The sequence below is a fragment of the Streptomyces sp. LE64 genome, assembly GCF_052606915.1.
Map to the genome: position 1 here is coordinate 1 of NZ_CP199709.1, position 49,192 is coordinate 49,192.

Annotated in this window: 59 protein-coding genes; 38 read left to right on the forward strand and 21 right to left on the reverse strand. The window is 72.1% G+C overall.

All coding sequences use genetic code 11. From position 1 onward, the window contains the following. Positions 1-598: 598 nt before the first annotated feature. Genes ACSMX9_RS29930 through ACSMX9_RS29940 form a run of 3 tightly spaced genes read left to right on the forward strand, consistent with a single transcriptional unit; the run spans position 599 to position 1,887 of the window. On the forward strand, positions 599-1,081 hold the full coding sequence (locus ACSMX9_RS29930) for a hypothetical protein (RefSeq protein WP_362483724.1): 483 nt from the start codon (positions 599-601) through the stop codon (positions 1,079-1,081). 28 nt (positions 1,082-1,109) lie between these two features. Continuing rightward, on the forward strand, positions 1,110-1,457 hold the full coding sequence (locus tag ACSMX9_RS29935; protein WP_362483722.1) for a hypothetical protein: 348 nt from the start codon (positions 1,110-1,112) through the stop codon (positions 1,455-1,457). A 43-nt stretch (positions 1,458-1,500) separates the two neighbouring features. Continuing rightward, positions 1,501-1,887: a hypothetical protein gene (locus ACSMX9_RS29940; protein ID WP_445403145.1), complete on the forward strand. Its 387-nt coding sequence runs from the start codon at positions 1,501-1,503 to the stop codon at positions 1,885-1,887. A 221-nt stretch (positions 1,888-2,108) separates the two neighbouring features. Here the strand turns inward: ACSMX9_RS29940 and ACSMX9_RS29945 are convergent, their stop codons facing one another. The 5 genes from ACSMX9_RS29945 to tpg (ACSMX9_RS29965) form a co-directional block, all read right to left on the reverse strand. After that, positions 2,109-2,366 (reverse strand): hypothetical protein, encoded by a 258-nt coding sequence (locus tag ACSMX9_RS29945; protein WP_362483719.1) that lies wholly within the window; start codon positions 2,364-2,366, stop codon positions 2,109-2,111. Then, positions 2,356-2,586 (reverse strand): hypothetical protein, encoded by a 231-nt coding sequence (locus ACSMX9_RS29950; RefSeq protein WP_362483718.1) that lies wholly within the window; start codon positions 2,584-2,586, stop codon positions 2,356-2,358. Before ACSMX9_RS29950 ends, ACSMX9_RS29945 begins: the two co-directional genes overlap by 11 nt. Positions 2,587-2,943: 357 nt before the next feature. Next, a complete protein-coding gene (locus tag ACSMX9_RS29955) occupies positions 2,944-3,213 on the reverse strand; it encodes a hypothetical protein (RefSeq protein ID WP_362483716.1) in 270 nt (89 codons plus the stop codon). Beyond that, positions 3,210-3,983, reverse strand: coding sequence for a hypothetical protein (locus tag ACSMX9_RS29960; protein ID WP_445403146.1), 774 nt, complete (start codon positions 3,981-3,983; stop codon positions 3,210-3,212). Before ACSMX9_RS29960 ends, ACSMX9_RS29955 begins: the two co-directional genes overlap by 4 nt. 102 nt (positions 3,984-4,085) lie before the next feature. Continuing rightward, a complete protein-coding gene (gene tpg, locus ACSMX9_RS29965) occupies positions 4,086-4,676 on the reverse strand; it encodes a telomere-protecting terminal protein Tpg (protein ID WP_445403147.1) in 591 nt (196 codons plus the stop codon). A gap of 158 nt (positions 4,677-4,834) precedes the next feature. On the opposite strand from tpg (ACSMX9_RS29965), the gene ACSMX9_RS29970 reads away from it, so the two are divergent. Both ACSMX9_RS29970 and ACSMX9_RS29975 read left to right on the forward strand, forming a co-directional pair. Continuing rightward, positions 4,835-5,320, forward strand: coding sequence for a hypothetical protein (locus ACSMX9_RS29970; protein WP_445403148.1), 486 nt, complete (start codon positions 4,835-4,837; stop codon positions 5,318-5,320). A 71-nt stretch (positions 5,321-5,391) separates the two neighbouring features. After that, positions 5,392-5,886: a hypothetical protein gene (locus tag ACSMX9_RS29975; RefSeq protein ID WP_445403149.1), complete on the forward strand. Its 495-nt coding sequence runs from the start codon at positions 5,392-5,394 to the stop codon at positions 5,884-5,886. A 69-nt stretch (positions 5,887-5,955) separates the two neighbouring features. Here ACSMX9_RS29975 and tpg (ACSMX9_RS29980) read toward each other — a convergent pair whose 3' ends face one another. From tpg (ACSMX9_RS29980) to ACSMX9_RS30000, 5 genes are all read right to left on the reverse strand, one after another. Continuing rightward, entirely contained in the window at positions 5,956-6,513 is a 558-nt protein-coding gene (gene tpg / locus ACSMX9_RS29980; RefSeq protein WP_445403150.1) for a telomere-protecting terminal protein Tpg, read from the reverse strand. Positions 6,514-6,516: 3 nt separating this feature from the next. Beyond that, complete coding sequence (tap, locus tag ACSMX9_RS29985; protein WP_445403151.1) at positions 6,517-8,715, reverse strand: telomere-associated protein Tap; 2,199 nt, start codon at positions 8,713-8,715, stop codon at positions 6,517-6,519. Positions 8,716-8,907: 192 nt separating this feature from the next. Then, the gene (locus ACSMX9_RS29990; RefSeq protein ID WP_445403152.1) at positions 8,908-9,726 is read right to left on the reverse strand and encodes a DciA family protein; all 819 of its coding nucleotides are present in this window, start codon (positions 9,724-9,726) and stop codon (positions 8,908-8,910) included. Continuing rightward, positions 9,723-11,912: a hypothetical protein gene (locus ACSMX9_RS29995; protein ID WP_445403153.1), complete on the reverse strand. Its 2,190-nt coding sequence runs from the start codon at positions 11,910-11,912 to the stop codon at positions 9,723-9,725. The genes ACSMX9_RS29990 and ACSMX9_RS29995 overlap by 4 nt, the downstream gene beginning before the upstream one ends. 946 nt (positions 11,913-12,858) lie before the next feature. After that, positions 12,859-13,167, reverse strand: a complete 309-nt coding sequence (locus ACSMX9_RS30000; RefSeq protein WP_401804854.1) for a helix-turn-helix transcriptional regulator — start codon at positions 13,165-13,167, stop codon at positions 12,859-12,861. A gap of 114 nt (positions 13,168-13,281) precedes the next feature. On the opposite strand from ACSMX9_RS30000, the gene ACSMX9_RS30005 reads away from it, so the two are divergent. Beyond that, entirely contained in the window at positions 13,282-13,929 is a 648-nt protein-coding gene (locus ACSMX9_RS30005) for an HAD family hydrolase (RefSeq protein WP_445403154.1), read from the forward strand. 4 nt (positions 13,930-13,933) lie between these two features. Then, positions 13,934-14,773 (forward strand): DUF1932 domain-containing protein, encoded by an 840-nt coding sequence (locus ACSMX9_RS30010; RefSeq protein ID WP_445403155.1) that lies wholly within the window; start codon positions 13,934-13,936, stop codon positions 14,771-14,773. Between the two features lie 7 nt (positions 14,774-14,780). On the opposite strand, the gene ACSMX9_RS30015 is transcribed toward ACSMX9_RS30010, so the two are convergent. From ACSMX9_RS30015 to ACSMX9_RS30030, 4 genes are all read right to left on the reverse strand, one after another. Next, positions 14,781-15,350, reverse strand: a complete 570-nt coding sequence (locus ACSMX9_RS30015; RefSeq protein ID WP_445403156.1) for a phosphotransferase-like protein — start codon at positions 15,348-15,350, stop codon at positions 14,781-14,783. Further along, complete coding sequence (locus tag ACSMX9_RS30020; protein ID WP_445403157.1) at positions 15,347-16,384, reverse strand: AAA family ATPase; 1,038 nt, start codon at positions 16,382-16,384, stop codon at positions 15,347-15,349. Before ACSMX9_RS30020 ends, ACSMX9_RS30015 begins: the two co-directional genes overlap by 4 nt. 199 nt (positions 16,385-16,583) lie before the next feature. Beyond that, entirely contained in the window at positions 16,584-17,837 is a 1,254-nt protein-coding gene (locus ACSMX9_RS30025; RefSeq protein WP_364733995.1) for a helix-turn-helix domain-containing protein, read from the reverse strand. Continuing rightward, positions 17,834-18,193, reverse strand: a complete 360-nt coding sequence (locus tag ACSMX9_RS30030; RefSeq protein WP_445403158.1) for a putative quinol monooxygenase — start codon at positions 18,191-18,193, stop codon at positions 17,834-17,836. The genes ACSMX9_RS30025 and ACSMX9_RS30030 overlap by 4 nt, the downstream gene beginning before the upstream one ends. Before the next feature lie 189 nt (positions 18,194-18,382). Between ACSMX9_RS30030 and ACSMX9_RS30035 the strand changes: the two genes are divergently transcribed. From ACSMX9_RS30035 to ACSMX9_RS30175, 29 genes are all read left to right on the forward strand, one after another. Further along, positions 18,383-18,763 carry a hypothetical protein gene (locus ACSMX9_RS30035; RefSeq protein ID WP_445403159.1) on the forward strand — a complete coding sequence of 127 codons (381 nt, stop codon included), beginning with the start codon at positions 18,383-18,385 and terminating at the stop codon, positions 18,761-18,763. Positions 18,764-19,517: 754 nt separating this feature from the next. Then, a complete protein-coding gene (locus tag ACSMX9_RS30040; protein ID WP_161266715.1) occupies positions 19,518-19,772 on the forward strand; it encodes a WhiB family transcriptional regulator in 255 nt (84 codons plus the stop codon). 253 nt (positions 19,773-20,025) lie between these two features. Beyond that, the gene (locus ACSMX9_RS30045) at positions 20,026-20,229 is read left to right on the forward strand and encodes a hypothetical protein (protein ID WP_393615615.1); all 204 of its coding nucleotides are present in this window, start codon (positions 20,026-20,028) and stop codon (positions 20,227-20,229) included. Positions 20,230-20,338: 109 nt separating this feature from the next. Then, positions 20,339-20,803: a hypothetical protein gene (locus ACSMX9_RS30050; RefSeq protein WP_358832341.1), complete on the forward strand. Its 465-nt coding sequence runs from the start codon at positions 20,339-20,341 to the stop codon at positions 20,801-20,803. Next, a complete protein-coding gene (locus ACSMX9_RS30055) occupies positions 20,803-22,941 on the forward strand; it encodes a hypothetical protein (protein WP_445403160.1) in 2,139 nt (712 codons plus the stop codon). The genes ACSMX9_RS30050 and ACSMX9_RS30055 overlap by 1 nt, the downstream gene beginning before the upstream one ends. 170 nt (positions 22,942-23,111) lie before the next feature. Beyond that, complete coding sequence (locus ACSMX9_RS30060) at positions 23,112-24,623, forward strand: hypothetical protein (RefSeq protein WP_445403161.1); 1,512 nt, start codon at positions 23,112-23,114, stop codon at positions 24,621-24,623. Then, positions 24,620-24,802 carry a hypothetical protein gene (locus ACSMX9_RS30065; protein WP_445403162.1) on the forward strand — a complete coding sequence of 61 codons (183 nt, stop codon included), beginning with the start codon at positions 24,620-24,622 and terminating at the stop codon, positions 24,800-24,802. Before ACSMX9_RS30060 ends, ACSMX9_RS30065 begins: the two co-directional genes overlap by 4 nt. 141 nt (positions 24,803-24,943) lie before the next feature. Then, on the forward strand, positions 24,944-25,438 hold the full coding sequence (locus tag ACSMX9_RS30070; RefSeq protein ID WP_445403163.1) for a hypothetical protein: 495 nt from the start codon (positions 24,944-24,946) through the stop codon (positions 25,436-25,438). Continuing rightward, positions 25,422-25,862, forward strand: a complete 441-nt coding sequence (locus ACSMX9_RS30075) for an RRQRL motif-containing zinc-binding protein (RefSeq protein WP_445403164.1) — start codon at positions 25,422-25,424, stop codon at positions 25,860-25,862. Before ACSMX9_RS30070 ends, ACSMX9_RS30075 begins: the two co-directional genes overlap by 17 nt. 138 nt (positions 25,863-26,000) lie before the next feature. Continuing rightward, positions 26,001-26,603, forward strand: coding sequence for a hypothetical protein (locus ACSMX9_RS30080; protein ID WP_445403165.1), 603 nt, complete (start codon positions 26,001-26,003; stop codon positions 26,601-26,603). Positions 26,604-26,691: 88 nt separating this feature from the next. Beyond that, entirely contained in the window at positions 26,692-27,162 is a 471-nt protein-coding gene (locus tag ACSMX9_RS30085; RefSeq protein ID WP_445403166.1) for a Pycsar system effector family protein, read from the forward strand. Continuing rightward, positions 27,159-27,290, forward strand: a complete 132-nt coding sequence (locus ACSMX9_RS30090; protein ID WP_272924171.1) for a hypothetical protein — start codon at positions 27,159-27,161, stop codon at positions 27,288-27,290. The genes ACSMX9_RS30085 and ACSMX9_RS30090 overlap by 4 nt, the downstream gene beginning before the upstream one ends. Before the next feature lie 3 nt (positions 27,291-27,293). After that, positions 27,294-27,875: a hypothetical protein gene (locus ACSMX9_RS30095; protein ID WP_393615598.1), complete on the forward strand. Its 582-nt coding sequence runs from the start codon at positions 27,294-27,296 to the stop codon at positions 27,873-27,875. 110 nt (positions 27,876-27,985) lie between these two features. Further along, a complete protein-coding gene (locus ACSMX9_RS30100) occupies positions 27,986-28,366 on the forward strand; it encodes a hypothetical protein (protein WP_445403167.1) in 381 nt (126 codons plus the stop codon). A 97-nt stretch (positions 28,367-28,463) separates the two neighbouring features. Beyond that, positions 28,464-29,180 (forward strand): hypothetical protein, encoded by a 717-nt coding sequence (locus ACSMX9_RS30105; RefSeq protein ID WP_445403168.1) that lies wholly within the window; start codon positions 28,464-28,466, stop codon positions 29,178-29,180. 85 nt (positions 29,181-29,265) lie between these two features. After that, complete coding sequence (locus tag ACSMX9_RS30110) at positions 29,266-29,904, forward strand: hypothetical protein (protein WP_445403169.1); 639 nt, start codon at positions 29,266-29,268, stop codon at positions 29,902-29,904. Positions 29,905-29,984: 80 nt separating this feature from the next. Next, positions 29,985-30,557 carry a hypothetical protein gene (locus tag ACSMX9_RS30115; protein WP_445403170.1) on the forward strand — a complete coding sequence of 191 codons (573 nt, stop codon included), beginning with the start codon at positions 29,985-29,987 and terminating at the stop codon, positions 30,555-30,557. Positions 30,558-30,595: 38 nt separating this feature from the next. After that, positions 30,596-31,399 (forward strand): hypothetical protein, encoded by an 804-nt coding sequence (locus ACSMX9_RS30120; RefSeq protein ID WP_445403171.1) that lies wholly within the window; start codon positions 30,596-30,598, stop codon positions 31,397-31,399. 77 nt (positions 31,400-31,476) lie between these two features. After that, positions 31,477-31,893, forward strand: coding sequence for an NUDIX domain-containing protein (locus tag ACSMX9_RS30125; RefSeq protein ID WP_445403172.1), 417 nt, complete (start codon positions 31,477-31,479; stop codon positions 31,891-31,893). A gap of 103 nt (positions 31,894-31,996) precedes the next feature. Continuing rightward, positions 31,997-32,299, forward strand: a complete 303-nt coding sequence (locus ACSMX9_RS30130; RefSeq protein WP_445403173.1) for a hypothetical protein — start codon at positions 31,997-31,999, stop codon at positions 32,297-32,299. Between the two features lie 89 nt (positions 32,300-32,388). Then, positions 32,389-33,069, forward strand: coding sequence for a GGDEF domain-containing protein (locus ACSMX9_RS30135; RefSeq protein WP_445403174.1), 681 nt, complete (start codon positions 32,389-32,391; stop codon positions 33,067-33,069). Continuing rightward, positions 33,066-33,524 (forward strand): hypothetical protein, encoded by a 459-nt coding sequence (locus ACSMX9_RS30140; protein WP_445403175.1) that lies wholly within the window; start codon positions 33,066-33,068, stop codon positions 33,522-33,524. Before ACSMX9_RS30135 ends, ACSMX9_RS30140 begins: the two co-directional genes overlap by 4 nt. Continuing rightward, positions 33,521-34,081 carry a WhiB family transcriptional regulator gene (locus ACSMX9_RS30145; RefSeq protein ID WP_445403176.1) on the forward strand — a complete coding sequence of 187 codons (561 nt, stop codon included), beginning with the start codon at positions 33,521-33,523 and terminating at the stop codon, positions 34,079-34,081. Before ACSMX9_RS30140 ends, ACSMX9_RS30145 begins: the two co-directional genes overlap by 4 nt. Then, positions 34,081-34,917, forward strand: coding sequence for an Lsr2 family DNA-binding protein (locus ACSMX9_RS30150; RefSeq protein WP_445403177.1), 837 nt, complete (start codon positions 34,081-34,083; stop codon positions 34,915-34,917). The genes ACSMX9_RS30145 and ACSMX9_RS30150 overlap by 1 nt, the downstream gene beginning before the upstream one ends. Before the next feature lie 2 nt (positions 34,918-34,919). Further along, positions 34,920-35,408, forward strand: coding sequence for a hypothetical protein (locus ACSMX9_RS30155; protein WP_445403178.1), 489 nt, complete (start codon positions 34,920-34,922; stop codon positions 35,406-35,408). Positions 35,409-35,414: 6 nt separating this feature from the next. Continuing rightward, positions 35,415-36,131 (forward strand): hypothetical protein, encoded by a 717-nt coding sequence (locus ACSMX9_RS30160; protein ID WP_445403179.1) that lies wholly within the window; start codon positions 35,415-35,417, stop codon positions 36,129-36,131. A gap of 62 nt (positions 36,132-36,193) precedes the next feature. Then, positions 36,194-36,790 carry a hypothetical protein gene (locus tag ACSMX9_RS30165; protein WP_445403180.1) on the forward strand — a complete coding sequence of 199 codons (597 nt, stop codon included), beginning with the start codon at positions 36,194-36,196 and terminating at the stop codon, positions 36,788-36,790. Then, positions 36,787-37,194, forward strand: a complete 408-nt coding sequence (locus tag ACSMX9_RS30170) for a hypothetical protein (protein WP_445403181.1) — start codon at positions 36,787-36,789, stop codon at positions 37,192-37,194. The genes ACSMX9_RS30165 and ACSMX9_RS30170 overlap by 4 nt, the downstream gene beginning before the upstream one ends. After that, complete coding sequence (locus tag ACSMX9_RS30175; protein WP_445403182.1) at positions 37,191-37,559, forward strand: hypothetical protein; 369 nt, start codon at positions 37,191-37,193, stop codon at positions 37,557-37,559. The genes ACSMX9_RS30170 and ACSMX9_RS30175 overlap by 4 nt, the downstream gene beginning before the upstream one ends. 77 nt (positions 37,560-37,636) lie before the next feature. On the opposite strand, the gene ACSMX9_RS30180 is transcribed toward ACSMX9_RS30175, so the two are convergent. The 4 genes from ACSMX9_RS30180 to ACSMX9_RS30195 all read right to left on the reverse strand — a co-directional run bounded on the left by ACSMX9_RS30180 (position 37,637) and on the right by ACSMX9_RS30195 (position 40,110). Next, positions 37,637-38,455: a hypothetical protein gene (locus ACSMX9_RS30180; protein WP_432020285.1), complete on the reverse strand. Its 819-nt coding sequence runs from the start codon at positions 38,453-38,455 to the stop codon at positions 37,637-37,639. Beyond that, positions 38,455-39,240: a ParA family protein gene (locus tag ACSMX9_RS30185; RefSeq protein WP_364734086.1), complete on the reverse strand. Its 786-nt coding sequence runs from the start codon at positions 39,238-39,240 to the stop codon at positions 38,455-38,457. Before ACSMX9_RS30185 ends, ACSMX9_RS30180 begins: the two co-directional genes overlap by 1 nt. A 277-nt stretch (positions 39,241-39,517) precedes the next feature. After that, positions 39,518-39,739: a hypothetical protein gene (locus ACSMX9_RS30190; RefSeq protein WP_445403183.1), complete on the reverse strand. Its 222-nt coding sequence runs from the start codon at positions 39,737-39,739 to the stop codon at positions 39,518-39,520. A gap of 29 nt (positions 39,740-39,768) precedes the next feature. Next, positions 39,769-40,110 carry a hypothetical protein gene (locus tag ACSMX9_RS30195; RefSeq protein WP_445403184.1) on the reverse strand — a complete coding sequence of 114 codons (342 nt, stop codon included), beginning with the start codon at positions 40,108-40,110 and terminating at the stop codon, positions 39,769-39,771. A gap of 294 nt (positions 40,111-40,404) precedes the next feature. On the opposite strand from ACSMX9_RS30195, the gene mobF reads away from it, so the two are divergent. Then, the gene (gene mobF, locus ACSMX9_RS30200) at positions 40,405-42,387 is read left to right on the forward strand and encodes a MobF family relaxase (protein WP_445403185.1); all 1,983 of its coding nucleotides are present in this window, start codon (positions 40,405-40,407) and stop codon (positions 42,385-42,387) included. A 447-nt stretch (positions 42,388-42,834) separates the two neighbouring features. Here mobF and ACSMX9_RS30205 read toward each other — a convergent pair whose 3' ends face one another. Then, positions 42,835-43,284 (reverse strand): hypothetical protein, encoded by a 450-nt coding sequence (locus tag ACSMX9_RS30205; protein ID WP_445403186.1) that lies wholly within the window; start codon positions 43,282-43,284, stop codon positions 42,835-42,837. Between the two features lie 696 nt (positions 43,285-43,980). On the opposite strand from ACSMX9_RS30205, the gene ACSMX9_RS30210 reads away from it, so the two are divergent. Next, on the forward strand, positions 43,981-45,615 hold the full coding sequence (locus ACSMX9_RS30210) for a replication-relaxation family protein (RefSeq protein WP_445403187.1): 1,635 nt from the start codon (positions 43,981-43,983) through the stop codon (positions 45,613-45,615). 109 nt (positions 45,616-45,724) lie between these two features. Here the strand turns inward: ACSMX9_RS30210 and ACSMX9_RS30215 are convergent, their stop codons facing one another. Both ACSMX9_RS30215 and ACSMX9_RS30220 read right to left on the reverse strand, forming a co-directional pair. Further along, the gene (locus ACSMX9_RS30215; protein ID WP_445403188.1) at positions 45,725-46,015 is read right to left on the reverse strand and encodes a hypothetical protein; all 291 of its coding nucleotides are present in this window, start codon (positions 46,013-46,015) and stop codon (positions 45,725-45,727) included. Next, on the reverse strand, positions 46,015-48,537 hold the full coding sequence (locus ACSMX9_RS30220; protein ID WP_445403189.1) for a Helicase associated domain protein: 2,523 nt from the start codon (positions 48,535-48,537) through the stop codon (positions 46,015-46,017). The genes ACSMX9_RS30215 and ACSMX9_RS30220 overlap by 1 nt, the downstream gene beginning before the upstream one ends. Positions 48,538-49,192 lie beyond the last annotated feature (655 nt).

A 49,192-nucleotide genomic window follows, 5' to 3' on the forward strand; every position in this document is an offset into this window, starting at 1 on the left:
CTCCAAGGCCACCGGTCAGCCGGCGCCCACCGAGCCCGAGGATGACGACGCGCCCCTGGCGACCGTCCGGCAGCTCCACGCCTCGTAACCCACCCGTTCGCACGGCGGCGCTGCACCTCACGGTGCGGCGCCGCTTCTGCGTGTGCGCAGGGCGATACATCGTTCCCCTGCGCGGGAAACCAGCAAGTCGGCGGCCCCTCCCCGAGCGGGAGTTTGTCCCCGTGGGGGTGGCCAAAGGGGCTGAGTTTGTCCACGCAGAGGTGGAACAACGTTCCCCTGGAGGGGAAAACCGCAGGTGAAGGCCCGTCCGCGTGGTGTCGGCGGCAACACCACCGCTGCGGACTGCGCCAGCTCACGGGACCGCTGCAGAGTCCCGTGAACATCGTTCCCCTGGAGGGGAAACCGGGCTTCAGGTCGGGGAGCGGCACCTCGTCCCGCGCGCGGGACGCGTATGTCAGCTACGCGCACACGGTTCCCGCGGGCGGGAAACGCGCAGGTCACAGCCCCGCGAAAAGAATCATGAGCGGACCCCCTTGCACCCTCCCGCTGTATTAAGTTCAATACATGTATTGAGTTTCATACAGGGGAGGAACCCACCGTGTTAGTCACCCTCGTCACCGCCGCCCTCGCCATCGTCGGCACCCTGCTCGGCTCGATCGTCAGCGGCCGCTTCCAGGAGCGCGCCGCCGAACGGTCCGTCCGCGTCAGCCACGGCGAGGCGATCCGCCGCGACCGCCTGGAGGCCGTCACCGCCCTCGCCTGCGCCGTCAGCGACCACCGCCGGGCGATGTGGATGCGCGGCGACGCCGTTCTCAAGCAGGCCGGCCCCGAGCGGATCGAGGCCCTGCGCGGCGAGAGCCACATGACCCGGTCCGCCGTCACCCGGCCGCTGGTCGCGCTGCGGGTGCTCATCGAGGACCAGGCGGTGCGCGCCGCGGCCGACGAGATGGTCACGCTGACGTACGCGCTGCGCGACGCCTACGCCACCACCGAGGCCCTGACCGCCGCCCGTGAGGCCGCGAAGGACGCCCACGACCGGTTCGTCGACGTCGCCGCCGGCTACCTCAGCCGGACCGCCTGAACCCCCGCCACCGAGACAGGAGCCCGTCATGGAGCGCACGTCCACGGAGATCGTGAAGGCCGCCGACATCACCGCCATCGAGACCAGCGCCGACCGGGGCGCCGTCGACAGCGAGCTCGCGTACCTGGCCCCGGCGGCGGCCGCCGCGCTCGGGCTGCTCGCCGACGCCATCAAGCGGGGCACCGCCGACCGCGAGAGCGTCGTCCAGGCCCTGAAGGAGGCCGCCGTCCACGAGCGGTTCGCCGACGTCCTGGCGGCCGCCTCCGAGAACGTGATGGACGAGACCGAGGACCCGTACGACTTCGACGCCCGCCTGGACGCCGACAACCTCTCCGGCGCGGCCTCCGAGGTCCGCAACCTCTTCCGCTGGCTGTAGACCACCCGCCCGCCGAACGATCCACCCGAGGAAGGAGACCGCGGTGAGCACCGATCCCGCGCACCCCGACCACCAGGAGCAGCTCCTGGTTCCGCTCGCCGCCGAGGACGTCGCCGCGCTCGGCAACGACGGCGAGCAGCTGGCCGCGCTGTTCGCCACCGCGCTGCACGGCCTGGCGCTGCTGCGTACGGGCCGTGCGAGCGCCGCGGAGCTCGCGGCCGCCATCGAGGGCACCACCGGGCTCCTGGAGCGCCTGGAGGCCGTGCGGGACGCCTCGCTGCGCCTCCCGGCGGCCAAGGGCGTCTCGCACGGCGACCTGGCGAAGGCGATGCACCTGGAGAGCCGGGCGACCGCGCAGTCCCGCCGTCGCACCCTGCTGAAGAAGCCGGTGAGCGACCTGGAGCGATGGGCCACCGGCACCGCTGACTGACCGGATGCAGCGGGGCCGTGCAGCAGACGAACGACCGTTTGCTACACGGCCCCGCTGCTCTGTGCAGCACGGCCTGCTACCCGAGCAGCACCCTTGCGGCGCCTGGGGCCGGCCTTCGAATGTCATCACTCTCCGGCACCCGGATCACCGACAGCAGCACCTCGTACAGCAGACACAGCAGCGCCCCGGACCCGAGCGGGTCCGGGGCGCTGCTGCTGTGATCAGGCTTCGACGTACGCGACGATCGTGATGGTCCTCAAGGCGGTGACGTAGTAGATCACGCGGACGCCGTCGACCTCGTCCGCGTAGTCGCGCAGCAGGGTGCCGGGCACCTCGGTGCCGAGCTCCGGGTTGACGCTGATGGCGACGATCGCGCGGTCCAGGCGGTGCGTCTCGGACGCGGTGAGCTTGCCGAGCTGGGTGAGCGCGGGCTCCACCATGACGACCTGGGAGCGGCGCGCGCCGTGCTCAGGCGACACGGGGCTGCTCGTCGGCGAGGCGGGCGAGGTGGGCGTCGCGGGCGGTCTCCCACGGCACGCCGGACTCGGGCGCCGGGTAGCCGTTGGCGGCGATGTCCTCCAGGACCGAGGCGAGGATGTCGACCTTCGCGCGCTGGTCGGCGGCGTACGCGCGGACCGATTCGGCGGCGTGCTCATCGAGGGGCTGACGGGCGGGCGCGGGGGCCGGCTGCTGGCTCATCCGGGGCTCCTGGGCTTCTGTCTGGCGTGTGTCACCACGGTATCGCCGGGGCGTGCCACCGGACCCCGGTACGGGCGAACCGGACCGGCAAGGGCTTTGCGGGGCGCAGGGCCGGCGCTTCCGGCTCGGTGCCGTCCGACACGGAACGTGATCACCGGCCGGTGGGGTGTCACGCTGTCGTGCCTGTCACGTGGAAACGGCCCGGAGGGGGGTTTCCGGGCCGTTTCCACGCCTGTATGTCCGAATTGATGGGCTTTCACGCGTGAGCTGTCACGCGGTCTTCCGGCAACGTGACAGGGGGCGTGACAGGCAGCGTGACAACCGACTATCACCCTCGGTGAGCGTGGCAATCGGTTGTCAGGTCTGCAACGGGGGCCAGACGTGCGGGCCGGTGCACTGCCCGCAGGCGGCGCAGCCGGCGCACTCCAGGCAGAACTGGCGCGGGACGCGCGGGCACTCGCAGATCGGGTTGTAGTCCGGGTCGTCGTCGCCGGGGTAGAGCGTCTCGCCGAAGGGCGGCTCGGTCCAGGCGATGACCGAGCCGTCGGCGAGCAGGTCCTCGTAGTGGTGGCCGATCTCGCTGTGCTCACTCCAGGTGGCCACCACCACCTCGTCCGCCGCGCTCACGCCGTACCGCCCTTCACCGCGGCCGCGGTCTCCAGCCACGCGGCGAGTGCGGTCGTGGCGTCCGGGTCGGCCTGGGCGAGACGGCCGACGAACTCGAGGCCGCCGTCGACCGGCGCGCCGGTGCGGGCGAGGGCGGCGAGCAGCGCGGCACGGGCGCGGACCGGGACGGGCAGCAGGCTGACGGCGGCGGCGCGGGCGGCCGGGTCGGCGTAGTGGCCGGACTGGTCGGCGAGGGCACGGGCGAGCCAGTCGTCGACCTTCGCGGCCCGGTAGTCGCCGTTCTCGTCCAGGAGCTCGCGGGCGGCTTCGTCCCCGGCCTGGGTCGGCACGCTCCGGTCGAGGCGGCCAGCCCCGCCGAGCCGGGCGAGCTCTTCCGCCCGGTCGGCTACCCGCTGCTGCTCCTGGCGGCGCTGCTGCTCGGCTTCCTCGCGGCGGCGCTCTTCGGCGAGCTCCTCCTGGACGACGACGTCGGCGTCCGGGTCGTACGGGCCGCCGGTCGCGGCGAGCAGCTGCACGACGCGCTGCCACTCCGCGAGCTCCGCAGCACGGCGGCCGCCGTCGTCGGCCGCGGCTTCGTCGCGGCGGTCCAGGTGCGCGTGCAGCTCCGCCTCTTCGAGCGCCGCCACCGCCTCGCTGTGCGTCATGCCCCGCGCGCGGCGCCGCACCGAGGACCGGCCGACCTTCGCGTAGTCGATCGGCGTGCGCGGGGCGCCGGCGCGGCCGCGGGCCTCGGGGACACGGCGCGGCCGCCACCCGTCGGACGTGTTCATCAGGACTCGCTTTCAGCTCGGATAAGGAAATGAGGGACCGGCCGGGAACGCGGATCGGTGGGCCGGTCACACAGGTCTACCGCACGCCCGAATTCCGCGCTGCTAAAACTTGATGTTCAACCATTCCACGTCCGCGAATTTCACCTCCAGGCCCGCACGGCCGCCGCCACCTTGACGGAAATAGGCGTCCGCAATGGCCTCCGCGACCGCGTCATGCAGATCGCTCTCCGTCGCACCCTCCTCCTGCGCGGCGATGATGGCGGCCGCGTGGGAGGGGCTGACGGCGACCTGGATGTCCCGGACCCGGCCCGCGTCGGAGGTGCCCTCCGGGCCGAGTCCGAAGTACGCCCGGCAGGAGATGACCAGCCCGCCCGATGACGCCGCGCGCTGCCTGGCCTGCGCCCTGACCTGCGGTTGCCACTCCGACTCGGTCTCCTGCACCAGCGCGGCCTGGAGGCGCTTGTTCGGCTTGGTGGACGCACCCGAGAGGTAGCGCTGCACCGTCTTGCGGGAGACGCCCAGCCGCTCCGCCAGGCTCTTGGTGGAGCCCTTCTCCCGCGTGCGAAGGAATTTCATCTGCGCTCGCGCGGATTTCGGCGCGGGCCGGGTGAACAGGGCACGCTCCGCACGGGCGAAGCCGTCCAGGATCTTGGCGCGGGTCCGAGCCGCGCGCTGTATGTCGTCAGCAGTCATGTGCCCATCAGGCCCGGTCGGGCCTGTGGAAAGAGTCCGACGACGACAGGGCACTCCTGCTGCCGGACTCCACCCCTGCGGGTGACGCGCCCTGGTGGACGCCGTCGCCGGGCCGCTACGTTCCCCTGGACTTGATGATCGAGGGGGAGGGCCAAGGGATGAGCGAGCGCGGCGCGTTACGGGGTCTGCGGGTCTTGATGTGGGTGGTGATCGCCGTCGAGGTGCCGGTGTACCTGGTGTGGCTGGTCCAGGTCGGCTACCTGACCGGGCAGGAGCTGCCCCGCGGCGACGTCGCCCGGTGGGCGCCGCCCGTGCTGCTGCCCCCGGCGGCCGTGCTGTTCTGCGTGATGGCGGGCTGGACGTGGTGGCTGAGCGTGGTGGCCGGCACCCGGTCGTCGCTGCGGGAGAGGTGGATCGTCGTCTCGCTGGTGTTCGTCGCCGCCTTCTCGGTGTTCTGCGGAGTGGCCTCCGTCGATGACCCGTCGGTGTCGGTGGGCCTGCTGAGCGCCGCCGTGACCGGGCTCGGCATGACCGGGCTGTTCTTCATCCCGGCCGCCGCCTCCCGCCAGCTGCCCGACGTCATCCGCCGGCGCTCCCGTCGTACAGCGGCCGCGCCCGGCGAGGCGGACCCGGGTCCCCAGTAGGTCGGCCGTCCGATTGCCCGGGGAGCGGTGCGGCGGGCATGCTGCGCGTTCCGCGAGGAGAAGGGGAGAGCGTGTCCGAAGACGACGACACCACGGCGGCGGAAGCGTCGCTCAGGAGGGCCGTGGAGCAGCTGTGCGGCGACGGGGCGGGCGACGGCAGCGAGGCCGCCCAGGAGGCCGTCCAGGCGCTTGCTGACGGCTCTGGGAAGGCATGGACGCCCGAGCAGGAGACGCAGATCAGGGCCATGGTGGACCAGATCGGCAAGCTGCGGGATCTGAACCGGCCGGGCGGGGGCTGGTGGCGTCGGCGGCGGGAGTGGCGGGCCCGGGAGCGGTTGGTCGACATGATGGAGGCCGGCGGCCCGGAGCTGCTGAACGAGGCGGAACTGCGCACCTGGAAGAGCCACGCGATGGTGGAGCTGCTGCTGAGGTTCATGGACACCGCGATGAAGCAGCACGACACGGTGGAGACGCTCGCCCGGATCGAGGCGCTGCACGCCGTGACGTACGAGGAGTACCAGCGGGCCCGGAAGAAGCTCGCCGAAGAGAAGACCGCCGCCGGCTGATCCGGCGGCGGCATACGGCAGGGGCCCCGGACCGGCGCGCGGTTCGGGGCCCCTGCCGTGGGCGGGTGATCACAGCTCGATTTCGAGCCTCTCCACGTCGGTGAACTCCACGCCCAGGCCGTGGGCCCTGCTGTTGTTGGCGCGGAAGTACATCCGGGCCAGGCCGTCGGCGGCGATCTGCCGGAGCTGGTCCTCGCTCTGGCCCTGCTCCCGTGCGCTGAACAGCTTGTCGGCGTACTCGGGCGGCAGGGCCTGGGTGATGTCCCGGATCCGGGCGTCGTCTGTCGTACCCCCGGCGGCTTCGAAGCCGAAGCGGGCGCGGGTGGAGACGACCAGCCCGCCCGTGGACGCTGCCTTCTTCCTCGCCTTCGCGCGGATCTGCGGCTGCCACCTCTTCTTCACCTCGCGCTCCAGGCGGCCGCGCAGGTCCTGGCGGGGCCGCTTGAGCTTGCCCGAGACGTACCGCTCCACCGTGCGCTGGGAGATCCCGAGCGCCTGGGCGGCGGCCTTGGTGCCCTTGAGCTGCTTGACCAGGTACTTCATCTGCGCCTGGGCGCTCTGCGGGATGCGGCGGGTGAACGCCCCCTCCAGCGCGCGGTCCAGGCTGTCCCCGAGCGAGTCCACCACGACCTACTCCCCTTCTCCGGCGCTCTGGTCGGTCTTGATCAGGTTGGAGATGTTGAAGACGCCGCCGCGCTCCTCGAACTGCGCTTCCGCCCACAGGACGGTCTGGGTGCCCTGGTGCTTGACCATCCCGGGCGAGACCCCGAGCCGGAACGCGCCGGGCGCCGGCTTGCCCTCGGGCGTGTACGGCAGGACGTCCAGCGGCGACGGGCCGGGCGAGGGGTAGACGATCGCGTCGGTGCCGATCGCGACCGGGTAGAGGTCGGCGGCGGCCGCCGTCTTCATCAGCTTGCGGTGCAGGCCGGTGCGCTGGTTCGCGAGCACGGCGGCCCGGATGTCGGGGCGCCACGTCCACCGGTCCAGCGCCGGGTACGGCTCGTAGTACGGCACCTGGCCCCGGGAGCGCTGGCGCAGCTTGCCGATCGCGCCCTTCGCCGTCGCCTTGATCGCGGTCTCCAGCAGCGCCATCGTCGGGTCGACCTGCTTACGCCGCGCCATCGCCTCGAGGAACTCCTCGCCCTGGAGGTCGGTGGTGACGCCCATGTCGGCCATCGTGTCCACGTACGCGTCGCGCAGCCGCTTGTACCAGGAGTCGAGGTAACGGCCGGTCTGGGTGCGCACGTACGCCTCGATCGGCGCGACGTCGAACCCGAGCTCCACCGCGTAGGCGACGGTGGGCGTGGCGTACCAGGCCGGGCCCTCGGGGTGGTCGCCCTTCGGCGTGAACGGGCTCGGGAGCCGGGAGCCGTCGACCGTGCGGCCGTTGACCCGGACGCGGGACAGGTCCACGTGGCTCAGGTCGACCAGCCACGAGCCGGGCAGCGACGGGTCGAACTGCGGGTTGCCGGTCAGGTGGGTCGGCCCGTTCAGCCCGACCGTGAGCCCGTTCGCGGCCGCGGCGAACGACATGTTGATGTCGACGACGACCAGGTACGGGTTGGCGCACTCCTCATCGGTCAGCGGCCGGCACCAGTCGTACGGCTCCTCCATCAGCATCTCTGCCGGGGTGCGGATGTGGTGCCGGGCGAAGCCCGCGTCCTTCAGGATCGGGTGCTCGTCCGGCACCTCGCATGGCACGACGTCGTACTTGGCGGTGATCGCGTCGTCGTTGAACGCGGGCTTGAACTCCCCGGTGGCCTCGTCCTTCTGCGCGCGGGTCGGCGGGCGCAGCGCGGTCATCAGCTCCAGGCCGGTCGTCGCGGTGGAGCCGCGCGGTGTGATGACCCGGGCCGCGTACAGACCGAGGTACTGGACGAGTTCGGCCGGGTGCATCGTCGGCAGCTGCGGGTCGTCCTTCTTGTCCCACTCGCGGGCGTCCAGCGCGTTCCACGGCAGGATGCACAGCTGGACGCAGCGGCGCCGGGAGCCTTCGGGGTCGCGGTAGATCCGTGCCCACGGGCCGAAGCCGCGCTGGCTCATCTTGAGCCCGGCCCGGTCGATCTGCTTGACCACCTTGTGGCCGGCCGGGATGCGGCCCGCGTGCCGCTCCTCCTCCGACAGGGCGACCGGCAGGCCGAAGCGCTCCAGCGCGGACGCGGTGAGGACGAGGATCGGGTCGGCGTCGCGGCCGTTGCGGTGCAGGCGGGCCTGCCCGAGCTTTGCCTCCGCGAGGGTCCAGTCGACCAGCGCGGGGATCGTCTTGGCGGGCACGTCCAGGACCAGGCCGCCGATGCAGTACGCGGAGACCTGCCCGTCGGCGTCGGCGTCGATGACCGCGAGCGGGCCGTTCTCGAAGCGCGGGTCGACGGCGGCCGCCGACGCCGTGGTCTTCTTCGCCACCGCCTTCTTCGCACCCGGGCGCCGCGACGATGCGGCGGGCTTCACGGCGGGCGCCGGGCGTACGGCAGCAGCCGGGGCCGGCGCTTCGGCCGCCGGGGCGGGAACGGGCGCGGGGCCGGTGAACGCCTCGGGGACCACCGGCGCCGGGGTGGCGGGCGCGTCGGCGGCCGGGGCGGGGAAGCGGGCGGCGAGGCCCTCCAGGAGCCGGGCGTACGCGGCGCGCTTCGGCGGCCGCGGCTCGGTCTTGCCGGTCTCCCAGTTCCCCACCGCCTCCCGGCGGGCGTCCAGCGCCGTGGCGATCTGCGCCTGGCTCAGGCCCGCCGCCTCACGCAGACGCTTGCGCTCCGCGGGGACCGGCAGGTCGTCCTGCGCGACTTGCTCCAGCAGCGCATCAACGGCGCTGAACAGCTCGTTCTCAGTGGACACAGAGGTCACCTCCAATAGACATCATAGCGGATCGCGCAGTGATTCGCGCATTCAATCGCGCATGAATCGCTCTATGGATGATACTGCAACACGCGGGCGGGCAAGCAGTGCAACGGCGGTTCTTGCAGGTCAGGGCTGCAACACGGGGTGTGTTGCAGTTTTCTGTTGCAGCGTGCGTTGCACTCTCGCCGGTCATGCCGTGTTCTCCAGGCGCTGCGGCGTTGCCATCGGGCGGCCGGCCTTCTCGGCGCGGGCCCGGCGCAGCGCGGCCGCGCGGGTCACCTCAGCCTGGCGGCGCCGCTCGGACCGGGTGGCGTCGAACGGGGTCGGCGCATCGTCTTCCACCACGACCTCGGTCTCGGGGAACGCGCGGCGGGACAGCTCGCGCATCGCGGAGGTCTGCCGCTCCACCGCCTCCGCGATGCCCGGGTCCACCCGGCGCGGCGGCGCGACCTCCTGGTGCGCGGCGAGCGCGCGGCGGTAGCCCTCGCACGCCGTCTCCCGGGTCCTGACCGGACCGGTGGGTGCGGCCGGGGCCGGGTCTGCCGGGACGACATCGGCCGGGCCTGGGACGGGCGCGGCGCCGGGCGGCAGGATCCGCAGGGCGCGCACGACGGTGCGGCCCGCCGCCTTGTTGGCGGCCGCGATGACGCGGGTCTGCTCCAGGCGGGCCTTCGTCGCCCAGGCCGAAGACTCCGGGCACACGGTGAGCCGGCCGGAGTCCGCGTCGTACGCCACGGCGGCGACGTGCCCGGCGAGCTCGGGGGCGATGGCCGCCCACCGCTCCCGCAGGGAAGCGCCGGCGGCCGGGAGCTCCCAGGCCCGCTCGGTGACCAGCGCGCCGATCGCCGCGCCCAGGCCCATCGGCTCGCGCCCGTCACGCCGCACCGTGGTGACGGCCCGCGGCCTCTGCTTCGCCTTCTGGCCGCCGCCGTTCTTGCGGGCCGCCTCCATCGCGGCCCGCAGCGCGACCCGGGCCAGGTCGACGCCGGACGTCTCGCCGCCGCTCACGCCTGCCCCCAGGTGGTGTAGCCGAGGTCCAGGTGCCCGAGGCCGGACAGGCGCTGCACCTGGGCGACGAACGCCCGGGTGAACAGGCGCTGCGCCGACAGCTCGCCGTACCGGTCGATGTGGTCGAAGACGAGCTGGTGGTCGGCAGCGGCGCGGTTGCGCCAGTCCAGCACCTGCTCGCGGGTCAGGTCCTCGAGGACGAGCTCCTGGTCGTCGTCGATGTCGGCGAACTCCGGCTCCGCAGCAGGCACGATGACGGCGGCCGGGCGCGGCGCGGGCATCGCGACCGGAGCCACCGGCACGGCCGGGACGTCGTCGGCCGGCTGCGCGGCCGCGGCTTCGGCGCGGTGGGCCTTGGCGGCGGCCTGACGGGCGCGGACCTGCTCCCACTCGTGCTCGCGGGCCCACCCCTGGGCGGTCACCCGCTCGTGCAGCTGCCGGTCGGCGGCCGCGCGGCGCTCGTCCTCGGAGGCCCCGGGCATCGCGGCGTCCACGGCGGCCGCGACCGCGTGACGCTGGGCGCGGCGGTCGGCCTGCCGGTCCTCGCAGCGCGGGCAGTCCCGGCCGGAGTCGAGCAGCACCCGGTCGTCGCACCGGGCATCGCCGCACTGCTGACGCTGGGGCAGGCCCCGGGCCAGCAGCCAACCCACCGGGTCGGCGATCGGGCCACCGCTGCGCAGCTGCTCGTCCAGGCGCCGCACGAGCCGGTCGGCGAGCACCTGGGAGGCGTCCGTACGGCCCGCGAAGCCCTCCACCCGCTTGAGCTCACGGCGGGCGGCGGCCTCCACCCGGCGGCGGGCAGCCGCACGGTCCAGCCGTGCCCAGACCAGGTCGACCGGAGCCAGGACGGCCCGCAGATCCGCCGGCGGCAGAGGCACCCTCCCCCGCTGCTGCCTGCCCTGACCCGCACCGTCCACAACCCGCACCGGACCGCTGGCCACCGGCCCGAGGCCGGGCTTCTCGCTGCTGATCGACGGGGACTTCTTCGGCTTCTCCCCGCGGAGCGGGCCGCCGTCCTCGCGCACGCACGCGCGGTCCGGCAGACCGTGGTTCCCACCACGGCCTTCGCCGGAAAAACCACCAGAGAGCGAGAGAGACCCACCGGGAGTAACCACAGAAGCGTGAGAGGCGTGAAGGTGTGCAGCATCGGCGCGGTCTGCCGAATCGGCCTCCAAGCCCTCTCCGGCGCCCTGAACCCCAGTAACCACAGGGGCCGCAGCCTCAACCGTCGCCTCAAGATCTCCGGATGCAGTAACGGCGAGGTCTGAAAACACCGCGTCGGCGGCCTCGCGGGCCTCCCGGACGGCGATCCCGTGCGCAGCCGCGACCGGCAGCAGCCGGACCCGGCTGCGGGCGTTCAGCCCCGACGCGGTCTCGCGCCGGTCCACCGACAGCACGTCCTGCTCCTGGAGCCGGGAGAGCAGCTTCGCCCCGCCCGCCGGCGAGCAGCCCAGCAGCCGGGCAGCCGTCGCCGCCGGACGGCCCCGCTCGCTGTCCACGCTGCCCGAGCACAGCTGCAGCCAGCCCTTCGCGTTCGAGGACAGCACCATCAGCAGCAGCCCGAGCCGGTCCGTCGCCGCCCCGCGCCCCGTACGGTCCGCGAGCATCCCGGCCGGGGTCACCCGGCCGTCCTCGTGCGTCCAGCCCGGTGCGAACAGCGCCTCGATCAGCTTCAGGAGCACGATCAGCTCCACCTTCGACAGCGCCAGGGAGTGCCGACGGTCCCCGCCGTGCTGCGCCCGGTACATCGGGATCACCCAGCACTCCAGGCCCGTCATCCACCCGGCAGCGTTCGTCGTCTCGTTCGAGCCGAGCACGCCGCGCTCGCGCAGCTCCGGCACCACGTGGTGCGCGACCCGGGACTTCTTCAGCCCGATCCACCGGCCCAGCTCCGTCGCGGTGATCCGCGTGCTGTAGTCGGTTGCCACCTTGGCCTTCGCCATCAGCACCACGGCCGCCAGGCGCACCGGGTCGTCCGCACCCTTCAGGCCGGGGTCGGCCAGCAGCACGCGCACCGCCGCGAGCAGCCGGGTGCGCATCGTCTTCGTCAGCTGGAGCGGGTTGCCCACCTCCAGCCGCGCGACCGGTCCGGCCTGTGCCGGGACCGACCGCAGCCGACGGCGCGCAGCCCCGCCGACGAACGTACGGGGGCGCGGGAGCGCGGCCGGTGCCGCCACGGCGCTCACCGGCCCACCGCCCCGGCGAGAGCGGAACCCGCACGGGCCGCGATCTTCTGCGTCTGCATGGGGCCGGTGTACTCCCCAAAGCGGACACCCCCCTGAGCAGCCGAAACGCTCGAATCCTCATCCACCTGCCGAGCCTGCACGAGGCGGCCTGTGGACAAAGTCCGCTCAGCCCCGATCGGCCCCTGCGCTCCCGCACGGCGGGCAACAACTTCAGATCGCGTCCCGCCACACGGGACGGCGCCCTCGAGGACGCTCCCGTCGACGGAGTTGCGAACGACGTCGACGAGGGGGTGCACGAGCCGGGCGGCCGACGTCACGGCCGGGGCCGACGAGACCGCCTCGAAGGCCCCGCTCTTGTAGCTTCCTACCGGAAATCCAACTTCCGGTACGGAACGGAAAAAGCTGGGCGAACGGTACGCCGATCCCGTCACACGGGACGACCGCCGCGCCTGAACCGGGGTGAAACGGACAGGGCCGAGCTGACAGGGGGACACCACTTCGGGCACTATGAGAACGACCGACCTTCCATATAGCTGAACCGAACCGAGCCCCTCGGGGCCGGACGGCCAGATGTGCGGATGTGTTCGGACCGCCCCCTTCGTGAGAAGCGGGCGGACCTGGATCAGGTGGGGGGAGATTTCTCCTCCCCTCCCGGTCCTGGTGAACCGCAGGGCCCCTGTCACAGGGCCCCGCGGATCGGTAGGGCATCGACCGTTGTCAGCGGCCGGGTCTTGCTGGTGGCCCTTGTCAAAGGGGCCGACCCGCTTGTCAGGCGGGGTGTTGCAGTGCAGAGAAAGAACTGGCTCGATGAGCCGGAGCTCAGGACCGGCGCCAACCGAAACTGAGCAACCGAACTGAGGTGTCACGCCCAGTCGGTGCGAAGGGCCGCGCTGGCCGAAGCGGATTGTCAGTCCGCAAGGTGGCCGCGCGGCCGGTGGCGGCTACGTCACCCCGACCCCCTTGAATCCGAGGCTGGCGTCGGCGTGCCCTCATCCGCTTTCGCGGCTTCGGGGAAGCGTTCTGCGAGGCCCTTGAGGAGACGCAAGTAGTTCTCGCGGTGGGGGCGCCGAGGACTGGTCTGGCCCAACTCCCAGCGCGTGACCGCGACCCTCTTCACGCCCACGGCGTCCGCGACGTCCTGCTGAGTGAGGCCGGCCGCGAGGCGCAGTTTCGCGCGCACGCGCGGAGACGGCAGAGCCTCGGGCAGGCCGTTCAGCAGAGCGTCGACCCGCTGCGAGCGGTCCGAGTCGGACATAGCCACGCCTTCCATGATCGTTGTAACTACGAAAGATACACGATCTGATCTCTGCTTGGGGGAAGGGTCCGCCGCGAACTGAGTTTTGTTCGGCGCCCGGTAGGGTCCGTGCCCGTGTCCCGCTTCGCCTTCTTCGATCTCGACGGCACGCTGGCCGACCGACAGTCGGCGCTCAGCGACGCGTTGACGTGCCTGTGTCGCTCCCGCGCGCTCTCCCCGGATGCCGAGCGGTGGCTGCGTACCGAGCTGGCCGACCGCGCGACCGTCAACGACTTCGCCCGGCTGCGGGAAGCCTTCGGCCTGGAGGCACTGGCCACGGACCTGTGGCAGGAGTACGTCGACCTCATGTCGGCCGCCGTCACCTGCCGCCCCGAGGTCCTCGAGGGCCTGGCCCGCCTGCGCGCGGCCGCCTGGACGATCGGCATCATCACCAACGGGGCCGGCGACATCCAGCGAGCCAAACTCGCTGGGACCGGTCTCGCTTCCCTTGTCGACGGCGTCGCCGTCTCGGGCGACCTGGAGATCCGCAAGCCGGACTTGAGGCTCTTCGAGCTCGCGGCGTCCCGGTGCGGCGTCAGCCTCGCGGACGGCGGCTGGATGGTCGGCGACAACCCGGCCGGAGACATCGGCGGAGGGCACAAGGCCGGCCTGCGCACCATCTGGCTGCGCGGCCGACCGTGGCCCGACGGACTCCCGGCTGCGCACCACGTCGTCGACGACGTCACCGACGCCATCACCATCCTGCTCAACGAGACGGAGTAGCACCGTGGCCAAGCCGACCGTCGGCATCCTCCACCCCGGCAGCATGGGCGCCGCCGTCGCCGCCTGCGCCACGACCAACGCGGCCGCGGTCCTCTGGTGCGAGACGGGGCGCAGCACCGCGTCTGCGGCGCGCGCCGCCCGGTTCGGCCTGACACCGGTGGCCGAGCTGGCCGAACTGCTGGACCGCAGCGACATCGTCATCAGCCTCTGCCCGCCCGCGGCTGCCGAGGACCTGGCCCGCGACATCGCCGCGCACCGCTTCGCCGGGGTGTACGTGGAGGCGAACGCCATCAATCCCGAGCGGGCACAGCGGATCGCCGCGCTGCTCGAACCGAACGCGACCGTCGTGGACGGCGGCGTGGTCGGCTCCCCGCCGGTGCGCGGCAAGACACCGACCTTGTACTTGTCCGGCCCGGTCGGCGAGACCGAGCGCATCGAAGCGCTGTTCGCCGGCACCGCCGTCCGGACAGCGGTACTGGGTACGAAGGTGGGGCAGGCGTCCGCGCTGAAGCTGTCGTACGCCGCGTTCCAGAAAGCGAGCCGAGTGCTGGTAGCGCTCGCGGTCGGCATGGCGCGCGAGCACGGCGTCGACCAGGAGCTCATCGAGGTCGCCTCCCGGCGCACCGACTCGTACCTCGCGGAACCGGAGTACGTAGCCAAGACGGCGGCGCGCGCCTGGCGCTGGGGCCCGGAGCTGGAGGAGGCCGCCGACACACTCGCGGCCGCCGGCCTTCCGCCGGAGATGCTGCGCGCGGCCGCGGCCACGCTGGCACGGTGGAACGGCGCCAAGGACGACAGTGAGCTCACGCTCACCGACGCCTTGGACCAGCTCGCCCAGCCGTAGCCGACGTTCATGCCGTCGCAGCTCCCGCCCGCTGCGCCAGCAGCTGGTCGATGAGCCGCGCCGCATCCTGCGGGGACGCTTCCGTGGTGTCGATGGTCAGGTCCCAGGTCACACCCGGGTGCCCTTCCAGGTCCTCGCGGGTCGCGTCCCACGCCGACAGGCGCGCCGCGGTGTCGCTGTCGCCGCGTCCGGCCGACCGCTGCTCGGTCACCTCGCGCGGGCACCACAGCAGCACCACCGACCAGTCGGCCGGGTAGCCGTCGACCAGCGCGCGGATGCCGTCGACCTGCCCGAGGTGCACCACGGGCACCCCGGCCGCGAACGCCGTGTCGACGCCGGGTCGGTCGATCACGTACGTGTTGCCGTACCGGGAGTTCGCGTAGACGACATCGCCCGCGGCCTCCAACTCGTGCAGCTGCTCGGGTGTGCCCATCCGGTAGCCGGTGGCCTTACCCGTCCCCACCTTGAGCCGCGCGAACTGCGCGTACTTGGGGTCGAGGTCGCTGAGCGCGGTGGTGACGGTGTCCTTGCCCGAGGCCGGCGGGCCGTACAGGATCACGCCCTGCTTCGGGTTCACGAGTACATCGCCCCCATCGCCTGCCGGGCCTGGTCCGCGAGCGTCACCGCTGTGCCCAGCCGGTTGTCCACGACCAGGTGCGGTACCGCCGGGCGCAGCTCCAGGTCGATGGTCGCCATGTACTCGTCCCAGCGCGCCAGCTTCCACGCGTCGCGGGCCGCGGAGCGGAATCCGATGTACTCGCGCATGGACTCTTCGTCGCAACGCACCCACACAGGGAAGACGTCGACGCCCATCGAGCTGGCCCGGTTGGTCAGGCGCTGCATCCAGGCCGGGTCGGTCATCTCGGCAATGAACGGCGCGGTGAGCACGGTGGAGATGCCGCACTTGATGTTGGCCATGGCCGACTGCATGAGGCAGTCGTACTCCACCGGCCGGACCTGCTCGCGGTAGAGGTCGGTGTGCCGGTCGTTCGGGTCACCGCCCAGGGCGACCAGGAGGCGCTCCACGAGCGGGCGGGTGAGCGGGTCCTTGTCGAGCAGCGGCCAGCCGGTGAGCTGGACGAAGAAGCGGGCGAGCTCGGTCTTGCCACTGCCGGCGTAGCCGCCGACGAGGATGAGCACGGGACGGTGAGGGTCGCCGCCGGTGTGCCGGCGCTTCCACGCGTCGATGATCCGCTGCTGCAGGTCGAAGTGGTCAGCCTCGTCCGAGCCCGGCGCGATGCGGTGAACAGCACGCTCAACGGCCAGGACATGTGATCCGTTGAGGCGGTCGTCCAGCGGCGTGAGCTTGAAGGAGGACTCCTCTCCGGGCAGGGCCGCACGGAATCCCAAGTCGGGTTCAGTGGCCCGGTAGAGGAGGCAGTAGGCCCGCCGGTAGTGGGGGCCGGGGAAGACCTCACCCTGCTCGTGCTGCCACAGGGTCTGAGGATTCGCGGCGGGGATGCCCTTGAGCTTCGCCTGCTCGGCAACCGCTCGAAGGCGTTCGCCGGCCTTCTCCAGGGTCAGGCCATGGGCCTCACGCTGCTCCCGCAGCCGGTCCGGCCTCCACCCTGCGCGCTGCTTCCCCACCCTCTGCCCCTCCGTCATCGTCATGGCCGCGAGCCTAGAGCTCGCGCCCCAAATCCCGTGTGTACGTGGATGTTGAAAACCCGTGAACGAGAGTGTGCACGGGCTTCGACAAGCCTCTGTGATGTTCCATCTCCGCTGCTGCCGGTGTGATTGCCCCCACACAACGACGCGGCTGGCAGGAGGGGGCAGAGCAGTGGCTACGGAGCACCAGTGCGGATCCGAACTAGTCCAGGGCATCAGCCCTTTCGGCGAGTTCCAGCAGCTCACGGGATGCGTTCGGCCCTGCCACCAAGACGAGCTCGCGGATGGCTGCGCGGGCGGCCTGGTGGGTCTGGATGATCTCGGGCGCGATGGTCTCAGCGCGCAACAGGCAGTCGAGAGCCTCCCCGCCGTGGCGCCGTTGGGCGTGGGCGCGCCCCAGGTCCATCAGCAGCCGGCCTTGGCGCTCAGGCGAGAGCTCAGCGGCGTCGATGGTGAGGCCGATGTCCAGCGCCTCACCCGCATCGCCCAGATCCACGGCGGTGCTGACCGCCTGGATCTCAACGTTGACCGGGCCGAACTCGAGGTTGAAGTCGTTGCGGTTCTCACCGAGCTGCGCTGCGATGGCGCGGGCCCTGGCGATCTCCTCCTTCGCTTCGGTGCGCGCCCCAGCGCGGGCTCGGACGAGCGCCAGGGCCAGGTGGAGGGAGCCGAGGACGGACAAGGACTTCGGCGACTGGCTGGTCTGCCCTTCCAGAGCGTTGATCGCGGTCTGTGCAGCATGTTCGGCCTGTCCGAGGCTGCGCAGACGGACGAACGCCTGCACCATGCGGAAGACGCTGGCGCAGACGTGCAGCGGGTCGCCGGACCGCTCGGCTGCGAGGACCGCGCGATCGGCGGCCACCCAGGCGGCGTCTGCCTCGTCCTGCCGCACGAACGCCGCGGACAGGGCCTGGTAGGACCGGGACAGCAGAAGATTCACCTCCGCCTGGTGCTCGCCGAGGTCGGTCCGGACCGTGCGCTCCAGCTCGGGGAGCAACTGCACCGCGAGGGTGCTGACCTGCGCCAGATGGCCGGCGTGGGTCAAGTCCCAGAGGTCGTCGACGTCGCCCCGCAGAAGGTCGAGGGACCGCGTCGGTCCGGCGTCGTCCGCACCACCGAGCAGGGTCTGAAGCGCGGGGTGGCCGGACAGCAGGCGGCGGGTCTCGTCCAGATCGTTGGAGAGCGACTGAGCGGTGGGTGCCTGTGATGGCCCGTCTGCCGGAACGCCGGGGCGCAGCTGCTGAACGGACACGCCCAGCTCGTCCGCGATCTGCTGGAGCAAGTCCATGCGCTGGACCGGCTGTACGCCGCGTTCGACCTGGGAAAGCCAGCTGCTGGTCTTCCCGAGCGCTGCTGCGAGCTCGGCTTGTGTGCGTCCGCGTTCCTTCCGGAATCTCTGGACGCGCTGCCCGAAGGCCCGGTCCTGCGGATCGACGTCCTTCCCGCTCGGCTTCACGCCTCCTCCGTTCCGGGGCGCTTGCTCAGAGCCTCCAGCTCGTTGAGGAAGGTCACGTCGACGTCGCTCAGGAACTCTTCCCGTGCCGCGAGGAAGTGCCGGGTGTGGGCCTGGTCCTCGTGCGCCTGGAACGCATCGCGGTCGGCGTACAGCTCGTAGAAGACCCGCACCAGGGGCTCGTCCACCGGGGTGTGCACCGAGTAGACGAGCGTGCCGGCCTCACTCCGGATGCCGTCGATGGTCAGGGCGACCAGGTCATCGAACTGCCGGGCTGCCGAGGTGTCTCGGAGGGTGAAGCGCACCACGAGTGCGTATCCGCTGGCCACGAAGTCGTCCTCTCCACGTCGCGTAAGCATGCACACATTCTCACACCTAAAGCCACGGTGCTAGGTAGCAGTCGAAGTGTTGACTCGCACTCGGAGTGCTACTACTGTCCAAGGTGTTCCACCCCGCAAGGGACGGGCCGCCAGAAGGCGCCTATTTGGCCTGCTCGAACGCACCTGACCCGCTTCTGTGCGGGCTCCTACCGAAGGGAGCACCACCCCATGAACACCACCAGCCGCCCCACCGCCGGCCTCGCCACCGAGAACTTCGACGCTGAGACGCTCGCGCTCCTGGAGGCGGTGGAGGTCCCGCTCCCCGAGTTCGGCGGCCTGGACCTGGACGTCGCCTTCGGGATGCCGCTGGAGATGTTCGAGGCCGGCGCCCTTCCCCACGAGCGGCTGGACGGCCTGGACATCACCGCCGCCATCGCCGCGATCGAGGCCCGCGAGAACCGGATGCTCGCCGCCCGCGACATCGTCGCCACCGACCCGACCGCCACCGAGCTGGTGCGCGAGCGCCTGGTCGACGTGCTCCTCCCCTACGCCGCGCAGCTGCGCATCACGCGGCCGGCCGCCGCGGCTTCCCTGCCGATCGCGGCCTGACCTCCCGCACCACCGCCGGGTCTTCGGACCCGGCTCCCTCACCCGGAACCGCCCCCGCGGGCGGCGCCGGATGTGGGAGCCGGAAGCGCGACTCCCGACAGCATCCGCCCGGACATCCAGCCCTTGGGCTGGCTCTGGAAGGCAGCGGCTGTTCCTTGAGAACTCCACAGCGTGATCCACCACCGCAGTACCGGCCGTGTCCACACCGGCCGGAGGTGAGTGGAAACCCGTCGTGCGGCGCCATCACCGCTGGTGGTGGCAGTCGGCACACGCGATGACCCGTCAGGCGCTCAGTTCCTGGGGGCGGCCCGGTGCAGTACCAACCGGGCGCTCATTACTGACGGAGAGCGTGGAGGGCCGACATCCCCACGACGTAAAAGAACGACGCGACACACTCCCAGACCCTCGGCACCCGGTCCCAGCCGAGGCGAGGAGACGCGTCGGGACTGAGGGAACCTCGTTCTCCCTCTCAGATCACAAGGCGAGCAGCGCGGCGGCAGAGGCCGCGCCCCCTGTTTTGCAGCCCCGCGCTGCCCAGTCGCCCACCGCCGGCCTTCGGGTCGTTCGGTGGGCGGTGGAGAGCGCGGTGGACACCGGCTCTACCAACGGCGACAGCCCCAGGGATCGGACCCCCGGGGCTGTCCAGGACCTGTATGGAGGCCCCGATGCAGATCAGCATCGCACGGAACAACGGCGACTCCGACACCGACATGGACGAGGCCCTGCGCCGCGTCCGGCAGGGGAAGTGACCTCGGTGGACTGGCGACACAACGCGGTCTGCCGCGAGGAAGACCCCGAGCTGTTCTTCCCGATCGGCAACACCGGCCCGGCGCTCCTGCAGATCGAGGAGGCCAAGGCGGTCTGCCGCCGCTGCCCGGTCATGGAGCAGTGCCTCCAGTGGGCGCTGGAGTCCGGCCAGGACGACGGCGTCTGGGGCGGCCTGTCCGAGGACGAGCGCCGCGCCATGAAGCGCCGCGCCGCCCGCAACCGGGCCCGCTCCGCTGCCTGACCATCCAACTCCCCCTGGAAGAAGGCGACATGCGGTTCATCTACCTGCTCGGCATGGCCGGGCCCTTCATCGTCATCGCCGCGGTCCTCCTGGCCCGCTGACCCCGCTCCGCTTCCTGCGTTGCCCAGTCGCCACCGGCCCGCCCCGCGCGGTCCGGTGGCGGTGGAGAGCGAAGGAGCACCCGCCCCTCAGCTCGGTTCGGCCCTCGTGGCTGGAGAGCACCTTCCCCGACTCCCCGTCCTTGGAGGACCTCGTGATTTCCCTGCCCCTCTTCCTGCTCGCCGGTGGCGCCACCTGGCTGTTCTGGCGCTCCGACATGCGAGCGGGCGTCCTGATCGCCGCACTCATCTGCGGCTACGCCCTGGCGACGTCGCCGCTCGCGAACGCGATCGACGGCATCGGCACCGGCATCGGCACCGCGATTTCCAGCGCCAACGACAACGCCGCCAGCAAGTGACCTTGTGCCGCTTGCCCGTGGCTCCGCACCGCGAGGTGCGGGCCCGCGGGGAGGTGACAGCCCCCGACTTGTCCGCACGACCCCCGACCTGGAAGGAACCCACCCCGACATGAGCGACAGCAGCGACAGCGGCGAGAAGCTCGGCTCGAACCTCTCGGAGCTCATCAAGCAGCTGGAGAAGATCGAGTTCACGAGCGACCGCGACCTCTACCAGTACGCCCGGATCCTGCGGGCGATCGGCCTGGAGCTCCACATGCGGATCGGCATGGACGCGGACATGGTCGGCGCCATCCTCGCCCAGTACAAGGGCAAGTGGTGGACCTTCGGTGCCCAGTCCAAGATCCGCGCGAAGCTCGTGTCCGCCCACCTCAAGGGCGGCGCGTCGGCCGCGAAGGTCCTCGGGCTGAGCGGCGTGAAGATGTACGCCTCCTTCGTCAAGCACTTCATCCAGCCCGAGATCGAGGCTGAGCGGAAGGCGCGCGAGGGCAAGGGCTCGAAGAAGCCCGGATTCTCCATCGGTGACAAGCCCAAGGGCGCCGCCGGGCGTCCGGGCGAGGCCGGAAGGGCAGCGTGATGGCTCGCCGTATCCGTTCGAAGAAGATCGATACCCGTACCGAAGAGGAGCAGGAGTCCTCGAGGAAGGCATGGGTCACCTACGGCGGGCCGTGGGGCATCAACATCGGCGGCTGCATCGTCGCCGAGACCGCCCACGTGCTGCTCGCCACCACCCCGGCCTCCCTGGCGCTCGCCGCGCTCGGGCTGGCCGGCACCGGCGCGGCCCTGGCCAAGTTCATCAACCACATGGACCACAAGGCCAAGCGCGAGAAGGACGTGCGCTACCTCCACCAGGTCAACGCCGTCGCCACCACGGCCGGGGTCACCCTGGGCACCGTGGTGGGCCTGGAGTCCGGCGCCACGATGGGCACCTGGATGCTCGCCGGGTCCGGCCTGTGCATCGCCAACCACCTGTGGTCGGCGCTGTACAAGAAGGGCACGGGCGAGAAGGCCGACGGCAAGTGGGCCAAGCTGGAGTCCGAGATCGGACTGGCCAAGCACGAGCTCCAGGAGGCCAAGTCCAACGGCAAGGGCACGGTCGTCGCCAAGATCGAGGCGAAGGACGGGGCTACGGCGGACGAGTTCGCCCGCCGTATCCCCGCCATGACCTCCGCGCTCAAGCTCGGGCAGGGCCGCATCACCCACACCGTCGACGACGACGACGCCTCGCTGATCACCATGCGGGTGCAGGTGGCCGACCTCCTCAAGGACGGCTTCCCCTGGCCCGGCCCGAGCGCGTTCGGCGCCGGGTTCGGCGACCTGCCGATCAGCCTCGGACGGTACGAGGACGGCGAGACGCTCAAGCTCAACCTGCCCGGCATCCTCAACGACCCGCAGGAGGTCAAGGGCGGCGAGAACGTCGAGCACTGCGTCGCCCAGGGCGTCAACGGCGCGGGCAAGACGGTCGGCAACTCGATCATCGTGACCGAGGCCGCCACCCGCACCGAGGTGTCGATCATCGTCATCAACTGCTCGAAGTTCATGCAGGACTACGGGCACGTCCGGCACGCCGCCGACATGGTGATCACCAACGAGAAGGACGCCCGCCGGTTCTTCAAGCAGATGGGACCGGTCATCAAGGCCCGCGGCGAGTACCTCGCGGCCAAGGGCCTGGCCAAGTGGAAGCCGGGCTGCGGCCTGAACTTCCTGCTGATCATCGGTGAGGAGGCCGCCGACTTCGCCGACGGCGAGGCGTACGGCAAGGTGCTGCGCACCCTGCGCTCCACCGGCGGCTGGTTCCTCTCCTCCATCCAGCGCGCCACGCACGACCAGATGGACACCACGGCGCGCTCCAACCACCCCGCCGGCATGGCCTACGGCCTGTCCGACGGAGCGGAAGCCCAGTACGTCCTGCCGCCCGAGGCGATCGACGCCGGCGCCTTCCCCGGCTGGGCGAACAGGAAGCCCGGCTACCTGTACGCGGCCGGGATGGGCATCCCCGAGGACCGCTGGGCGGTCACCGCCCGCACCTACAACGCCGACCGCCCGACCCTGGCGGCCGCCGTCACCGCGGGCATGAACGTGCGCACCCCCATGGACGAGACGACCGCGAACGCGTTCGGCGCGCTGTGGACCAACCGCACCTTCTACACCACCCCGCTCCTGGAGGGCGACGCCGACGGATCCGGCGCCTTCCCCCAGCAGCAGGCCGCCCCCGCCGCCCCGGCCGGGGACCCGGCCTCCGAGTACGACGCCGACGACGAGTACGAGGAGGACGAGGACGTGGAGATCGACCCGGACCTGCTCGCGAAGGAGACCGAGGACTTGGACGAGGAGCTGCGCAAGATCCTGGAGGCCGACCCCGAGCCCGGCGCGTACGACCACCTCAGCGTCGAGACCGAGATCGAGGCGCCGGCCGACGACGCCCCGGTCTTCCAGCTGCCCGGCGCGGTGGCCGACGAGGAGAAGCTCTCCCCCGAGGACACCAAGGCCGCCATCTTTGCTCGCCTGGATTCCTGGGTGCGCGAAGGCAAAGACAACTTCGAGCCCAAGGAGCTCAACGACCTGTGGATGCGGGTCAACAAGAAGGGCGCCCGCGACTGGTGGAACCGCCTGAAGAAGCAGCTCCTGGACGACGGCGTCATCGCCAAGGACGAGTCCGAGGAGGGCTACGGATCGTACGACCTGATCCGCTCCCCGCTCGAAAACGGCAACTGAGAGTCACCGAACCCGGGAGGGGCCGCACAGCGCACACCGCACTGTGCGGCCCCTCCCTCCCCCTAGGGAATTTCCAGTGTGCAAGCCCGCACACAGGTGATTGATCCCGGTTTGCACCCTGTGCAGTGTGCGCCGCACACTCCCCCCGCACACTACGGAAGGTAGCCAGAATGAGCGCCCCGACCGTGCCCCGGCCGAAGCAGGCCGGGCCGCCCAAGACCCCCTTCCAGCCCACCCCGCCGGTCAGCGAGGCGGACGCCACCAGGGCCCGGAAGTCCATCGCCAAGCTGGACGAGGTCCTGGCCATGGTCACCAAGGCGCTGCTCACCCTCGGGGGCGGCGCTTTGATCTTCACTTGTGTGAATGTGACCCTGTTCGGGATCTCCCACGAGATCCCCTGGTACATCGCCTGGATGCTGGACCCCCTGGCCAGCCTCGCCCTGATCACCGTCCTGTACGTCGACGGTGTCCTCGCAGAACACGGCGGTGACTACAAGCCCGGCGGCTGGCCGTTCCTGCTGCGCTGGACCGCCGGCCTCTCCACCTGGGTGATGAACTGCTGGACGTCGCTCTACCCCGACGGCCACTTCCACTTCATCCCGCAGAAGCCCGACGCGGGCGGCATCCTGCTCCACTCCGTCGCCCCCGCGCTGCTGATCCTGCTCGCGGAAGCCGCCACCGGCTACCGCAAGTACGCGACCCGGCGGCGCGGCGAACTGAACGCGGTCATCGCGCAGTTCGAGACCGCGAAGGCCGCCGAACGCGAGGCCGCCGAAAAGCGAGCCCGCGAGGAAGCAGAACGCGAGGCCGCAGCCAAGCGCGAGGAGGCAGAACGCGAGGCCGCCGCGAAGCGCGAGGAGGCGGAACGCGAGGCCGCCCGGCGCGAACGCGAGGAAATCGCGAGGCTCGAAAACGAGCGGCGCGCCGCAGAAATCGAGGCGGCCGACCGTACGCGCCGCGCAGAAATCGAGGCAGAACGCGAGCGGCTCGCACTGACCGAGCGCACCGCAGAAATCGAGGCGAACCGCCTCAAGGCCGAGGCCGAGATCGAGGACCGCCGCCGCCGCGAGGAGTGGGAGCGGGAGCAGGCCGAGCGGGACCGTGAGGCCGCCCGCCAGGCCGAGATCGTCAAGGCAGAAGCGCAGGCAGAGGCGCTGCGCAAGGAAGCCGAAGCCCAGGCGGAGGCGCTGCGCAAGGAGGCCGAAGCCGCCGCTGAGGCTGAGCGGATCAAGGCGGAGGCTGAGGCCCGCGCCCTGGAGGAAGCCGAGAAGCTGAAGCGGCAGCGCGCCCTGGAGCGGGCCGCCGCCAAGGCTCGCGGAACCTCGGAAAGTGCAGGCGCCCGCGCCTCGATTTCTGCGGGCCGCTCCTCGGAAAGTGGGGTCGCGCTCAGCGCGGTGCCCGCCCTGACCGCCTCGGAAAACGGCGGCCGGATCCCTCGCGAAGTGCGCGAGAAGCAGCGTGACGAAGCCGAGCGGTACATCGCGAAGTGCTCGCTGTCCGGCATCGCGCCGGACCTGGAGCGCCTCGGAAACCAGTACGGCAAGGGCGAGACGTGGGTCGGAGACCGCGTCCGCGCCGCCAAGCGCCGCCTCGCGGAAGAGGACGGATTCGAGGAGTCGGTCATCGCCGACGCCCTGGACGTCTTCGAGGACGACGACAGCGACAGCGCCGGTGCGGCATGACCCACCGGCCCGAAGAAGAGGAAGAGGACACCGTGGACACGGACTTCGAGTTCGACTTCACCCACCTGGGCACCGAGCCGGTCGCCCTGCTCCCCAAGGCCGGCCCCGAGCACCCGCCCACGATCCTGCTGCGCCGGGACGCGCTGATGCCCACGCGGTGGCGCCAGCTCACCGACTGACGCAGCCACCCGAGCTTCGACGGCTCCACTGGCCCCCGAGATGAAGTCAGCACCTCGGGGGCCGGTGAAGAGGCCGAAGCCTCCCCCGGACCTCACACGCCAGCGATCCGTCCGGGCTCCCCATCGAGGAGAGGACCCATCATGCCGTCTCACGGCGAGCAGCCCCAGCCCACCTACTACCCGATGCCGCTGCCGCCCCAGTACGGGCAGCCGCCCGCCCCCGCGTACGGGCAGCACGTCGTCCCGCTCCCCCAGGGCGCGGTCGTCTACCCGCCGACCGCCGGCCTGGACGGCGTCGTGATGATGCCGGGCCCGAACGGACAGCCGGTCGCCTACTACATGCCGCCGCCCGCCCCAGCCCCGCAGCCCTACGTCTCCCCGCTCCTGGTGAAGGCCGCGCTGGTCGCGTTCATCGTCGGCATCGCCGGGGTCGGCGTCTACTTCCTGGCCGCCGCCCTCCTCGAGCTCGCCAAGGCGCTCGCCATCATCGCCGGTGTCGCCCTGGTCGGCTTCGTCCTGCTCAAGATGCTCGTCACCGGCCCCGGCAGCGGCCGGTCGATCAACGTCAACGCCCGCGGCCGCGCCAAGGTCCAGGTCCACACCGGCCGCGGGCACAACCGTGGCCGCCGCCGCTGAACCCGCGTCCCCGCCGGCCGTCCGGGACGTCGACGTCTACGCCGACCCCACCGGCGCGCTCCCCGTCTACCGCTGGAGGCAGGCCCCCCAAGGGCTCGCCACCCGGCGGCAGCTGAGGGAGCGGCGCTTACGGCCCGGTGGCCAGGACCCGGTCGCCGTCATCGAATGCCGGGGCGGCAAGCGCAAGGCATGGCTGTACGACCTGGCCAAGGCCAAGCCGATACGGCCGATGACCTTCGCCAAGGAGCTCGCGCTCGACAAGGCGATGGCGGCCCGGCAGACCTGCCCGACCTGTTCGAGGCGGTACTACCACTGCCTTCCTCTGCGCACCCTCGGGTCCTGTTTGGAGTGCTACGACGGCACCCCGGCCGCGCCCGGCAGCTACATGCGCCCGCCCGGCGAGCACCTCGCCGCCGCGGCCTGAACCCCCTCTCCCGCGTCTGCCGGTTGCCTGATCCACCCGCCCATCCGGCGGGTGGTGAAGGGGAGTCGGTGAGCCCGGCCCGCCCACGTACCGCACCACCTCATCCCGCAGCCGTCGACCACCGTGAAGGAGCACCCGGTGAGCGAGCCCGACAAGCACGAGCCCGACCCCGCCATCCCGCCGCTGGACACCATCGACGACAGCCAGCGCATCCCGCCGCCCCGAAGGCCGGCCCCGCCCCGGCCGCGCCCGATCAAGGTCGCCGACGACGTCCCGCCCGGCGCCATCGCCGCCTTCGGGGTCGTCGGACTGGTCGCCCTGGTCCTCGTCCTCAAGTGGGGCATCCCCAAGGGCATCGACTGGTACCACCACCAGGACTGGGCGTGGTTCACGCAGTGGACCGCCACAGTCGCCGACCCCGTCCACGCCTACCTGAGCGCGCACACGGTCGGCCTGCCGCTGACGGCGACCAGCGCGTTCGTCATCTGGCAGGGCGTCGGCATCGTCTCCCTGGTCCTGTCCTGGATCACCGGCGCCGTCGGCGCCCGGCTGACCTGGACGGCACACGGCGCCTGCTCGGTGTTCATGGTCTGGGACGCCGCCCCCGCCGCCGGCCGCCCCGTCGCCGCCGCCCTCACGGTCCTGGCCTGGACGATCGGCAGCTTCCTCGCCCTGCGCGGCCTGTCCCTCCGCCCGCTGATCCACCTGCACAACCACAACCACAACCATCCGGCTCGCTGATCTGACGGCTGCCTGATCCACCCGCCCCGCACACGCGGGCCGGGTGGTGACGGGGAGCCGGACAGCCCGGCCCGGATGGGAGTCGCACGTGACCACCGCCCCCCTCACCATCAGCGGCGACCGGAACCTGGACGCCGCCTGTACCACCGTGAGCGGCGAGATCGCCCGCACCGACAGCAAGGCCAGCCTGCTGCTCGCCTTCGACGGCGCGGTCCTCGCGGGTCTGGCCAGCGTCGCCGACAAGGACCTGCCCGTGTTCACGAAGGTCGTCGGCGCCCTGGCCGTCCTCGCCCTCGCCGCCGCCGCGGTCTTACTCCTCCTGGTCGTCCGGCCCTGCCTGACCGTGCCCGGCCGCCCCGCGCCGGGCACCTTCCCGCAGTGGGCGGACCTGGAGGAGAACGAGCTCCAGGAGGCGATGGGCCAGGACCACCGCCCCGCCCGCGTGAAGGCGCTGTCGATCCTCGCGGTCCGCAAGTTCCGGCGCCTGGCCCTCGCGGTCGACGTCATCCTCGCCGCGCTCGCCCTGCTGACCGTCGCCGCGATCGGGGTGCTGGTGTGAGCACCGCCGCCAGCTTCGTCATCAGCTACGCCAGCATCGCCGGCGCGCTCGCCATCCCGTTCGTGATCGCCGCCGCCCGCCGCACCGCCGCCCGCATCCACGCCCAGGCCGACCAGAAGGAGCAGTAACCCATGGCACTCACCCTGTTCGCCCGCCGCCCCGAGCCCGTCGAGCCGCCGGCCGTCGAGCCGGAGCCGTGGCCCGAGATCGGCGAGACCTGGAAGCCCGAGGGCGTCACCATCGCCCAGCGGTACTACAACCAGGCGCACGCGGTCGTCCTCGTCTACACCACCGACGACGGCCCGTCCGGTACCTACTACTCCGTCGCCTGCCTCGGCTGCCACTACGCCACCGCGAAGGACGGCCAGCGCACCTACAACACGCGCTACGGCCTCGCCGACGCCGCGAAGGTCGCCAACGAGCACGCCACGACCTGCCGGGCGCTGCCCCGCGACATCCCCGCCCGCCCGGACGACGACACCGTCCGCGAGCGGCTGCACGCCTGGGTGCGCGGCGCCCGCCGCCGGGGCGAGGACACGCAGCTGTGGGTGTCCGACCTGGACCTGATCCGCCTCACCCTCCAGCGCTCCAACGACTGGATCGTGAGCGTGCTCCAGCAGCTGGTCGTTGACGAGCCGGAGATCGTGCGCATCGAGCGCAGCCAGTACAGCGACTACGTCTCCTACTACGCCCGCCGCCTCCCGGAGAACTGACCGGGCGCTCTCCGCGCGTCCCCGGCCCGCCGCACGACGGCGGCCGGGGGCGACGCGGTGTCCGCCCGGTCAGCCGAGACCGGACGACCGGCCCTCCCCCGGAGGTCACCGTGTCCCTCGCCCGCCGCTCCCTCATGGAGGCCGCCGCCGCCCGCTTCGGCTGGCGCCGCGCCTACGGCACCACCACGCAGGTCGACGCACTGCTCACCGAGCAGACCGAGACCGCGTACACCGAGGCCGCCGACCACGCGGCCCTGGCGACCGCGAAGAACGACGACGTCCTCTCCGTGCAGCCCGGCGTCCTGGACGTCCGCGGCCGCGTCCTCGCCGACGTCCTCTACCTCGAGGGCGTCCTGGCCGGCGCCCGCAACCGCGGCCTGCCCGGCGAGCTCATCGAGCGCCTGGAGGACGCCGTCGACCACGGCCACGAGCTGACCGTGCTGCTCGCGGACACCGTCCGCACCACCGCCGCGCTCCACGCGGCCAGTTGAGCGCCCGGGGCGGCCGCAGGCATCGAACCCGGCCGCCCCGGAGCAACGCCCCCTCCCCTCCCAGAGCGCATCCGACAGAAGAAGGAGCCCCACCATCATGAACCGAGCTGTTCGCCGCGCCACCCTCACCGTCGCCGACGCCGCGACCGAGGGCCTGGACATGGTCACCGTCGTGATCGGCGGCGCCATCGGCGCCTGGGCGGGCTACACCTACTCGCCCGACACCTGGTCCGGCGACTGGCGCCTGGCCTTCGCCGGTGGCGTCGCGGTCGTGGCCGCCGTCGCCGTCAACTCCCTGGCCGAGCTGTTCCTGACCCCGCTGCGCCGCCTGCTCACCAAGGCCCGCAGCACCGCCCAGCCGACCACCACGGGCAGGCGCACCGCCCCGGCCGCGCCGGTCACCCTGTCCGAGGGCCTGGCGCAGGTTGCCACCGCCACCGAGAACGACGCCGCCTCCCGCGCCGCCTCCGACGCGTGGGCGCTCGACCAGGGTGACGGCTTCCTGCGGACCGAGGACCGGTGGCGCGGCTACGAGGACGCCACCGCGTCCTTCTTCCTCGCCCCCGGCGTCTGGCTGCACTACCGCACCGAGAAGAACGAGTACGGCCGCAACGCGGCGCGCTTCACGCTGCTGACCGGTGACGGCGACCAGCCGGTGCCGATCACCCACCTGGAGCAGATCCGCCACCGCCTCGCCGCCCGCGCCGCCGGCCTTCCCGCCGTCCCGGCGACCGGCGACACCGAGGACACCGAGGACGCGGTCGCGGACACGATCGCCGAACTCGACAACCACCTCAAGGCCCTCGAAGCCTGACGGGCTACCCGTTCCGCCCCGGCCCCTCCCGGCCGGGGCGGTGCGGTGGCCAATCAGCCCACCCGACCGAGCCGGAAGGCCCCTGATGCCGAAGTCCACGTCCAACCAGATCTCGATCATCCGCGACGGCCTGTTCACCTCCCGCCGCCTGACCGCCGACATCGCCGACACCGTGCCCACCGCCCAGAAGCTGGTGAAGGAGCACTTCGGCCGCCGCCCGCTGAGCGCCGTGGAGGTGGTGATCACCTCCCCCAAGCGGATCCCCCGACTCGCCGCCATGGCGCAGGGCGCGGCCGCGGGCGTCCCCACCGAGGTCTTCATGGAGAAGCTCCTCAGCGTCACCGCCAAGCCCAACGACCTGTACTCGCTGACCGTGATCGCCCCGAAGAACACGATCCGCGTCCTGATCAACGCCAAGCGGCTGCGCCGCCGCCCGCGTGAGATCGGCGCGACGCTGGTCTGGGCGTTCGTGGAGATCGACCAGCTGACCCGCAAGGGCGCGCTGGAGCGGCGCATCGCCCTGACCCGGCACGAGATGGGCACCCACGTCCTGTCCAAGGGCAAGGCCCGCAGCCTGTACCGGGTCGAAGCCGAGATGGAGACCGAAGCCGCGAAGGCCACCGGGCAGATCGTCGGCAAGGTCATCCAGCAGAACCGGAAGGCCGAAGCCGCCGCCCGCGAAGAGGCCACCGCCGCCGCCACCGCGCAGAACACCGCCGCCTGACCGCGCACCGTGCCGCCCCGTCCCGCCCCGGCCGGGACGGCGCGGTGCCCCGTCAGCCGTCGACCCTGCAAGGAGGCCCCGTGCCCCGTCCCGCCGCCCACGCCCCCGAACGCTTCATCGCGATCGTCGGGCAGATCGTCGGAAGCGAGTGGAGTGCGCCCAGCGCCCCCAACTGGCCGGTGAACTTCACCCGCACCGCCGCCGACCTCGCCCTCACCGTCTACCCGGACCGCAAGAACAGCCGGATCGTCTTCATCACCGCGTCCCTGGCCGCTCCCGACCGGCGGTGCCACGCGAAGTACACCCCCGACCTGGCGGGCCACGACGACATCGACGCCTGGCTCGCCGACGGCGACCTGGACGCCGTCGCCGACGCCCTCGGTGTCGTCGTACGCAGGCTGGTCGACCAGCCGCTGCCCGAGCCCGTCGCCCCGCACCCCGACCCCGTCGGCCGGGAGCTGGAGCAGCTCGCCCAGCGCGCCCAGGAGCTGGCCCGGCTCACCGCACAGTTCGCCGCCGGCCTCATCCGCGGCGAGCCCGTCGCCGACAAGGCCAGCCGCATCGCCCACCTCGCCCAGCTGACCGAGCAGTCGGCCACGCGCGTGGACGAACTGCGCGGCCCGGCCCCCGCCAGCACCGCCGGACGGCTCTGAACCCACCCCACCGCACGTCCCGACCTGGAGGAATCCTCATGGCACGCAGCGCCCGGCCCGTCGTCCACTACATGGCCACCCGGCCCGACGGCACCGTCCCGCCCACCTGCAACCACCTCGCCCGCTACTACAGCGGCCTGGGCGAGACGATCCCGACCGTGAACCTCGCCGACCACATCGGCGAGACCGTCGACCACCCCAGCCCCGGCGAGAAGTGGTACACCGACAAGCCGTTCGGCTACTTCCACATGTACACCCGGCCCGGCGAGATCCTGGAGCGCCTGGAGGTGGCGGAGCGCTGGCCGGTGAGGCTGTGGGAGGTCGAACCGCTCGGTGACACCGGCAACTGGGGCAACGACTTCGCCCCGTACTGGCTGATGTCCCACCAGATCCGCGTCGTCCGCGAGGTCGAGGCGTGGCGTGCGTTCGGGCACCGCGGCATGCAGGCCCTGGCCGTCCTCGCGCAGCTGCCCGACCTCGCCCGGCAGTGGGCCGAAGAGTGGGCCGCCGACCCCGAGGGCACGCGCCGCACGTACAAGGCGTGGCAGACGCGGGTCGACGACACCCGGGCGCTGTCGTCCTGGGCGTCCTGCCGGGCGCGGTACTCCCGCCGCGAAGCGGGCCTGCAGACGGCCGACCAGCTCGCCGATGACGCCGCCGCGCAGGCCGCGACCGCCGCCGGCGCCGCCCCGCACGCCGTCGCCCTGATCCAGCTGCGCGCCCGCTGCCTGGTCGCCGGTCAGCTCATGTTCGACCGGATCCGCAACGGCGAGTACGAGCAGTCGATCCGCGGCCTGCTGCTCGGTGCCGGGCTCGACACCCCGGCCCCCGTCCCGGCCTGACCACCCGCCGCACGGCTCTCCAGGCCGCCCCGCCCGGGGCGGCCTGCTCCACCCTCTTCGAGACCAGGAGACATCTGGTGATCACCGACACCACCGACGAGACGATCCGCTACACCGCCGACGTGGTCCTGTTCGCCGACCGGCACGTCCTGCTGATCGAGCGGGGCTGGGACCCGTTCAAGTCCCGGTGGGCGCTGCCCGGCGGACACGTGGACAAGGGCGAGAGCAGCCTGGACGCCTCCGCGCGCGAGCTGTTCGAGGAGACCGGCATCACCGTCCCGACCGCCGACCTCCGGCAGGTCGGCGCCTTCGACGCCGTCGGCCGTGACCCGCGCGGCCGGTACGTCAGCGTCGCCTACACCGCCACCCTGCCCGAGCTGGTCGAACCGACCGCCGGGGACGACGCCACCGCCGCCCGCTGGTGGCCCCTGGCCGCCCTCCCCGACCTCGCGTTCGACCACGCCGAGATCGTCGCGGAGGCCGTGAGGCGCTGACCTCATCCGCGTGGACGCGGCGTTCCTCCGTGCCGCCCCGGCTTCACCCGCCGGGGCGGTCGCGGTGTTCCGCCACGACCAGCGACAGGAAGGAGCGGCAGCCATGCAGCGAACGGAGTTCTACGAGGTCGACGTCCCCATACACACCCCCGACCGGACGCTGCACGGCGTGCACGTCTTCACCGGCAAGGCGACCTCGGTCACCGAGGCCCTGACCCGCGCCCACCAGGTCTACGACGCCGCGTTCGCCGCGCGGCAGGCCGGGCTCGAGGTCCCCGGGCAGCAGGACGGCGGCTGGGGAGCGCGCGGGGTCCGCGACGGCTGGGAGCTGGACTGGGCGGCGGCGAAGGCCGGCCGCTGGTCCAACCCGAACGACTGGACCGGCAAGACGCCCTACGAGCTGTAGATACGCCCCGAGGCAGGCGCACCAGGTCTGGAAACCGTCGCCTGCCTCGGGCCTACCCATCCCGTACAAGACGAGAGGGAGAGACCAGTATGGCCTCCACCGCGCGCGTACAGGCCCCTTCGGGAAATCGCGCCCTGCTCATCACCACGCTCGCCGTGCCGCTGACCGGCTGGACCGTGCACGCCGTCAGCCTGCACCGCAAGCTCGCCGCCGCCCGCCGCGACCCGCTCACCGGGCTGCTCGGACGCGACGGCTACACCACCCGGGCCCGCCAGATCACCGACCGGTACGGCGACGCCGCACTGGTCGTCCTGGTGGACCTGGACCACTTCAAGCAGATCAACGACGGACCCGGCGGGCACGCCGCCGGCGACCGCGTCCTGGCCGCCACCGCGACCCGGCTCACCGCGTGGGCGGGCAGCCGCGGGGCGGTCGGCAGGCTCGGAGGGGACGAGTTCGCCGTCGCGGTCCGGATCGGCCCGGCCCGCCGCGAGCTCCGTCTCGCCCAGCTCATGCAGCTGCTCGCGCAGCCGGTCGAGGTCGAGGACGGCGTCCTGGTCGACGTCGCCGCCTCCGTCGGCGCGGCCTCCCCCGACGTCCTCGGCACGACGGACCTCTCCCTGCTCCAGCGGGCCGCCGACGCCGCGATGTACGCGGGCAAGCACACCGGCCGCGCGGTCCTCGCCGACCGCTCGCACGCCACGGTGCCCTCCATCAACGGCCGCCGCGCCGGACGGCCGGGTACCCACACGCTGGGGCGGGCGGCATGAGCGAGACCACCACCGCCGACCCGGGCACCTGGATCCGGGGCATCACGATCCGCCAGCCCTGGACGACCTGCATCCTCGCCGGGAAGGACGTGGAGAACCGCCCGGCCCCCTGGTCCTGGCGCGGCCTGGTGCTGCTGCACGCCGGGCAGGCCACCGAGCGGGCCCCGATGCGCGACCCGCTGGTCGCCACCGCGATCCGCAGCCGCGCCCTGCCCACCCGTGCCGTCATCGGCGTCGCCCGCCTCACCGACTGCCACCAGGACGCCGCCGGCACCGCCCCGTGCTCGAAGTGGGCGCAGCCCGACGCGTTCCACCTGGTCCTCGCCGACGTCCAGGAGCTCGCGCTGCCCATCCCGTGGCTGCACGGGCAGCTCGGGCCGTGGCGCCCGCCGCAGGACCTCGTGGACCAGGTCCTCCTCCAGCTCCCCCACCTCGCTCCGGAGGGCACCTCATGAGCGGCAACCGCACCGGCGTCGCCAACGCGCCGGCCATCGTCCTCGCCGACGATCGGATCCCCTTCCCCGAGACCGACCAGGTCCTGCGCTGCCGTACGAGCCCGGCCCTGTTCCAGATCGAGGACATCCCCAACACCGACCAGGACCCCCGCGCCCGCGAGAAGGCGCTTGCCCAGGCCAAGCACGCCTGCTCCGGCTGCCCGATCGTCAAGGACTGCCTCAAGTGGGCGCTGGCCAACCCCGCCCTGACCAAGACCGGGGTATGGGCGGCGACCACCAAGCGCGACCGCACGCAGCTGCGCAAGCAGCTCGTGGCCCGGCTCGGTGAGGACTGGGTCGGTGTGGTCGCCGAACAGGACCGGCGCCGCAGGGAGCGGGCCCGCGCGGCGCGCGCCGTGCCGCCGACCGCCCGCGAACTCGCCCTCGCCCGCCTGGAGCTGGAGTCCATCCCCACCCGGCCCGCGCCGTACAACCGCTGGAAGGAACCCATCACCCCGGCACAGGCGGCGTCGAACCTGCGCGTGCTGGCGCTGGTCGCCAGCGGCAAGGCCGCGTGATGTTCACCGACTGGACCGAGGCCCTCGAAGCCGAGTCGCTGCCCCTGGACCCGAACCCCGCGCAGCAGCTCGCCGCCGCGGCCCGGGTCACCGCACGCAGCTCCCGCGACAAGGACGACCTCGGGTTGCTCCTGGACGTCCTCGGGCTGCCCACCGACACCCTCACCGCCCTGCTCCCCCTCATCCCGGAAACCGGAGACGCACCCACCATGACGAACACCCCCGCCGCCCCGGCCCTGTCCGCGTTCGAGGCCATGGCGATCTCCATGCACAACAACGGCGACTCCGAGCAGGCGATCCGCGAGGCCACCGGCCTGAGCGAGACCGAGCTCAGCGACCTCATCGCCAACCACGTCCTCGGACTGCCCCGCGAGGCCACCGCCCCGGCCACCATAGACGTCCCGGTCGTCGCGCTGCCCGTCTCCAACGCGCTCCAGGAGCTGATCGACTGGGCGACCGCGCACCCGACCGCCTCGGTCCGCAGCCGCGCCGCCCGCATCACCGCCGACCTCTCCGAACTGTCCGAGCGCCGCGACTCGGAGGCCGCGCAGCGCGAGGCGGAGGAGAAGGTCGCCAAGGCCCGCGCCGAACTGGAGAAGGCGCAGGAGGAGCTGCGCACCGTCAAGGCCGGCACCCGCACCACCACGGCGGCCGCCACCGCGCCCACCCCGATCCGGGCGGGCCTCGGCAGCGGCCGCACCAGGGAGGAGCTCGCCGCCGTCCGGACGTGGGCGCGCGCCAACGGCCACCAGGTCGCTGACGCCGGGATGGTGCCCAAGCGAGTCCTGGAGGCGTACGACGCCGCACACCAGGCGCCGGTCCGGAAGGCCGGCTGACCGTGGCCGACGACGCGATAGCCCTGGACGGATTCCTGGACGAGGAGACCGTGCCCGGCGACCTGCACGGCAGCACGGCCCGGTTCCGCCTCACCGTCTCCCCGACGGACGAGCGCACGGACGAGATGATCCTGCCGTGCAGCGTCGCCGACCCGGCGCTCGCGCACGCGGTCATCCACGACCTGGTCCCCGGCGACAAGCTCCGCGTCACCGGCTACCTCCGGCTGCCCCGCACGCCGGACGAGCCGATGTGGCTGGTCGTCACCACGCTCGCCGTGCTGGAGACCGCGCCGGAGCTGTCCGACCCGGCCGCCGTCGCCACGGCCGTCATCGAGCGCTACGGCCCGTACGTCTGCTGGTTCGATGCCGACACCACCGACGTGGAGGTGTTCACCGAGGGCGGCAAGTGGGTCGGCACCGCGCCCGAGCCGAACGGGATCGGCGAGCTGCTCGAAGCCTTCGAGCAGCGTCAGGCCGCCGGCGGCGAGTGAGCCGTCGTGCCCATCCGTCCCGAGAACCTGCACCGCTACCCGCGCGACTGGCCCCAGATCAGCACGCGGATCCGGTTCGAGCGGGCGGGCGGCCGCTGCGAGTGCACGGGCCACTGCGGCCTGGCGCACCCGGGCGGCCGCTGCCCCGCCGTCCATGAGGAGATCCACCCGGACACCGGGTCCGTGGTCGGACTCACCACCGCCCACCTCAACCACACACCCGAAGACGTGCGAGACGAGAACCTGCTCGCCGCCTGCCAGCTCTGCCACCTGCGCATCGACCACGGCCACCACCGGGTCACCCGCTCGCTCACCCTCGCCGCCCGCGCGGCCGCCGCCGGACAGCTCGGGCTCCTCCCCGAGACCGCGCTCACCCGCACCGAGCCGCCCACCCCGCCGCGCCCCACTCGGGGCCGCGCCCCGGCGGCCGCGCTCCACCAGCTGCCCTTCCCCGAGCCCGAACAGGAGACGAAGCCCATGGCCCGCATCAGCGTGAAGATCGCCCCGCTCCACCCCGACGGCACCGAATGCACCCACGCCGTCAGCCCCTCCGGCAAGCCCCGCGACCCGGACGCCGGGTGCGCCGGCCGCCGCAACTACGCCGTGGTGTGCAGCGCCTGCGGCCCGGTCGGCGAGCCGCACGGCCTGCGCGTCCTCGCCGAACCGGCGCAGACCGCGCACCGCGACAGCCACAAGGCCGCCCTCACCCCGGCCACCCGCTGACCCCCACCCGCCCGGCCGCCGGGACCACCACGGTCCCGGCGGCCCCGTCCATGTGAGGGCCGATGCCCACCACCGTCTTCGACCAGTTCACCCGCCGCACCGCCGACGTCACCGCCCAGCTCGCCGCCCTCGGCATCCCGCTCACCGCGCCGGCCCCGCCGCCCGCCGACCTCAACCCGGCCGACCCGTGGGCCAGCAACTACGCCGTCCCGGTCGACCGCTCCAGCCTCGCCTGGTGCACCGCCGTGACGATGCTCGCCGAACACCACCACACCGGCATCGACCGCCAGGTCCTCGCCGCCGACGCCCTGCTGCGCGAGCTCGGCATCCGCGGCCTCGCCCAGCTCCACTCCGACCTCCACGCGGGCGCCCCCGTCGACTACCGCTTCACCCGCTGCCCGTACTGCTCCGGCATTGGCGAGGACCCCACCCAACCGACCTGCGACGAGGTCGGCTGCGCGCCGTGGCTGGAGTTCGCCGGACACGATCACGTGTGCCCGGTCTGCCACGGCGAGGACTATCAGCCCCAGTGGTTCGCCGAAGAGCAGATGACCGAGCTCGAGGAACTGCTCGCCGACGCCATCGAGGAGCGCGAGGAGCGCGCCTTGCTCGGCTACCGGATCCGGGCCCGGCTGTACCGCCGGACGGTGCGCTCATGACGGCCCGCGCGGCCGACGGCAGGCCCTGGACCGGGCGCATGCGTACCGCGGCGCTCCGGCGGGGCCTGGTCCGGCCTGCCGAGTTCTCCACGTGGGCCGGTGCCCGCCGGTACCACGAGCGGCACGGCCGGGACCGCCGGGTGCTGGAGAAGCTGCGGGCCTCGATCCCCAAGGACGGGATCCGCGAGCCGCTCCTGCTGGGCGTCCGCGCAGCCGACCGGCTCGTCTTCGTCTTCGAGGGGCACCACCGGGCCGTCATCGCCCTCGAACTCGGGGTGCACTCCTTCCCCTTCCGGTGGTTCTGGGACCCGGACGTCCAGGCCGTGGAGCACGACCCGTTCCCGCACCACGCGCTGGGCGAGGCCGGGCAGGCGTGGCTGTGCCACCAGGAGGCGCGCTCATGACCGCCCGCTTCCGCAGATGCGGACACGGCAGCGGACCGATGCACCCCGGCGACCAGAAGGCCGTCGCGGAGTTCACCGCCATGCTCGCCGCCCGCCAGAGGCCGGCCCCGTGGACCGGCCGCGGCGACGTCGCCGTACGGATCGGCGAGCGCGGCCTGGAGCGCGGCCGGCCTCTCCCCGAGCAGCAGCCCGACACCGACCCGCTCGCCCTGGTCCTCATCCACCCCGACACCGAGACCGCCCTCACCGGCACCCTCCACTGCGCCAGGACGCGAATCCACGGCGCCTGGACCGGGCCCTACCGACTCCTCACCCACGCTCTCGCCGGATGCGACCTCCCGGCAGGCATCGACCTGAGCACCTGAGCACACGAAGCGGCCCCCGCCGTCCGGACCTTCGTCGGTCCGAGCGGCGGGGGCCGCTTTTCGTGTTTCTGGAGCCGTCAGGCCGCCGTCGACTCCGAGGCGGGCGCCTTGATCTCCACCTCTATGCCGACTGACGCCGACAGCGCCTCGATCAGCTCGCGCACCATCGTGCGGGTGCCCTCGGGGTTGCGCTCCATCGCGGCCTGGAGGGTGTCCGCGTCCAGCTTCTTGGTCGCCCGGGTCAGCGCCTTGTACGGGTCCCGAGCCGCAGGGAGCTCCGTCTTGCCTTCGATGCTCGCCAGGTACGCGAGCACGGCCTCCTCGGTGGCCTTCTTCTTCCCGGCCGCCGCCGCCGGCAGGCTGCCCGCCGCGCCCTTCACCAGGTTCGCCGTGACGCCCATGCCCTTCACCTGGATCAGGGCGAGGTACAGCAGGGCGGCCGCGTCGACGCTGTGCTCTTCGGCCAGGGCGACCAGCTCCCACGCCTGCCCGAAGCCCAGCTTCTTGGAAAGAATTCTTTCCAGGTCGTTCGATTTCCCGCCGACCATTTCGAACAGCTTCTCTGCGATCTTCCAGGACCGGATCAGCTGGTTCGCGTACTGCCGGGTGATGTCCCACTGCTCCTGGCAGTAGTCCTCGAAGTTGTCGTGCGTCGCTCGGTACAGCCGACCGTCCCTGATGACCTGGAGAGCTTTACCCGCAGCCCAGTAGGCGACCCGCAGGTTCTCCAGCGCCGCCTCGCAGCGCACCAGCAGCTGCTGCTCCTGGGCGATGAGGACCGGTGTGTCCGCGAGCTGCTTCGTCGGCAGCTGGTCGATCGACCGCGCCAACGCCACCGCCGTGTCCGGCTTCCCCGGCCCCTGCGGTGCGCCGTTGATGTTGATCTGTCGTCCCATCAGAGCATCTGCTCCATCGTCAGGGCGACGCGCATGAAGTCCTCGCGGGCGTTCAGCGCGGTGCCGCTCATCTTGTACTCGGTGACGAGCGTGCCGTTCTCGTAGGCGTGCTCATGGATCGTGTACCTGCGGATCGGGTCGGAGACGCGCGGGTAGTTCCGCTGGTCGATCCAGACCTTCACCTTGTTCAGCTGCTTCTCTTCGCGGTCCTTGCCCGGGTCGTGCATGTTGATCACGACCAGGAAAGGGATCCCGCGGGGCTTGAGGACGCGCTCGATCGTGAACTCGCACTCGTCCCAGGTGATCTTGGACGGGGTGATCGGCACGATCGCCAGGTCTGCCATCTCCAGGACCTCACGCAGGGCGTCGGCCGTACGGCTGTCGCCTAGTGGGTCCGCGCCCCACTCCGCGTCCGGGTCGACGTCCAGGAAGCCCGGGGTGTCGATGATGACCCGGCGGCGGTCAGGGTCCTGCACTATGCCCGGAAGGATGCCGGTCTTGCTCTTGGTGACGACGTAGTCGAAGGGCAGCGCCGCCTCCCGTACGCCCGCGCACCACTTCTCCAGGGTCCCCTGGACGTCGATGCCAGCGGCGACGACGGGCGAGCCGGTGTCCTCGTCCGCGTTCGACAGGACCGCCGACCGGCCGGCGCACGCAGCCGTGTTGACCGCGATCGTGGACTTGCCCGCGCCGCCCTTCTGCTGAATGACGACGATCACCTTCGCCGCCCGACCAGTTCGGGCTGCTGTCTCGGTGGCGTGTTGCACGGCTGTGGATGTGGTCATCCGATGGCCTCTCAGTCGTCCGTTGATTTCACCGCCCAGTGCGGCTACTCGGACGCGCCACAGCTTGCCAGACACGAAAGATCCAGCGCAGCCGCCCCGCCCGCTCAACGGGATGAACGCACCACACGGGGGAGAGGTACCGGGGCCGGACGCTCGGAAGTGTCCCGGCCGGAGCACTTCCGAGGGGCGACGCAGAAGGCCGGCCTCCCCAATTCGGGAAGCCGGCCCTCGGACGCGATAGCACCGCCAGTCCGTCAGGAGGCGAGCGGCCGCTGTGTCAGTCCTGGAACTCCTTGCTCTTCACGCCGTAGAACGTGGGCTTCGCGGGGCGGACCTCGGACTGCGCCATGCTGTCGGCGAGCGGCGCGAAGGTCTCGCTGCGCCGGACGACGTCGAGGAACTTGCCCAGCGCCTCCTTGTCCTCCCACAGCGCGGACGCGGTGCTGATGATCAACGACTTCAGGTGCTCCGACTCGGTCACGGTCTCGCTCGCTGCCACGCTGGGTCCCCTCCTGGTCATCGGAACGATCAGCCAACCAACTGGCGACCCACGCCCGCAAGACGGCCTTCGGCCAGGGGCCGGTCCAGGATGCTGTGCGTCCCGATCCGGTGCCACACGACGTGGGGGAGCCCGGCGACCACCGCCCGGCCGTACGACCACGTCGCGCGCCCGTCCGGCGCCCAGGTGAGCTCGTAGACGCCCGGCGCGCGGCGCACCCCCTTGATCCGTAAGCCGGGGCGGAACTGGCGGCCGGTGCGCAGGTCGGGCACGAAGGCGTCCAGGACGACGCGGCGGAAGCGCCGGCGCTGGGCGGGGGTGAGGTGCTGGAGGTCGGCGGTGAAGCGGGGGCAGGTCTCGAAGGTGGGCACGGTGGTCTCCTCTGGGCAGCACGACGAAGCCCCCGGCGGTTGCCGGGGGCTGGGTAGGCGGTGCTTCCTTGGCGGTGCGTCGTCCTTGGCGCGTGGTGATGCTCAGCGGTGCTGGATGGTGTCGTTGGGGTCGTGATGTGCGTGCTGCCGGAGAGCGATGACATTCGCGTCCGGCCCGGCGCCGCTTCCCGCCCGGCGGGCACCCGAGAAGAAAGTTCGGCCGCTGCTCCCGCCTGGCGGGACGCCGGGCTGATCGGCCTTTTCTCGCAGGTCAGAGCCGTGTGGCGTGGCTTCATGACAGTCGATATCAGGATCGTCCGGGCCGGTCAGATGTACCGCTACTACCTGCGCGAGACCGTCGTCGGCGACGGTCGCCGCCCGGCCCGCACGCCGCTGCGCGCCGCCCAGGAGCAAGCCGGGGTCCCGGTCGGGCGATGGATGGGCCGGGGACTTGCCGTGCTCGGACTCGCGCCGGGTGAGGAGGTCACCGAGGCGCAGCTGCGGAACCTGTTCGGCGAGCGGGGCCGCCACCCGGACGCGGACCGGATCGAGGCCGACCGGCTCGCCAAGGGTGAGTCGGCGACGAAGGCGTTCAAGGCTGGCGCCCTCGGACGCCGGGTGACGGTCACGGGCGTGGACTTCGTGTTCCGGCCGCAGCCGACGATCTACCTGTTGTGGGCGTTCGGGGATGAGGAGACCCGTCTGGTGATCGAGGCCGCGCACGAGCGGGCGATCGAACGGGTGCTGGAGTGGATCGAGGACGAGGTCGCGGTGATCCGGTACGGCAAGGACGGGATCTACCGGGTGAGGCCGCCCGGTGGTCTGGTCGCCGCCCGCTTCCGCCACTACGAGGCGCGTTCCGGGCGGCCCTTGCTGCATGACCATCTGCTTTTGTCGGTGAAGGGGCAGCGCCTGGACGGGAAGTGGGGCTCGATCCACACCACGGCCCTGCACGAGAACACGGTCGCGGCCTCCGCGCTCTACAACGAGCTGGTGGCCGCTGAGGTCTGCGAGGAGCTGGGGCTGGCGACCGAGCCGCGGATCGTCACTCCGGGGCGCCGGCCGGTGATGGAGATTGCCGGGGTGCCGCACGAGCTGATCCGCTGGACCTCCCGGCGCAGTGACCAGATTGCCGCCTGCCTGGCCGAGCTGGAGCACGAGTACGTCACGGCCGTCGACGACGACGGCGAGCCGCGGTTCCTGCCCGTAGTCTCCGAGCGGGCCCGCGCCAAGATGAACCAGATCGCCGCCCGCAAGACCCGCCCGCCCAAGCGGAAGACCCAGCCGCTCGCGCAGCTGCGCGTCTGGTGGAAGGTGAGCGCCATCCTCACCTCCAAGGTCGCCGCCGACGTCATCACCAACCTCCTCGAGCACGCCCGCACCGCGGCCGCCGCGATCCGGGCCCGGGTGGCGGCCGTGGTCGACGTCGCCCTGGCGGCCGTCGACGTCACCGCGACGGTGTTCGTGATGAACGACGGCGGGCGCTTCCACCGTCGGCACCTGCTCGCCGAAGCCCGCCGCCACCTCGCCCTCGTCCTGCGCGGCCGCCGCCGCGACCCCAGCCTGGACGAGGAGATCGTGGCCGCCGCCATCTCCACCCACTGCCTGGACATCAGCGAGCCGACAACCACGATCGGCCTGCTGTCGGACTACCGCCTCTACACCGCCCGGTGGTCCCTGTCCGACCTCCCCGCCCGACGCCGCCCTCCGGTCCCCGCGGCCGACCCGGACCGGTACCCCCCGGCCGATCCCGGCGAGACAGCCTCGCTCCGGCCCTCGGGCCAGGACGCGGGGGAGTGGGAGATCCCTCGCATCCCGCTCCAGTACGAGCGCGCTGTCCTCGCTGGCGCCGTGGTCCGCGAGAAGCTGCGCACCACCGCCACCGCCACCGCCGTGCGGGGCCGGGCGTACGACGTCGTCGCCCACCAGCAGGCGGCGATGCCCGAGCAGCTGCTCGCGCCCGAGCCGGCCGACCCCGAGCCCGACGACCAGGAGCCGAAGGCTGGACGCGGGGGAGCGATCGACATGACGGCGCTGCGGGCCCTGCAGAAGTCCCGCACGGACGTGGAAGCCCTCGATCTCACCGCCGACCGACTGCGCCACCTCCAGGAGGTGGCCACCAAGATGGCCGACGACTCCCGCGTCCGCTCCGACCGCCACACCGCACAGGCCGACGCCGACGCGGTGCACCCGACGCGCCCGGTGCGCCCGGACGGCCAGCAGGCGCACCACCCGCAGGAGCCCGGACCGCACCGTGGCCGGGAGGCCGGCCACTGAGTGGACTCGGTGGTGCGCACCCGGTGCGGTGGTGCGCACCGCGTCCACTCCACCGAGTGGAGTCCACCGTCCGGGAGTGGATGCCACCGTGCTCGCCATCCACTCCACCGAGTGGAGCCCACCGAGTGGAGCCCACCGAGTGGAAGTGGACGCCATCGCGGGAGTGGGGCCGCGCATCCACCCGGTGCGTTTCTCCTTGACCTCGGCTCAGGTCAAGGAGAAACGCACCGCCTCCACCGTCTCCACCCGGGCCCACTCCACCGCACCGGCTCCACCCGGTGCGCACCACTCCCGCGCGCCGGCCGCACCGGTGCGCGCACCGCCCACCGCACCGGGGCGCACTGGATGGACATGGTGCGCGCACCGGATGGACGCGGTGCGCGCACCACCGCACCGGGGCGCACCGGGTGGGTGCGCTCCACTCGGTGCGGTGGTGCGGTGGTGCGGTCAGCGGTGCGCACCGGGTGCGGAGTGCACCGCGTGCGCCAGCGCCAGGTGCTCGCCGCGCATCGCCTCCAGGGTGGCGCGGGTGTCTCCGTGGTCGTCGGGGTCGGGGATGACGTTCTCGACGAAGCGGATGATGCTGCGGGCGATGCCGGGCACCGCCGTGGTGGCGGAGTCGCGCGCCCAGTCCCGCAGCGCGGACAGCAGCACGCACCCGACCTCGTCCAGCACGAAGGAGTCCGCGCACAGGTCGGCAGCCTCTCCGTCCACGGCCGTGACGGGCCAGATGATGTCCTCGGCCAGCCGCAGCAGGACGAACGCCAGCTCCGGGTCCGCTTCCGCCCGCCCGGCGACAGCGGCGCCGCCACCCATCTGCAGCGCCAGGAGGTAGTCGAAGCCCCGCTCCACCTGCTCGGGCGTCAGCGGCGTACGGGTCGGGATCAGGTACGGCATGAAGCGCTCCTCACGATGACCGCCGCGCGACTCACGGCGTCGTCTTCGTAGGGTCGGCGCGCGGCCCTGTGGACAGAGGCCAGAGAACTCTCCCCCCTGAGCCGAAACCGGCGAATCAGGTCTGCAAGGGCCAAACCGGGCCCCCTTGTCCAGGGTGGTCGGCCCGACCTCGAGTCCGACCACACCCCCTCGTCCACCTCTGCTACCGGCCCGACCACGGCCACGTTTCCCCTAGACAGCGTCCGCTACCGGTCTCGGTCAGACCGCGGACAAGGGGGGTCCGTGCACGCTGCTTTTTCGCCCCGACCGCCCCGGCCGGGGCAGCGAAGGAGAGCAGACGATGACGACCACCCACCCGGAGGCCGGGCAGCACCGCCGCTCGGGCCAATCACACCGGAAGGCCGGCGCCTGGCGGGCAAGCCCAAGGGGGATCCCTGGGTGCCCACTTCGAAGGCCCCTTTGGAACCCCCTTTGGTGCCCGGCACCCCAGGCCGGAGGAAAACCCCTTGTCAGGGCCGCAATCGGCGCGAAAACTGCGCCGTCACAACCCTCTTCTCTCCTCTACATGTCCGTAGTGGAGGAGATCATCGGGTTCCGGGGGGCCCGGACGTCCTCCCAGGCCGGGCGCGGCCAGCGGCAGCAGCCGCGGCGGCGGTTGGCCGGCGGCCGGTTGCGAGCAACGAGGGAGCAGAGCTGATGGCGGGGAAGCGGAAGAACAACCCGGCGGGGTCGACGAACATCTACCGCGGCGACGTGCTGCGCGTGCTTGGAGCGCTGAAGGTCGCGACGGCTGATCAGATCCAGCGGATCGGCGCACCGCACCTGACCTTCCGGCACGCCGACAAGGAGACCCCGTCGAAGCGGAAGCAGGCCCGCACGGCCTCGCACACGGCCGCGCTCTCCGACATGCGCAAGCACGGCCTGTCCGAGAACGGCGGCTCCACCGAGACAGGGGACGCCCTGCGGAACCTGACCCCCAAGGGCCTGGAGGCTGCCTCCTACGAGCTGCGGCGCCCGGTGACGGAGATGGGCTCCACCGCGCGCGGCGCGGGCTCCAGCGGCGCCTCCCACCCCATGGCCGTCAACGAGACCGTGATCGCGATGCTGCGCCCGAAGCCGAACATGGCCAGGCTCGCCGTCGACCCGCCGCACGTTCAGGCTGCCGCCCAGGCCGCCGTCGACGGACCGGACGGGATCGGCACGATCGCCTCGTTCTGGACCGAGGTCCCGCTCCCGGCGACCGGCACCTGGAACGCGCCGGGCAAGGGCGGCGCCCAGGCAGACATCGTGCTCACCGCCCCGCAGGACGGGGTGCCGCTGCTGTTCATCGAGGTCGACAACTGCCACGAGACCGCCGAGGAACTCGCCGACAAGCTGGAGAAGTACGCCCGCTTCTTCAAGCGGAAGGTGAAGGACACCGACGGCAAGGAGCGTCCGATGTGGCGTACGCGCTGGACGGTCCCCGAGGGCCGGTACGGCGATGCACCGCATCCGCCCGTGCTGCTGGTGTTCAACCGCATCGGCGAGCGCAACCCCAACCGCACCGTCCCGCGCCTGCAAGAGCTGACCCGGCACCTGTGGCAGGGGGAGCGGCAGCGTGGCGGCCACCATCTCTACGACCGGAAGATCCCGATCATCGCGGTCGGGCTGAACCAGCTGCGCCAGCACGGTCCGGCCGGCCCGGTGTTCGCCCGCTTCGGACGCAGCGGCCCGCAGACCCTCCTGGAGGCGATCGGCAACCCGCGCTTCGAGGCCGCCCAGGCCCGTGAGGAAGAGGAGGCCAAGGCCCGCGCGGCGGAGTACCAGGCACAGGTACGGCGCGCGGCGCAGGAACACGACGCGAAGAAAGCCGCCGAACGCGAGGCCCGCCGTCCCGTCTGCACCGGCTGCGGGGCGAAGTTCACCGACACCCGCTGGAAGGCCGTAGAGCCGAAGGACTGGGGAGCCACGAAGGACTCCCACCCGCACCTGTGCGACACCTGCAAGCAGATGGCCCGCGCCGGCGTCAGCCCAGCGGCTGACGCCCAGGAGCGCCAGGAGCCGGTACGCAACGAGGCAGCGCCGGACGACTTCTGGGAGGAACCCCAGCGCCCCGTCTGCACCTGGTGCGGTGCCGCGTTCACCGACGAACGGTGGAAGGCGACCAAACGCGTCGGCTGGACCGCTTCCCCGGCGAAGCATCCGTCTCTGTGCGGGGACTGCGATCAGCGGTTCGAGGCCGAGGACCGGGCCTGGGGCGTGAGCCCCCGGCAGGAAGAGCGCGACCAGGAGCAGGGCCAGGCCGTGCCCGAGCAGAAGACCACCGGCTGGCTCTCGCGCCTGCGTCGCTGAGCCGGGCAAGCCCAAGGCAGCCCTGGGCAAGCCCGCGCGGTCGGGTGATCCGACAACAGCGGGGCCGGACAGGATCCCCTGCCCGGCCCCGCTGAGAATTCCCGGCTGCTCAGGTGCCGCCCTTGGGGCTGCGGTTGGCGACCCAGTTCGGATCGCGTACGGGCACCGGCACCGGGGTGTCGGTGCCCGGGGCGCGCAGGATGCGCCAGCTGGTGCGCGGCGCGGTGACGGCGTGGGCCAGGGCGACGACGGCCTGCCGCCCGGCGCCGCCCCGGACCCACGTCCCGGTGAAGCGGACCTGATCGGCTGCCCAGTCGCTCAGCCGCTGCCACGGGCGCAGCCGCCCGAGCAGATAGCCGGCCGCGAGCGCGGCGGCCGCGGTGACGACGACGCCCACCATCAGGACCACCGCATCCCGATCGCGGACAGCAGCTCCATCCGCTCCGGCGTCAGCGTCGCCGCCCGGGAGCGCTGGTTCCCGATCCAGGCCCCCAGCTTGTGCTGCCGCTCCTCCTGGTCTTCGCCGACGATCCGCTCGACGTGCTTCCTCGGGACGTGGAGGTGCCCCTCGCGCTCGTAGAACTGCTTGGCGGCCTCGTAGTTCATCGCCCACTTGTCGGCCTGCGTACGGCGCGGCGGCGGCTTCTCGTCCTCGGTCGCGGGCTCGATCCCGAGGACCTGCTCGCACATCCACTGCTGCACGGTCGTGAGCTGGTCCCAGCCGAGCCGGACCGACTGCACCCACCGCCCGAGGTCCTCGCCCTGGCGCACGACGTCGCCCGCCTCGGTGGGCAGCGCCTCACCGGCGTCCAGGTGCATCCGGACCAGGTGGAAGCACCGCTGCCACGTCACCGGCCACGACGGGCACCAGGAGGCGTCGATCTCCTCGAGCTGCTCGCGCCGCTCGTCCGACAGCGCTCCGGCCGACGACTCCACCGGCAGGCCCTCGGCACGCCGCTGCTCGTTCTCCTGCGCTTTGCGGGCGGCGGCCCGCGCGTTCTTCAGGAAGATGCCCACCTTCGCGCCCTGGAAGGTTGCGTCCAGCGGGGCCAGAAGGTGCCCGTGTTCGGCCGCCCAGCCGCGCGCGGCGGCCAGGCCCTCCTCCCACGCGACGTCGTAGTGCGACCAGATCATGCCGAGCTTCTCCAGCTGCGCGACGCGGTCCTCGTCCATGTCGCCGCGGGCGTAGAACCTCCTGGCGTCGGCGGTCCACTGCCCGAGCGGGAACCCGGCGAGCGAGGCCGGCCACCCTTCGCCTTCCGCCTCCTGGTCGTCGGCGGCGGGCACGCGGAACGTGAACGGCACGCGGAGGTCGCCGTGCTCGCGGGCGTAGATGACGGCGGCCTCCACGCCGCGCCGCCAGTGCTCGTGTTCCGGGTTGAGGACGCGCAGGTTGATGAACGCGGCGAGGGCGGCCGGGTCGCGGGGCGTGGAGAACTTCAGCAGGGCCTTGGCGGGGGCGCTGACGCCTCCGGAGCCCTCGCCGCTCCCGTTCGTGCTCTTGCCGCTGTCGTCCTTGCTGACGGGCTTGTAGCGGCTCGGTGCCTGCTGCTCCGCGAGGGTCTCCACGATCCTGGCGTCGTGGGCCCGCAGCGCCTCCAGGAGCTTGGCGAGGCCGCCGAACGCCCGGGAGGTCAGCATGTTGTCCGCCGTCTCGCCCGGCCCGAGCAGGACCGGCACGACCAGGCTGGCCATCTTGCCCTCGCCGGGCTGCATCCGCAGCGCCCGGCCCACGGCCTGGACGAGGTCGGGCATGGAGCCGCGTACGTCGGCCCAGTAGACGGAGTCGCAGTTCTTGGTGTCGACGCCCTCGCCCAGGACCTTCACCGAGCACAGGAAGCACTTCTCCACCACGGTGCCGTCCGTGGCGATCCCGGCCGCGAACTCGCCCAGCAGCCGACGGCGGTGGAGCGGCTTGTGGTCGCCGCACAGCCAGTCCGCCCAGATCGTCTTGGGATAGAGCTCGGGGTCGGATGCGTGCAGCTGCGCGGCGACGTCGGGAAGGCCGGCCGCGAACGCTTCGGCCTCCTTCACCACGTGGTGGAACACGAGCGTGCGCCGGAAGCCCTCCTCCGCGGACGCCTTCACCAGGGCGGTCTGGAGCGCGGCGAGCCGGGCCCCGCGCACCTCTGCCGAGCGGCTTTCGGCGCCCAGGAGCTGCGCGGCCTGGAGCGCGGTGTCGGTGACGTCCACGCAGACGACCTGGTAGGGGGCACAAATTCCCCGGTCGATGGCCTCCGAGAGCGTCAGGGTGAAGCAGCGGCTGCCGAAGGGGCCGTCGGGGTCGTCTTCCATGCTCGCGACCAGCTCGCCGGGGGCGCCGGCCTCGTCCTCGTCCCCGAGCTGCCACAGCCGGGGCGTTGCCGTCATGTAGAGGCGGCGCAGGGACGGGATCTTCTGGTTGTCGTGGACGACCGCCCACGGCTTCCCGATCCGGCCCGAAACGCGGTGGGCCTCGTCCACGACGATCAGGTCCCAGGCCGCGAGGCCCCCGGCGTGCGCCCGCTCCAGCGTGCCCAGACCGAGGCTGGCGTACGTGGCGTACACGGTCACCTTGTCCAGGCCCCGCGTCCACTCCACCAGCTCGTCCACGTCCGTGGTGTTGGGGAAGGACACCTCCTCACCGCGCAGCGAGGACACCCCGATCATCGGCCCCCGGCGGCCTCCCTCGCGCCACGCGGCCTCGGTCTGGGCGAGCAGGTCCAGCGAGGGCACGAGCACCAGCACACGGCCCGCGTGGAGCTCCTCCGCGCTGCGGACCGCCACCCGGGTCTTCCCGGACCCGGTCGCCATGATCACCTGCGTTCGAAGCCCTCGCTCGGGCACAAGTGATCTTGCAGGCAATTCGAGGGCGCGAACGACCGCGTCAATGGCTTCTCGCTGGGCTGCCTCGCGCTGATCAGCGCGGTCGGTGCTCGACATATCGCCTGCCTTCTCCTGTGGTGCCGTCCGGTCGATTCGAGCGGCGGGAAACGGGAAACCTGCACGTAGATTGGCCACAAGGGCTACGGTGGGACTGACGCGATCGGCTGGTTGATCCGCCCCGCCGGAGCATCGGCAAGGCGGCCGGATGGATCTCGATAACCCTCCGGAGCGGTCCAGGGTGGTGTGCTCTGAGTCCAGAGTCTATCTCGCTCTCAGAAATGAAGCACAAGGAATGCCGAGATTCCCCCGAACGTGGCTGAAAGCTGTTAGTCTTGCCTTATCGCCAGCCAATCCAGGACCTTGACGCCCCCTCAATCCGGCCTCCCCCCGGGTGGCCGGCCCCGAGTCCCCGGTCACCCGCCCGACTACCTGTCACCTCCCCTTCCTCTTGCTGCTGCTCGGGCCGCAAGGCCCGTGGGTGGGCCGCGCGGAGCGTGGCACGCCTGGCCGGTGGGGGAGTGGGGCGCGCGCCCTGGGTGGCTGGAGCGCAGCGGAGGCCACGGGTCGGCCGGAGGCCGGCCCCAGCCCGCAACGCGGGCCGGATGCCCTGCGGTTGGGTGGCGGGCGCGGAGCGCGTGCCGCCCGGCGGTGAGCGGAGCGAGCCGCCTCCGCTCACGCGGAGCGGGAGCGGCCGGGGCGCGCAGCGCCCCGG

What these genes read in the sequence shown, in the direction of transcription:
- ACSMX9_RS30140 (WP_445403175.1), top strand. Translation starts at nt 33,066, where the DNA reads ATGAGCGAGACCACCACCGCCGACCCGGGCACCTGGATCCGGGGCATC.
- ACSMX9_RS30020 (WP_445403157.1), bottom strand. Translation starts at nt 16,384, where the DNA reads ATGACGATGACGGAGGGGCAGAGGGTGGGGAAGCAGCGCGCAGGGTGG.
- ACSMX9_RS30050 (WP_358832341.1), top strand. Translation starts at nt 20,339, where the DNA reads ATGAGCGACAGCAGCGACAGCGGCGAGAAGCTCGGCTCGAACCTCTCG.
- ACSMX9_RS30095 (WP_393615598.1), top strand. Translation starts at nt 27,294, where the DNA reads ATGGCACTCACCCTGTTCGCCCGCCGCCCCGAGCCCGTCGAGCCGCCG.
- ACSMX9_RS30060 (WP_445403161.1), top strand. Translation starts at nt 23,112, where the DNA reads ATGAGCGCCCCGACCGTGCCCCGGCCGAAGCAGGCCGGGCCGCCCAAG.
- ACSMX9_RS30135 (WP_445403174.1), top strand. Translation starts at nt 32,389, where the DNA reads ATGGCCTCCACCGCGCGCGTACAGGCCCCTTCGGGAAATCGCGCCCTG.
- ACSMX9_RS29935 (WP_362483722.1), top strand. Translation starts at nt 1,110, where the DNA reads ATGGAGCGCACGTCCACGGAGATCGTGAAGGCCGCCGACATCACCGCC.
- ACSMX9_RS30035 (WP_445403159.1), top strand. Translation starts at nt 18,383, where the DNA reads ATGAACACCACCAGCCGCCCCACCGCCGGCCTCGCCACCGAGAACTTC.
- ACSMX9_RS30000 (WP_401804854.1), bottom strand. Translation starts at nt 13,167, where the DNA reads ATGTCCGACTCGGACCGCTCGCAGCGGGTCGACGCTCTGCTGAACGGC.
- ACSMX9_RS30170 (WP_445403181.1), top strand. Translation starts at nt 36,787, where the DNA reads ATGACGGCCCGCGCGGCCGACGGCAGGCCCTGGACCGGGCGCATGCGT.
- ACSMX9_RS30185 (WP_364734086.1), bottom strand. Translation starts at nt 39,240, where the DNA reads ATGACCACATCCACAGCCGTGCAACACGCCACCGAGACAGCAGCCCGA.
- ACSMX9_RS30110 (WP_445403169.1), top strand. Translation starts at nt 29,266, where the DNA reads ATGCCGAAGTCCACGTCCAACCAGATCTCGATCATCCGCGACGGCCTG.
- ACSMX9_RS30220 (WP_445403189.1), bottom strand. Translation starts at nt 48,537, where the DNA reads ATGTCGAGCACCGACCGCGCTGATCAGCGCGAGGCAGCCCAGCGAGAA.
- ACSMX9_RS30070 (WP_445403163.1), top strand. Translation starts at nt 24,944, where the DNA reads ATGCCGTCTCACGGCGAGCAGCCCCAGCCCACCTACTACCCGATGCCG.
- ACSMX9_RS30055 (WP_445403160.1), top strand. Translation starts at nt 20,803, where the DNA reads ATGGCTCGCCGTATCCGTTCGAAGAAGATCGATACCCGTACCGAAGAG.
- ACSMX9_RS30210 (WP_445403187.1), top strand. Translation starts at nt 43,981, where the DNA reads ATGGCGGGGAAGCGGAAGAACAACCCGGCGGGGTCGACGAACATCTAC.
- ACSMX9_RS30165 (WP_445403180.1), top strand. Translation starts at nt 36,194, where the DNA reads ATGCCCACCACCGTCTTCGACCAGTTCACCCGCCGCACCGCCGACGTC.
- ACSMX9_RS29960 (WP_445403146.1), bottom strand. Translation starts at nt 3,983, where the DNA reads ATGAACACGTCCGACGGGTGGCGGCCGCGCCGTGTCCCCGAGGCCCGC.
- ACSMX9_RS30030 (WP_445403158.1), bottom strand. Translation starts at nt 18,193, where the DNA reads ATGCTTACGCGACGTGGAGAGGACGACTTCGTGGCCAGCGGATACGCA.
- ACSMX9_RS30065 (WP_445403162.1), top strand. Translation starts at nt 24,620, where the DNA reads ATGACCCACCGGCCCGAAGAAGAGGAAGAGGACACCGTGGACACGGAC.
- ACSMX9_RS30175 (WP_445403182.1), top strand. Translation starts at nt 37,191, where the DNA reads ATGACCGCCCGCTTCCGCAGATGCGGACACGGCAGCGGACCGATGCAC.
- tpg (WP_445403147.1), bottom strand. Translation starts at nt 4,676, where the DNA reads ATGACTGCTGACGACATACAGCGCGCGGCTCGGACCCGCGCCAAGATC.
- ACSMX9_RS30105 (WP_445403168.1), top strand. Translation starts at nt 28,464, where the DNA reads ATGAACCGAGCTGTTCGCCGCGCCACCCTCACCGTCGCCGACGCCGCG.
- ACSMX9_RS30215 (WP_445403188.1), bottom strand. Translation starts at nt 46,015, where the DNA reads ATGGTGGGCGTCGTCGTCACCGCGGCCGCCGCGCTCGCGGCCGGCTAT.
- ACSMX9_RS29970 (WP_445403148.1), top strand. Translation starts at nt 4,835, where the DNA reads ATGAGCGAGCGCGGCGCGTTACGGGGTCTGCGGGTCTTGATGTGGGTG.
- ACSMX9_RS30145 (WP_445403176.1), top strand. Translation starts at nt 33,521, where the DNA reads ATGAGCGGCAACCGCACCGGCGTCGCCAACGCGCCGGCCATCGTCCTC.
- ACSMX9_RS30130 (WP_445403173.1), top strand. Translation starts at nt 31,997, where the DNA reads ATGCAGCGAACGGAGTTCTACGAGGTCGACGTCCCCATACACACCCCC.
- ACSMX9_RS30180 (WP_432020285.1), bottom strand. Translation starts at nt 38,455, where the DNA reads ATGGGACGACAGATCAACATCAACGGCGCACCGCAGGGGCCGGGGAAG.
- ACSMX9_RS30150 (WP_445403177.1), top strand. Translation starts at nt 34,081, where the DNA reads ATGTTCACCGACTGGACCGAGGCCCTCGAAGCCGAGTCGCTGCCCCTG.
- ACSMX9_RS30120 (WP_445403171.1), top strand. Translation starts at nt 30,596, where the DNA reads ATGGCACGCAGCGCCCGGCCCGTCGTCCACTACATGGCCACCCGGCCC.
- ACSMX9_RS30205 (WP_445403186.1), bottom strand. Translation starts at nt 43,284, where the DNA reads ATGCCGTACCTGATCCCGACCCGTACGCCGCTGACGCCCGAGCAGGTG.
- mobF (WP_445403185.1), top strand. Translation starts at nt 40,405, where the DNA reads ATGACAGTCGATATCAGGATCGTCCGGGCCGGTCAGATGTACCGCTAC.
- ACSMX9_RS29950 (WP_362483718.1), bottom strand. Translation starts at nt 2,586, where the DNA reads ATGAGCCAGCAGCCGGCCCCCGCGCCCGCCCGTCAGCCCCTCGATGAG.